Origin of the sequence: Polaromonas sp., assembly GCF_030689685.1 — a bacterium.
Taxonomy (GTDB): Bacteria; Pseudomonadota; Gammaproteobacteria; order Burkholderiales; family Burkholderiaceae_C; genus Polaromonas.
The window spans coordinates 1-56,833 of record NZ_JAUYEY010000084.1 but is presented as its reverse complement, the minus strand read 5'-3'; the positions used below and the strand labels follow the sequence as shown (position 1 = coordinate 56,833).

49 protein-coding genes and 3 pseudogenes are annotated in these 56,833 nt (G+C 61.6%); 21 read left to right on the top strand and 31 right to left on the bottom strand.

What is annotated here, in order from left to right:
* Positions 1-482: 482 nt before the first annotated feature.
* The 7 genes from Q8O29_RS18135 to Q8O29_RS18105 all read left to right on the top strand — a co-directional run bounded on the left by Q8O29_RS18135 (position 483) and on the right by Q8O29_RS18105 (position 7,330).
* Positions 483-1,718 (top strand): 3-methyl-2-oxobutanoate dehydrogenase (2-methylpropanoyl-transferring) subunit alpha, encoded by a 1,236-nt coding sequence (locus tag Q8O29_RS18135; RefSeq protein ID WP_305565349.1) that lies wholly within the window; start codon positions 483-485, stop codon positions 1,716-1,718.
* 137 nt (positions 1,719-1,855) lie between these two features.
* Positions 1,856-2,860 carry an alpha-ketoacid dehydrogenase subunit beta gene (locus Q8O29_RS18130; RefSeq protein WP_305565357.1) on the top strand — a complete coding sequence of 335 codons (1,005 nt, stop codon included), beginning with the start codon at positions 1,856-1,858 and terminating at the stop codon, positions 2,858-2,860.
* A 3-nt stretch (positions 2,861-2,863) separates the two neighbouring features.
* Entirely contained in the window at positions 2,864-3,085 is a 222-nt protein-coding gene (locus tag Q8O29_RS18125) for a hypothetical protein (RefSeq protein WP_305565347.1), read from the top strand.
* A 13-nt stretch (positions 3,086-3,098) separates the two neighbouring features.
* The gene (locus tag Q8O29_RS18120) at positions 3,099-4,445 is read left to right on the top strand and encodes a dihydrolipoamide acetyltransferase family protein (protein WP_305565345.1); all 1,347 of its coding nucleotides are present in this window, start codon (positions 3,099-3,101) and stop codon (positions 4,443-4,445) included.
* 3 nt (positions 4,446-4,448) lie between these two features.
* Complete coding sequence (lpdA, locus tag Q8O29_RS18115; protein WP_305565343.1) at positions 4,449-5,864, top strand: dihydrolipoyl dehydrogenase; 1,416 nt, start codon at positions 4,449-4,451, stop codon at positions 5,862-5,864.
* Positions 5,865-5,978: 114 nt separating this feature from the next.
* The gene (locus Q8O29_RS18110) at positions 5,979-6,350 is read left to right on the top strand and encodes a TIR domain-containing protein (RefSeq protein WP_305565341.1); all 372 of its coding nucleotides are present in this window, start codon (positions 5,979-5,981) and stop codon (positions 6,348-6,350) included.
* Between the two features lie 5 nt (positions 6,351-6,355).
* Positions 6,356-7,330, top strand: a complete 975-nt coding sequence (locus Q8O29_RS18105; protein ID WP_305565339.1) for a caspase family protein — start codon at positions 6,356-6,358, stop codon at positions 7,328-7,330.
* Between the two features lie 148 nt (positions 7,331-7,478).
* On the opposite strand, the pseudogene Q8O29_RS18100 reads toward Q8O29_RS18105, so the two are convergent.
* The 5 genes and pseudogenes from Q8O29_RS18100 to Q8O29_RS18080 form a co-directional block, all read right to left on the bottom strand.
* Positions 7,479-7,904, bottom strand: a pseudogene (locus tag Q8O29_RS18100) (nitronate monooxygenase); the annotation flags it as partial.
* A gap of 93 nt (positions 7,905-7,997) precedes the next feature.
* Positions 7,998-9,125 carry a lytic murein transglycosylase B gene (mltB, locus tag Q8O29_RS18095; protein WP_371134275.1) on the bottom strand — a complete coding sequence of 376 codons (1,128 nt, stop codon included), beginning with the start codon at positions 9,123-9,125 and terminating at the stop codon, positions 7,998-8,000.
* A 61-nt stretch (positions 9,126-9,186) separates the two neighbouring features.
* Positions 9,187-11,196: a DUF3488 and transglutaminase-like domain-containing protein gene (locus Q8O29_RS18090; protein WP_305565337.1), complete on the bottom strand. Its 2,010-nt coding sequence runs from the start codon at positions 11,194-11,196 to the stop codon at positions 9,187-9,189.
* Between the two features lie 112 nt (positions 11,197-11,308).
* A complete protein-coding gene (locus tag Q8O29_RS18085) occupies positions 11,309-12,292 on the bottom strand; it encodes a DUF58 domain-containing protein (protein WP_305565335.1) in 984 nt (327 codons plus the stop codon).
* Positions 12,293-12,423: 131 nt separating this feature from the next.
* Positions 12,424-13,344 carry a MoxR family ATPase gene (locus Q8O29_RS18080; RefSeq protein WP_305565333.1) on the bottom strand — a complete coding sequence of 307 codons (921 nt, stop codon included), beginning with the start codon at positions 13,342-13,344 and terminating at the stop codon, positions 12,424-12,426.
* Between the two features lie 30 nt (positions 13,345-13,374).
* Here Q8O29_RS18080 and Q8O29_RS18075 point away from each other — a divergent pair, with 30 nt between their 5' ends.
* Genes Q8O29_RS18075 through Q8O29_RS18065 form a run of 3 tightly spaced genes read left to right on the top strand, consistent with a single transcriptional unit; the run spans position 13,375 to position 16,423 of the window.
* Positions 13,375-14,325, top strand: coding sequence for a histone deacetylase family protein (locus Q8O29_RS18075; RefSeq protein ID WP_305565331.1), 951 nt, complete (start codon positions 13,375-13,377; stop codon positions 14,323-14,325).
* A gap of 14 nt (positions 14,326-14,339) precedes the next feature.
* Positions 14,340-15,131: an enoyl-CoA hydratase gene (locus tag Q8O29_RS18070; RefSeq protein ID WP_305565329.1), complete on the top strand. Its 792-nt coding sequence runs from the start codon at positions 14,340-14,342 to the stop codon at positions 15,129-15,131.
* Positions 15,119-16,423, top strand: coding sequence for a mechanosensitive ion channel family protein (locus Q8O29_RS18065; RefSeq protein WP_305565327.1), 1,305 nt, complete (start codon positions 15,119-15,121; stop codon positions 16,421-16,423). Before Q8O29_RS18070 ends, Q8O29_RS18065 begins: the two co-directional genes overlap by 13 nt.
* Positions 16,424-16,435: 12 nt before the next feature.
* Here the strand turns inward: Q8O29_RS18065 and Q8O29_RS18060 are convergent, their stop codons facing one another.
* The 3 genes from Q8O29_RS18060 to Q8O29_RS18050 all read right to left on the bottom strand — a co-directional run bounded on the left by Q8O29_RS18060 (position 16,436) and on the right by Q8O29_RS18050 (position 19,292).
* The gene (locus Q8O29_RS18060; RefSeq protein ID WP_305565325.1) at positions 16,436-17,728 is read right to left on the bottom strand and encodes a TRAP transporter large permease; all 1,293 of its coding nucleotides are present in this window, start codon (positions 17,726-17,728) and stop codon (positions 16,436-16,438) included.
* Positions 17,725-18,210 (bottom strand): TRAP transporter small permease, encoded by a 486-nt coding sequence (locus tag Q8O29_RS18055; RefSeq protein ID WP_305565323.1) that lies wholly within the window; start codon positions 18,208-18,210, stop codon positions 17,725-17,727. The genes Q8O29_RS18060 and Q8O29_RS18055 overlap by 4 nt, the downstream gene beginning before the upstream one ends.
* A 71-nt stretch (positions 18,211-18,281) precedes the next feature.
* Positions 18,282-19,292, bottom strand: a complete 1,011-nt coding sequence (locus tag Q8O29_RS18050) for a TRAP transporter substrate-binding protein (protein WP_305565321.1) — start codon at positions 19,290-19,292, stop codon at positions 18,282-18,284.
* Between the two features lie 376 nt (positions 19,293-19,668).
* On the opposite strand from Q8O29_RS18050, the gene Q8O29_RS18045 reads away from it, so the two are divergent.
* The 6 genes and pseudogenes from Q8O29_RS18045 to Q8O29_RS18020 all read left to right on the top strand — a co-directional run bounded on the left by Q8O29_RS18045 (position 19,669) and on the right by Q8O29_RS18020 (position 26,044).
* The gene (locus tag Q8O29_RS18045; protein ID WP_305565319.1) at positions 19,669-20,418 is read left to right on the top strand and encodes an electron transfer flavoprotein subunit beta/FixA family protein; all 750 of its coding nucleotides are present in this window, start codon (positions 19,669-19,671) and stop codon (positions 20,416-20,418) included.
* 108 nt (positions 20,419-20,526) lie between these two features.
* Complete coding sequence (locus Q8O29_RS18040; protein ID WP_305565317.1) at positions 20,527-21,459, top strand: electron transfer flavoprotein subunit alpha/FixB family protein; 933 nt, start codon at positions 20,527-20,529, stop codon at positions 21,457-21,459.
* A 198-nt stretch (positions 21,460-21,657) separates the two neighbouring features.
* Positions 21,658-23,472, top strand: a complete 1,815-nt coding sequence (locus tag Q8O29_RS18035; protein WP_305565315.1) for an acyl-CoA dehydrogenase — start codon at positions 21,658-21,660, stop codon at positions 23,470-23,472.
* A 105-nt stretch (positions 23,473-23,577) separates the two neighbouring features.
* On the top strand, positions 23,578-24,540 hold the full coding sequence (locus Q8O29_RS18030; protein ID WP_305565313.1) for a nitronate monooxygenase family protein: 963 nt from the start codon (positions 23,578-23,580) through the stop codon (positions 24,538-24,540).
* A 22-nt stretch (positions 24,541-24,562) separates the two neighbouring features.
* Positions 24,563-24,724, top strand: a pseudogene (locus Q8O29_RS18025) (acyltransferase); the annotation flags it as partial.
* Between the two features lie 231 nt (positions 24,725-24,955).
* Positions 24,956-26,044, top strand: coding sequence for a PA0069 family radical SAM protein (locus Q8O29_RS18020; protein WP_305565312.1), 1,089 nt, complete (start codon positions 24,956-24,958; stop codon positions 26,042-26,044).
* 12 nt (positions 26,045-26,056) lie between these two features.
* Here the strand turns inward: Q8O29_RS18020 and fghA are convergent, their stop codons facing one another.
* From fghA to Q8O29_RS17965, 11 genes are all read right to left on the bottom strand, one after another.
* Entirely contained in the window at positions 26,057-26,926 is an 870-nt protein-coding gene (fghA, locus tag Q8O29_RS18015; RefSeq protein WP_305565310.1) for an S-formylglutathione hydrolase, read from the bottom strand.
* Positions 26,923-27,837 carry an alpha/beta fold hydrolase gene (locus Q8O29_RS18010; protein WP_305565308.1) on the bottom strand — a complete coding sequence of 305 codons (915 nt, stop codon included), beginning with the start codon at positions 27,835-27,837 and terminating at the stop codon, positions 26,923-26,925. Before Q8O29_RS18010 ends, fghA begins: the two co-directional genes overlap by 4 nt.
* A 16-nt stretch (positions 27,838-27,853) precedes the next feature.
* Positions 27,854-28,960 (bottom strand): S-(hydroxymethyl)glutathione dehydrogenase/class III alcohol dehydrogenase, encoded by a 1,107-nt coding sequence (locus tag Q8O29_RS18005; protein WP_305565306.1) that lies wholly within the window; start codon positions 28,958-28,960, stop codon positions 27,854-27,856.
* 239 nt (positions 28,961-29,199) lie between these two features.
* Positions 29,200-30,342, bottom strand: coding sequence for a molecular chaperone DnaJ (gene dnaJ / locus Q8O29_RS18000; RefSeq protein ID WP_305565304.1), 1,143 nt, complete (start codon positions 30,340-30,342; stop codon positions 29,200-29,202).
* 106 nt (positions 30,343-30,448) lie between these two features.
* A complete protein-coding gene (gene dnaK, locus Q8O29_RS17995; protein ID WP_305565302.1) occupies positions 30,449-32,386 on the bottom strand; it encodes a molecular chaperone DnaK in 1,938 nt (645 codons plus the stop codon).
* 136 nt (positions 32,387-32,522) lie between these two features.
* Positions 32,523-33,095, bottom strand: a complete 573-nt coding sequence (grpE, locus tag Q8O29_RS17990; protein ID WP_305565300.1) for a nucleotide exchange factor GrpE — start codon at positions 33,093-33,095, stop codon at positions 32,523-32,525.
* Positions 33,096-33,385: 290 nt separating this feature from the next.
* A complete protein-coding gene (locus Q8O29_RS17985) occupies positions 33,386-33,712 on the bottom strand; it encodes a helix-turn-helix domain-containing protein (RefSeq protein WP_305565298.1) in 327 nt (108 codons plus the stop codon).
* A gap of 216 nt (positions 33,713-33,928) precedes the next feature.
* A complete protein-coding gene (locus Q8O29_RS17980) occupies positions 33,929-34,408 on the bottom strand; it encodes a MarR family winged helix-turn-helix transcriptional regulator (protein ID WP_371134273.1) in 480 nt (159 codons plus the stop codon).
* Between the two features lie 119 nt (positions 34,409-34,527).
* On the bottom strand, positions 34,528-35,520 hold the full coding sequence (locus Q8O29_RS17975; RefSeq protein WP_305565296.1) for a Bug family tripartite tricarboxylate transporter substrate binding protein: 993 nt from the start codon (positions 35,518-35,520) through the stop codon (positions 34,528-34,530).
* A gap of 150 nt (positions 35,521-35,670) precedes the next feature.
* Entirely contained in the window at positions 35,671-37,554 is a 1,884-nt protein-coding gene (locus Q8O29_RS17970; protein ID WP_305565294.1) for a feruloyl-CoA synthase, read from the bottom strand.
* Positions 37,555-37,579: 25 nt separating this feature from the next.
* Positions 37,580-38,374, bottom strand: a complete 795-nt coding sequence (locus tag Q8O29_RS17965; RefSeq protein WP_305565292.1) for a crotonase/enoyl-CoA hydratase family protein — start codon at positions 38,372-38,374, stop codon at positions 37,580-37,582.
* A gap of 126 nt (positions 38,375-38,500) precedes the next feature.
* Between Q8O29_RS17965 and Q8O29_RS17960 the strand changes: the two genes are divergently transcribed.
* Together Q8O29_RS17960 and Q8O29_RS17955 are read left to right on the top strand one after the other, a co-directional pair.
* Positions 38,501-39,379 (top strand): amidohydrolase family protein, encoded by an 879-nt coding sequence (locus tag Q8O29_RS17960; protein WP_305565290.1) that lies wholly within the window; start codon positions 38,501-38,503, stop codon positions 39,377-39,379.
* Positions 39,376-41,214, top strand: coding sequence for an AMP-binding protein (locus Q8O29_RS17955; RefSeq protein ID WP_305565288.1), 1,839 nt, complete (start codon positions 39,376-39,378; stop codon positions 41,212-41,214). The genes Q8O29_RS17960 and Q8O29_RS17955 overlap by 4 nt, the downstream gene beginning before the upstream one ends.
* A gap of 4 nt (positions 41,215-41,218) precedes the next feature.
* On the opposite strand, the gene Q8O29_RS17950 is transcribed toward Q8O29_RS17955, so the two are convergent.
* The 7 genes from Q8O29_RS17950 to Q8O29_RS17920 form a co-directional block, all read right to left on the bottom strand.
* Positions 41,219-41,833: a 2-hydroxychromene-2-carboxylate isomerase gene (locus Q8O29_RS17950; RefSeq protein WP_305565286.1), complete on the bottom strand. Its 615-nt coding sequence runs from the start codon at positions 41,831-41,833 to the stop codon at positions 41,219-41,221.
* 326 nt (positions 41,834-42,159) lie between these two features.
* Positions 42,160-43,704 (bottom strand): glycine betaine ABC transporter substrate-binding protein, encoded by a 1,545-nt coding sequence (locus Q8O29_RS17945; protein ID WP_305565284.1) that lies wholly within the window; start codon positions 43,702-43,704, stop codon positions 42,160-42,162.
* A 189-nt stretch (positions 43,705-43,893) separates the two neighbouring features.
* Complete coding sequence (gene nth, locus Q8O29_RS17940; RefSeq protein ID WP_305565282.1) at positions 43,894-44,535, bottom strand: endonuclease III; 642 nt, start codon at positions 44,533-44,535, stop codon at positions 43,894-43,896.
* The gene (locus Q8O29_RS17935) at positions 44,532-45,890 is read right to left on the bottom strand and encodes a type II toxin-antitoxin system HipA family toxin (RefSeq protein ID WP_305565280.1); all 1,359 of its coding nucleotides are present in this window, start codon (positions 45,888-45,890) and stop codon (positions 44,532-44,534) included. Before Q8O29_RS17935 ends, nth begins: the two co-directional genes overlap by 4 nt.
* Positions 45,884-46,138 (bottom strand): helix-turn-helix domain-containing protein, encoded by a 255-nt coding sequence (locus Q8O29_RS17930; protein WP_305565278.1) that lies wholly within the window; start codon positions 46,136-46,138, stop codon positions 45,884-45,886. Before Q8O29_RS17930 ends, Q8O29_RS17935 begins: the two co-directional genes overlap by 7 nt.
* 281 nt (positions 46,139-46,419) lie before the next feature.
* Positions 46,420-46,917 carry an SRPBCC family protein gene (locus Q8O29_RS17925; RefSeq protein ID WP_305565276.1) on the bottom strand — a complete coding sequence of 166 codons (498 nt, stop codon included), beginning with the start codon at positions 46,915-46,917 and terminating at the stop codon, positions 46,420-46,422.
* The gene (locus Q8O29_RS17920; RefSeq protein ID WP_305565274.1) at positions 46,914-47,666 is read right to left on the bottom strand and encodes a dienelactone hydrolase family protein; all 753 of its coding nucleotides are present in this window, start codon (positions 47,664-47,666) and stop codon (positions 46,914-46,916) included. The genes Q8O29_RS17925 and Q8O29_RS17920 overlap by 4 nt, the downstream gene beginning before the upstream one ends.
* Before the next feature lie 151 nt (positions 47,667-47,817).
* Between Q8O29_RS17920 and Q8O29_RS17915 the strand changes: the two genes are divergently transcribed.
* From Q8O29_RS17915 to Q8O29_RS17905, 3 genes are read left to right on the top strand one after another with little or no spacing between them, the layout of a single operon-like run.
* A complete protein-coding gene (locus Q8O29_RS17915) occupies positions 47,818-49,005 on the top strand; it encodes a PLP-dependent aminotransferase family protein (protein ID WP_305565351.1) in 1,188 nt (395 codons plus the stop codon).
* Positions 49,006-49,062: 57 nt separating this feature from the next.
* Positions 49,063-52,464 carry an N-6 DNA methylase gene (locus Q8O29_RS17910; RefSeq protein ID WP_305565272.1) on the top strand — a complete coding sequence of 1,134 codons (3,402 nt, stop codon included), beginning with the start codon at positions 49,063-49,065 and terminating at the stop codon, positions 52,462-52,464.
* A complete protein-coding gene (locus tag Q8O29_RS17905) occupies positions 52,461-52,994 on the top strand; it encodes a type II toxin-antitoxin system VapC family toxin (protein ID WP_305565270.1) in 534 nt (177 codons plus the stop codon). Before Q8O29_RS17910 ends, Q8O29_RS17905 begins: the two co-directional genes overlap by 4 nt.
* Before the next feature lie 127 nt (positions 52,995-53,121).
* Here the strand turns inward: Q8O29_RS17905 and Q8O29_RS17900 are convergent, their stop codons facing one another.
* The 5 genes and pseudogenes from Q8O29_RS17900 to Q8O29_RS17880 form a co-directional block, all read right to left on the bottom strand.
* Positions 53,122-53,445, bottom strand: coding sequence for a type II toxin-antitoxin system HicB family antitoxin (locus tag Q8O29_RS17900; RefSeq protein ID WP_305565268.1), 324 nt, complete (start codon positions 53,443-53,445; stop codon positions 53,122-53,124).
* A gap of 149 nt (positions 53,446-53,594) precedes the next feature.
* A pseudogene (locus tag Q8O29_RS17895) lies at positions 53,595-54,633 on the bottom strand (VWA domain-containing protein).
* Positions 54,634-54,751: 118 nt separating this feature from the next.
* Positions 54,752-55,198, bottom strand: a complete 447-nt coding sequence (locus tag Q8O29_RS17890) for an SRPBCC family protein (protein WP_305565266.1) — start codon at positions 55,196-55,198, stop codon at positions 54,752-54,754.
* Between the two features lie 221 nt (positions 55,199-55,419).
* Positions 55,420-55,701: a DUF4389 domain-containing protein gene (locus tag Q8O29_RS17885; protein ID WP_305565264.1), complete on the bottom strand. Its 282-nt coding sequence runs from the start codon at positions 55,699-55,701 to the stop codon at positions 55,420-55,422.
* Between the two features lie 378 nt (positions 55,702-56,079).
* A complete protein-coding gene (locus Q8O29_RS17880; RefSeq protein WP_305565262.1) occupies positions 56,080-56,754 on the bottom strand; it encodes a hypothetical protein in 675 nt (224 codons plus the stop codon).
* Between the last annotated feature and the right edge of the window lie 79 nt (positions 56,755-56,833).

Below are 56,833 nucleotides of genomic sequence, written 5' to 3'. Positions count from 1 at the left end.
CCAAATACACGGGCAGTGAATTGGACCGTCTTCGCCCTCGCCCTCCGGGAGAGGGTTGGGGGTGAGGGATTGAGCGTTCTGAATGTCATGAATTTTGAAACGCTCAATTGATCTTTTCCAAATACACGGGCAGTGAATTGGACCGTCTTCGCCCTCGCCCTCCGGGAGAGGGTTGGGGGTGAGGGATTGAGCGTTCTGAATGTCATGAATTTTGAAACGCTCAATAGTCCGTCAATTCAAACTCCTGCAAGAAAGCATGTGAAGCATTTGCGTCCCAAGCAAATGCTGTGCAAGCCGTGATAAGCCTCCAGTCGCGGTGGCGAACCGCGCTCAATTTCCGTTATGCTCAACAGCGCAAGCAATGCAGCCGGCAACCCCGCAGCCATTGCCGCATTGTCCGGCCTGCGCCTAGCCACCCGCTGCGCGTTGAACCGAATCCCCCGAATCTGCTGCAGGACACGACCCTGCCAGGAGTAATGCCAATGCCACAGCACGAACCCCTTCGTCTGCATGTCCCTGAGCCCACCGGACGACCGGGCCACGACACCGACTTTTCCTTCCTCCTCATTTCAGAAGCCGGTGCGGTGCGCCGCCCCCCGGTGGATGCGCAACCCGCGGAGACCCGCGATCTGGCGTTCACGCTGATCCGCGTGCTCGACGAAGCAGGCCAAGCCGCTGGCCCCTGGGCCCCCAAGGTTGATGTGGCGTTGCTGCGCAAAGGCATGCGCGCCATGATGAAAACGCGCGCCTTCGATGCCCGCATGTTGACGGCCCAGCGCCAGAAGAAGATGTCTTTTTACATGCAGTGTCTGGGCGAAGAAGCCATTGCCACGGCCCATGCCTTTGCCTTGAGCGAAGGCGACATGTGCTTTCCGACCTACCGGCAGCAAGGCTTGCTGCTCGCGCGTGAAGACGTGTCGATGGTTGACATGATCTGCCAGCTTTTTTCCAACCAGCGCGACCCGCTCAAGGGCAGGCAACTGCCGGTGATGTACTCCAGCAAGAAGCAGGGCTTCTTTTCGATCTCGGGCAATCTGGCCACGCAGGTGATTCAGGCCGTGGGCTGGGCCATGGCCTCCGCCATCAAGGGTGACAGCAAGATAGCGTCGTCCTGGATTGGCGACGGCGCCACGGCCGAGGCCGACTTTCACACTGGCTTGACCTTTGCCAACGTGTACCGTGCGCCGGTCATTCTCAACGTGGTTAACAACCAGTGGGCGATATCGACTTTTCAGGCCATTGCCGGCGGTGAAGGCACCACCTTCGCCGCGCGCGGTGTCGGCTGCGGCATTGCCTCGCTGCGGGTCGATGGCAATGATTTTCTGGCTGTCTATGCGGCCTCGCAATGGGCTGTAGAGCGCGCCCGCTGCAACCTCGGGCCCACGCTGATCGAGTGGGTGACCTACCGCGCCGGCCCGCATTCCACTTCGGACGATCCAAGCAAGTACCGGCCCGCCAACGATGCAGCGCGCTTTCCCCTGGGCGATCCGATTGCCCGCCTCAAGCAGCATTTGATCGGCCTGGACGCCTGGTCTGACGCGGAGCACGAGGCCACACAAAAGGAGCTTGAAGCTTCCGTAGCCGCAGCGCAAAAGGAGGCCGAAAGCCACGGCACGATGGCCAACGGGAACATGCAAAGCCCGGCCACCATGTTCGACGACGTTTACAAATCGATGCCCGAGCATTTGCGCCGGCAGCGTCAAGAGCTGGGAATCTGATCATGAAGCAAGAAACCAAAAACAAAGCCGAAACCGTGGAAACCAAGGCCGCCAGCGCCGGGCCGCCTCAAGCAAGGCCAGCCCCCTCGGGGGGCAGCGCATTACACGAAGTGAAAAGCGTGGGGGCCACCCTTAAGATGACGATGATCCAGGCGCTGCGCTCGGCGATGGATGTGATGCTGGAGCGCGACAGCAACGTGGTCGTCTATGGCCAGGACGTGGGCTATTTCGGTGGCGTGTTCCGCTGCACCGAAGGCTTGCAAAAAAAGTATGGCAGCTCGCGCGTGTTTGACACGCCGATTTCCGAGGGCGGCATCGTCGGCACGGCCGTGGGCATGGGCGCCTACGGCTTGCGCCCGGTGGTGGAGATTCAGTTTGCCGACTACTTCTACCCCGCCAGCGACCAGATCGTGTCGGAAGCGGCGCGGCTGCGCTACCGCTCGGCGGGCGACTTTACCGCGCCGATCACCATCCGCATGCCCTGCGGCGGTGGCATCTACGGCGGGCAAACCCACAGCCAGAGTCCAGAGGCCTTGTTCACGCAGGTTTGCGGCTTGCGCACCGTCATGCCGTCTAATCCCTACGACGCCAAAGGCTTGCTGATCGCAGCCATCGAGAACGACGATCCGGTTATTTTTCTCGAACCCAAGCGCCTGTACAACGGGCCGTTTGACGGCCACCACGACAAGCCGGTCGTGCCCTGGTCCAAACACCCCATGGGTGAAGTGCCGGAGGGTTACTACACCGTGCCGCTGGATTCAGCAGCGGTGTTTCGCCCCGGCAAAGCGCTGACCGTGATCACCTACGGCACCATGGTGTTTGTGTCCGAAGCGGCCGCGAATGAGAGCGGCATTGATGCCGAAATCATCGACCTGCGCTCAATCTGGCCGCTGGACCTGGAGACCATCGTCGCCTCGGTCAAGAAAACCGGTCGCTGCGTGGTGGTGCATGAGGCCACCCGCACCAGCGGCTTTGGTGCCGAACTGGTGGCGCTCATTCAAGAGCATTGTTTCTACCACCTCGAAGCGCCCATCGAGCGCGTGGCGGGCTGGGACACGCCCTATCCGCATGCCCAGGAGTGGGCCTATTTTCCTGGCCCTACACGGGTCGCAGCGGCGTTCAAACGCACCCTGGAGGCATGATCCATGAATCCTCAGTCGACCGCTTACCTCCGCTGGACAGATGGCATGGACACGGAAATTTTTGACCACGGCTGTACTCGCCGTGTGCGTGGCAGCGCTAGGCACCCGATTGCGCCGCGCTGCGGCACGCTGGTGGCGTTGCGCCTCCTTGCGGGCATTTGCCCGCCGCGTCGTTGCGCCTTGCCAGCGCACCGCATCGCAGCCCACTCGGGCACCTTCAACTAAGGAATCATGGATTATGGGAATTCACGCAATCAAGATGCCGGACATCGGCGAAGGCATTGCCGAGGTCGAACTGGTCGCCTGGCATGTGAAGGTCGGTGATGTGGTGGCGGAGGACCAGATCCTGGCCGATGTGATGACCGACAAGGCCACGGTCGAAATTCCGTCGTCGGTGGCGGGCACGGTCCTGGCCCTGGGCGGCGCGGTCGGCCAGGTGATGGCGGTCGGCTCCGAAGTGATTCGCATTGAAGTCGAGGGCGCTGGGAATGTGAAAGCTGGGGCTCCTGCAGCGCCGGTCGCTGCGACTTCGGCCGATCCGGTAGCGCCGGTTAAACCAGCCAAACCATCTAAGGCCGCGGCACCAGTTGCCATGGCAGCGGTCCCTGTTGCGGCTGCCAAGCCGGCGACAACTTCAGCCACTCCGGCGACGCTCCTGCGGCATGAACAGCCCGCACCCGCCGCCGCCCATGCGCGCCAGCCGGGTGACAAGCCCATCGCCTCGCCCGCTGTTCGGCGCCGGGCCTGGGAGCTGGGCGTGGAGCTCCAGTTTGTGCCCGGAACAGGTGCGGCGGGCCGCATCATGCAGGAAGACCTCGATGCCTATGCAGCCCGCGCGGCGAAAGGGCACGCAGCAGGCCAGAGCGATCAGCGTTATGCCGAGCGGCACCACCAAGAAGCGGTGCCGGTAATCGGCCTGCGCCGCAAAATCGCGCAGAAGATGCAGGAGTCCAAGCGCCGCATTCCGCACTTCACCTATGTCGAAGAAGTTGATGTGACCGAGCTGGAAGCCTTGCGCGCCCGTTTGAACGCCAGGTACGGCAAAGAGCGGGGCCGCCTGACGGTGCTGCCCTTTCTGGTTCGCGCCGTCGTGCTGGGGGTGCGTGAGTTTCCGCAGATCAACGCGCGTTATGACGACGAAGCGGCGGTGGCCACGCGCTATGGCGCGGTGCATCTGGGCATTGCCACGCAGACCGAAGGCGGCCTGATGGTGCCGGTGGTGCGGCACGCCGAGTCGCGTGACTTGTGGGCCTGTGCGGCCGAAGTGCTGCGCCTGGCGGAAGCGGCGCGCAGCGGCAAGGCCACGCGCGAAGAGCTCTCGGGCTCGACCATCACCATCACCAGCCTGGGCGCGTTAGGCGGCATTGTTACCACGCCGGTGATCAACCACCCCGAGGTGGCGATTGTGGGCATCAACCGCATCGTCGAGCGGCCCGTGATCCGGGGCGGCGCCGTGGTGCCGCGGCTGATGATGAACCTGTCGTCGTCGTTCGACCACCGCGTGGTCGATGGCATGCAGGCCGCCGAGTTTGTGCAGTTGCTGCGGGGCTACCTGGAGTCTCCAGCCACCTTGTTTGTGGAGTAGGGCATGCAAACGCAACAAACAACGCTACTGGTAATTGGCGGTGGGCCGGGCGGCTACGTGGCCGCGATTCGCGCAGCGCAACTTGGCATCGCCACGACCCTGGTCGAAGGCGCGCGGCTGGGCGGCACCTGCCTGACCATCGGCTGCATTCCGTCCAAGGCCCTGATTCACGCCAGCGAGGCTTTCCACAAAACCTGCCAGTTCGCCGGTGATTCAGCCATCGGCATTCATGTCGAATCGCCCCGCATCGACGTGGCGCAGACCGTGCGCTGGAAAGACGGCATCGTTGACAAGCTCACGCAGGGCGTGGGAGCCTTGCTGAAAAAGCACGGTGTCAAGGTCATTCAGGGCTGGGCAAAGGTGGTTGATGGCAAAACGGTTGACGTGTTCGAGCAGGAAGCGCGTGTTGGTACGGGTGCTGCCTCCCTGCGCATCGTCTGCGAGCACCTGCTGCTGGCAGCGGGCTCGCAGGAAGTGGCCTTGCCCGGCATGCCTTTTGGCGGGCGCGTGATCTCATCGACACAAGCCTTGTCGCCTGCGAAGGTGCCCAAGCGCCTGGTGGTGGTCGGTGCAGGCTACATCGGGCTGGAGCTGGGTATTGCCTACCGCAAGCTCGGTGCCGAAGTCAGCGTGGTCGAGGCGCTGGACCGCATTTTGCCGCTCTATGACGAAGAGCTGACCAAGCCGGTGGGCGCTTCACTGCGCCGGCTCGGGCTGCAATTGCATTTGAGCTGCAAGGTACAGGGGCTTAACGCGGCGGGTGATGCGGTGCGCATGCAGAGCGCGCAGGGCAAGGAATCCGAGTTGCCGGCCGATCAGGTGCTGGTGGCGATTGGCCGCGCCCCGCGCACGCAAGGCTGGGGCCTGGAGAGCCTGCTGCTCGACATGAACGGCCGCGCCGTGAAGATCGACGACCAGTGCCGCACCTCCATGCGCCATGTCTGGGCCATAGGTGATTTGACGGGCGAGCCGATGCTGGCGCACCGCGCCATGGCGCAGGGCGAGATGGTGGCCGAAATCATCTCCGGCAAGCGGCGCCACTTTGCGCCTGCGGCCATTGCAGCGGTGTGCTTCACCGACCCCGAAGTGGTGGTGGTGGGCCAGACCCCGCAGGAAGCAGCGCAAGCCGGCCTCGACTGCATTCACGCCAGCTTCCCGTTCGCCGCCAACGGCCGCGCCATGACGCTGGAGTCAAGCGAAGGCTTTGTGCGCGTCGTAGCCCGGCGCGACAACCACCGGGTCGTCGGCTGGCAGGCCGTGGGCGCAGGCGTGTCAGAGCTGAGCACCGCCTTTTCACACTCCATCGAGATGGGCGCCTGCCTGGAAGACGTGGCCGGCACCATTCACGCGCATCCGACTTTGGGTGAAGCAGTGCATGAAGCCGCGCTGCGGGCGCTGGGGCATGCTTTGCATATTTAGGGCGGGATGGGTGGGTGAGATGAGCTTACTATCGGTGGTTTGGATTTATTGCCCCGTGTTACCTGACCGGGGGTCAACCAATTTGCCGGATAGCGGCATTCAAAGGAGACCGACATGGCCGATAAAAAAGTGATCTTTGTTGCCTTCGCGATAGAGGACGAACGCCAACGCGATTTTTTAAAAGGTCAGTCACTTCTCACAAATTCTCCCTTCGAATACATAGATATGTCGGTGAAGGAGGCGTACGACGAGAACTGGAAAGATCGCGTACGAACCCGGATTCGTCGCTCCGATGGCGTTATCGCTCTCGTGAGCAGCAGCTCCCTTACATCGAGCGGGCAAAAGTGGGAGATCAGTTGTGCAGCAGAAGAGAACGTGCCACTGCTCGCCATTTGGGCATACACCGACGATCGGACTAAGCTTCCCGGCGTCAATACCGTGGTGTGGACTTGGCCAACAATCTCAGGCTTTATTAACAGGTTCTGAAGCAAATGAGAATTGCCCTCATCGTCGGGATCAACTATTACGACCACGGAAATTCCCTGTTTGGATGCGTAGATGACGCGCATGCAGTCAAGGCCGTCTTGGAACGTCACGACGGAGGATCCATAAATTTCGACGTGAAACTTCTAACTGGAAATGGGCCAACTGATAGGGTGGATCGAGCAGATTTGAAGGATCAGGTTCAGCAGCTCTTCGCAACGAAAGCTGAAGTCGCCTTGTTCTACTTTGCAGGCCACGGCCATATCGAAGCAGCTGGTGGATATGTGCTGGCAACCGACTCTAGGCGAGGTGACGAGGGCGTCTCACTTACGGAAATATTGACATTTGCCAACGCGTCCCCTGCAACGAACAAAATCATCGTTTTGGATAGCTGTCACTCGGGCATAGCTGGAAACGCACCGACTGCTGGGCAATTCGCAGCACTTGCAGAAGGACTGACGGTACTCACCGCGTCGACGGCTGAGCAATACGCGAAGGAGGAGGATGGGCGGGGGGTGTTTACGACGCTCTTTGTGGATGCGTTGAATGGCAGCGCGGCGAACCTGATCGGCGATGTAACTCCTGGCAGTATTTACGCCCACATTGACCAATCACTTGGGCTTTGGGAGCAAAGGCCAGTCTTCAAAACAAACGTACAGCGATTCGTTTCGTTGCGTAAGGTCGCTCCCGCAATTGCAATAGGAGACCTGCGCAGGATTAACGAGTTTTTCCCTAGCCCCGGATTTGAGTTTGCACTCGACCCAACATTCGAGCCGGAAATGAAAGGCCGTGATGAGGGCATGCCGCTGCCGGACCCCGAAAGCACGAGAACGTTTGCGATCCTGCAGCAGTACAACCGTCTCAATTTGCTAGTGCCGGTTGATGCGCCACACATGTGGAATGCTGCGATGGAGAGCAAAACCTGCGGACTGACAGCCCTTGGCGAACATTACCGGCGTCTCGGGGCAAAAAATCGAATTTAGAGGCGCCTTCTATGTGGTCTTGTCTGTCATATCGGTCGACAATCCCCAGTACTCACCATCGCTCATTTTGGGGAGCCAATTAAAAAGGCCCTGAACACAAAGCGCAGGGCCTTTTAATTTGGACTTAACTGGACGTCTTACGGCGCAATCAAGTCGGCAAAGCAATCTTGCCCTCCACGCTGAACTGGTAGTCCTTAAAAATGTGTTCAGCGCTCAGCGTCTGGTAGCTGCCGTCATCTAGCCGTCGCGTGGTGTCTTTCAGGCGGTAGGTGTAGTGCCCGCAGGTCCAGCAGTTGTAGTTGCGCATGTGGGTGCACAGGCAGGTCTTGTCCATGACCGAGATCGTCTTGGCGTCCGGGTGCAGGGCTACTTCGGCGTTGTAGGCCGTGATGTAGGCGCAGTTGCCGTTGCCATCGAGCAGGTAGCCATAGGACTCGCAACCCGGACGGATGCCCGAGCCGATGGCGGGCGTGTTCTTGAGCATGCGCATCGGGTAACCCGTCGGCGAGATGGTGTTGACGACAATGTCGTCCTCGCTGGCCTTGAAATATTCTTGTTTGACTTTGGCCGGCAAGTACACACCATAAGCTGACCGTGGCGGAGGCGCCTAGGATCGGAGACTGCTGCTTTGCATCACAGACGCAGCGATGAATACCTCTGTTTGCATCTATGGCCTGACTCGTGCCGCCACTTCCCGCCCCAGATCAATCACCGCCATCGCGTAATAACTGCTCCAGTTGTAGCGTGTGATCGCGTAAAAATTTTCCGTGCCGGCGACGTAAGTGGGTGGGCTGCCGCCGTTGTTCGGGTCGCCGTTGAGCAGCTCGATCAGCGCCAGCGGGCCGGTGTGGCTTAAGGCGTCGCCCTCCAGCACCGCGCCTTTGGCGCTGAAGCTGGCCACGCTGAAGGTCGGCAAAATATCGGGCGCCATCAAGGCGTCCATGTCCAGCGTAGCGGTATCAAAACGCACCGGGTAATGCGTGGGCATGCCGGTCTGCCAGTTGAAGGCCTTGAAGTAATTGGCGACCGAACCAATCACATCGGCCGGGCTGTTCCACAGGTCAATCCTGCCGTCGCCGTCAAAATCGACCGCGTATTTGACCCAGCTCGATGGCATGAACTGCGGCATGCCCATGGCGCCGGCGTAACTGCCGCGCGGTGCGGTTGGGTCGCTGCCCAGGCGGCTCTGGTGGCTGAGGAACTGCTCCAGCTCGCCCTTGAAAAATTCGCTGCGTTCGCGCGCACGCGGGTGTGCGGCGGGGAAGTCAAAGGCCAGCGTGGTCAGGGCGTCCAGCACGCGAAACTTGCCGGTGTCGCGGCCATAAATCGTCTCGACACCGATGATGCCGACGATGATGTCTGCCGGCACGCCATATTCCTGTTCGGCGCGGGCCAGCGTGGCCTGGTTGTCCTGCCAGAACCTGGCGCCGGCGGCAATGCGGATCGGGTCAATAAAACGGCTGCGGTAAACGCGCCAGTTTTTGCTGAAACTCTTCGCCGGTGGCTGCATCAGCCGTATCACGGTCGGGCTCATGCGCGCCTGGCCTATGGCCTGGCGTACCCACAACACATCCAGGTCGCGCCGACTCGCCAGGTCGTCGGCAAAACGCATGACCTCGGGGCGGCTCGCGTAGGCGGTTTCCTGCGGCGCTGCCTGGCGCCCGGTATTTTGCTGAACCTTGATGCTTTTTAGGTCGTTGGCCCATGCTGTACCTGCGTAAGTAGCTATCAAAATAGTAGCAACCCACACGCGCTGCAAAGTTGGCTTGGGCCAGAAGAGGGAAAAGTCAATCATGAAAAAAGCGTGTCCTGAAGCTAAAAAATAGTTGAGTGGGTTGTTCGTGTCGGCTGCGGGCTTATCCCGGCCAGCCCAGACTGGCGTAATGCCGCTGAAGCTGTCTCAAGCGGCTGCGCGCGGCGCCGTCGGCACTGGCCGCGTAACGTTGCACTTCCATTTGCATCAGCCAGTCGTGCAGCTCCCGCCCGTCGTCGCCGTAGCGGGCCAGCACCTGCCCGGCCAGTACGCGCGGCGAAGTGGCCGGCCCGCTGCTGATGCCGACTTTGTGCAATTGTCTGCGCGCGCGCGCCAGTAGGCGCAGCCACGGGTCGTGCTGCACCCGCTCCCACAGGCCCCAGGCCGCGCCGGCTGCACTGACCAGCACGATGACACCAATCAGTACATAGGCCAGGTCTTCCCAGCTCGGTGCGTCAAAACCCATGTTCCGCAGCAGATTGAGTTGTTTGCCCTGGGTGTAATTGAGAACCCACTGGTTCCAGCGGTTGTTCACCGCCTCCCAGGCGGCGCGCAATTGGGCTGACAGATTCGGGCTGAAGGTGCCCAGCGCCTGTCCAACCACCCCTTGCGGAGCCGTCAGCCGCTGGAAGGCGCCGGTGCGGCCCGGGGCGACGGCCGAGGTCGGGTCCACCCGCACCCAGCCCGCGTCGGCCTGCCAGACCTCGGTCCAGGCGTGCGCATCGCTCTGGCGCAACACCCAGAAACCATCGACGGAATTGAGCTCGCCGCCCTGGTAGCCGGTGACGATGCGCGCTGGCACATCCATGGCGCGCATCAGCACCACAAAGGCCGAGGCAATATGTTCGCAAAAACCTTCCTTGCGGTCGAACCAGAACTCGTCGGCGGTGTTGGCACCGTAGACGCCAGGCTCCAGCGTGTAGGTGTAGCCGCCGGTACGCAGCTTGTCCATGGCGACCTGCACCAGCGCCTGGGTGCCGGCCTGCGCGTAGCGCGGATCACGCCGGATCTCGGTGGCGAGCGCCAGCGTGCGGGGGTTGAAACCCGGCGGGAGCTCGACAAACTCCTGCAGTCCGACCTCCTGCTTGTCCGGCCCGTGCCGAAACACCGGGTGGCTTTGCACCTGATAGCGGACGATATCGGTGATGGGCCGGTCCGTGAACCACTGCAACTCGCTGCTCATGCGAGTCCGGTAGCCGGGTAATACGGGGCTTTCGCCGGCCGCCTCCATCACAAACAGCCAGGGTCGACTGGTGGGCTCCAGTGTGACCTGGTAAGAAACGGGTGTTCCCTCGAGCTTCAGATTGTCGGCCAGCTTGTAGCGGGAGGGGAAAAGCGAGCTTGAGGAAGACCGCCATTCCCGGCCGTCGAAGCTGGAGAGCACCGGGCCGCGAAAATACAGCTCGCGCTGCGGCGGTGGCCGGCCTTCAAAGGCAATACGCATGGCGATACTGTCGTCCAGCGCCAGACTGGCGATGGTGCCGACCTGCATGGTGGCGCTCAGGCCGCTGCGGCCGGTCATGGCGTCAGTCGGCGTGCCCCACAGCGGTGCCAGCCGTGGAAACAGCAAAAACAGCACCACCATCACCGGCGCGCCCAGCAGCGCCATCCAGCCGGCCGTTTTTGCGGCTTGCAGCAGCGGCGGCTTGCCGACCGGCATGTGCGCATTGACCAGGGCCGTCAGCAGGCCCAGCAGCCCCAGCAGCATGCTGAAGGCCGTCAACAGCGACTGGGAGTAGAAAAAATTGGTGAGCATGGTGAAGAAGCCGAGGAAGAACACCACAAAAGCGTCGCGCCGGGCGCGCAGCTCCAGGGTTTTGAGCGCCAGCAGGATCACGATCAGCGTGACCCCGGCATCGCGGCCCAGCAGGGTTTTGTGGGTCAGCAGCGTGGCGCCGACGGCCATCGTCAGCAGCACCAGCAGCCACCATTGGTTCGGCAGCGGCTGATTGCCAAAAGCCAGCTTGCCGCGAAAAAGCAACATGGCCGCCGCCAGCGCGCTGCACCACCAGGGCAAGTGGCTGACCTGCGGCAGCAGCACCCAGGCGATCACCGCCAGCAGGAACAGGGTGTCGCGGCTGTCGCGGGGCAAGGATTGGAGGCGGGCTAGCATTTGACATACCCGCCGGTTCTTGAAAGTGCCTGCGCCAGTGGCTGATCGAAGGATCCAACAAAGGGCGGATGCACGGGTGATCGTTCCTGGACATCGCTTGCACAAACGCTGCTCAACATAAAGCCAGCGCCTCCAGACACAGTCGTTTGTGCGCCTCCCCACTGGAGGGCTTGATTTGCACCCCCGGCAGTCGCAGGCCATAGCTCAGGCTCAGCTTGTCGGCCTGCAGCACCCAGGCGCACAGGCGTGCCAGCCGGCCTTCGGTGTCCAGCGAGCCGGTCTGCACAAAGTCCAGCCAGAGTTCATGGCGCTGGGCCTGCTGGGCATCGCGCACCACCAGGCCGTTGCCCTGCTCGTCGGCCTTGGCGGCTTTTTTCCACATGACCAGTTTGAGCGGGTCGCCGCGGCGGTAACTGCGTATGCTGTCGAAGTCGCCGCTGCTTTGCACCCGCGCGGTTGCGCTGGCCGCGCCGGAACGTGGCTCGCCGGGCGGCAGGGGCGGGGGTTGGCGTTCTGGCGCGGGGTAGACCAGCACCTGCGCAGCAGGCCGCCAGAGGGTCCAGACGCGAAAGGTACCCAGCGGAAAACGTGTTTCGGCGGTCAGGGTGGGCAGGCGGTGCAGGCCGCGCCGAGGTGGCGTGAAGGCCACCTGCACGGTGCTGCTGCCTTCGGCCGGTACGTCGGTCCAGGCCCAGTGCAGCCCGTTTTTTGCATTGATCGGGTTCAACACACTCAGGCCGATGCCGTGGCGGACAGAGCGTCGGGTGTTCGTGAGCTTGACATAAAAAATGGCTGCAGCCCCCGCGTGCTGGGGCGGAGGTGCTATCAAATTCATGGCAAGGCCGCGCAACGTGCCATGGCACACATGCATGCCTGTGACGGCGCTGCCAGCCAACAGAAAGGTCAGCAGGTAGCCCAGATTGAGCTGGTAATTGATGGAGGCAACCAGCAGTACCAGCAGTGTCAGCGCCAACATGAGGCCAGGCCGTGTCGGCAGGATGTAGACGTTGCGCTGGGTCAGCAGCACGCTGTCGCTGAGAGGTAGGCGGCTTTGCCACCATTGCTGGAGGCGCCCGCGAAGGAATGTGGCCCCCACGCTGGTCGCCTCGCGCGCCTTCGGCGTTGCGCTGCCCCTTTCATCACGAAGAGGGGCTAATTTCCCTTGGGGCGGCCCGGCGGGAAATTGCCGTGCCACGTCGGTCGCATGTCCTCTTCCTGGCGGAGGCTTCATGGCAGAGGAACGGTCTCGAGCATGGCCCGCACCTGTTCGACCGCGCCGCGTCCGGCGCTGGTGACCGGCGTCAGCCTGTGCGCGGCGGTTTGCGGCAACACGGCGACGACGTCGTCGGGCGCCACATAGTCGCGGCCGCTCAAAAACGCCTGGGCACGGGCGGCGCGCATCACCGCAATGCCGGCACGCGGGCTCAGGCCCTGCAAAAACCATTGGCCCGAACGTGTGGCGGCAATCAGGTCCTGCAGGTAATTGAGCAGGGGCTCGGTCGCATGCACCTGTAGCACCTCTCGCTGCAGCTCCAGCAGGTCGTGCGGCGTCAGCACGGTAGCCAGCTTGTCCACCATCTCGCGGCGGTCGCTGCCGCCCAGCAGCAGCCTCTCAGCGGCGCGGTCCGGATAACCCAGAGAAATGCGCATGTGGAAACGGTCCAATTGCGACTCGGGCAGGCAATAGGTGCCCAATTGATCGTGCGAATTTTGCGTGGCGATCACAAAAAACGGCACAGGCAGCGGCCGCGTCTCGCCCTCCACGGTGACCTGTTTTTCTTCCATGGCTTCGAGCAGCGCGCTCTGCGTGCGCGGGCTGGCGCGGTTGATCTCGTCGGCCAGCAGCACCTGGGCGAACACCGGACCGGGGTGAAAGACAAAACTTTCTTTCTGACGTTCGTAAATCGACACGCCGGTCAGATCGCTGGGCATCAGATCGGCGGTGAACTGCACGCGCGAAAATTGCAGGCCGAAGGAGCGGGACAGGGCGTGCGCCAGCGTGGTTTTTCCGACGCCGGGCACATCTTCAATCAGTAAATGCCCGCCGGCCAGCAGGCAGGCCACGCAGTCCTGGACCTGGGCCGGCTTGCCCACAATGACCGTGTTAAGCTGATTTAATAGTGCCTGAATCTTTTGTTTCGCGTTCATGCCATCAACCTTACCGCAAAAATTTCCGTTATGAATGCCACTGCGTATTTCACCCATGCCGATTGCCGTAAACATGAAATGGGACCGGGTCATCCGGAGTGTCCGGAGCGGCTTGATGCGATTGAAGACCGGCTGCTGATCACCGGCGTCGGCGATGCGCTGGACCGGCGCGAAGCACCGCTGGCTTCGCTGGGCGACCTGGAACTCGGGCATGACCGCATGATGATCGCGGGCATCCGTGGCCTGGGCGACCAACTTGCCGACGATACCCTGGCCGGCGGACCGAAATATGCCCAGCTGGATCCGGACACGGCGCTCAATGCCTTCACCTGGAACGCCATCCTGCGCGGCGCCGGTGCCGCACTGGCCGCCACCGATGCGGTGATGGCCGGCGAGGTCGAAAACGCTTTCTGTGCGGTGCGGCCGCCCGGCCACCATGCCTGCCATGACCGCGCCATGGGATTCTGCTTTTTCAACAACGTGGCGATCGCCGCCAAATACGCGCTGGAGCGGCACGGCCTGGAGCGGGTCGCGATCGTGGACTTCGATGTGCACCACGGCAACGGCACCGAAGACATCATTCGCGGCGATGACCGCATCCTGATGGTGAGCTTTTTCCAGCATCCGTTTTACCCGCACGGCGGCACCCGCGGCGGCGACAACATGGTGAACATCCCCGTGCCCGCGTACACCAAGGGCGCGGCCGTGCGCGACATGATCGAGGCGATGTGGATGCCGCGGCTCGAAGACTTCAAGCCCCAGATGATTTTCATCAGCGCCGGGTTCGACGCACACCGCGATGACGACTTGGGCCAGCTCGGTCTGGACGAGCAGGACTATGCCTGGATCACCCAGCGCATCAAGGATGTCGCGCATCGCCACGCGGGCGGGCGCATCGTCTCCTCGCTCGAAGGCGGCTACAACCTCAAGGCCCTGGCACGCAGCGTGGAAGCGCATATTCGCGTGCTGGCTGACCTGTAATTCCTGCGGTGAACATGCCGATGCAAGCGATGACCGATGCGGCGATACACAGCCGCGATGCGCGCGGTGTCAATCGGATCACGCTGAATCGCCCGGACGCCTTCAACACCCTGGGTGAAGAGATGCTGGCCGCGCTGCAGGCCGCGTTCGATGCGGTGGCTGCAGACCCGCAGGCGCGCATCGTGGTGCTGGCCGCACAGGGCAAGGCTTTTTGCGCCGGCCACAACCTCAAGGAAATGCGCGCGCAGCCCGAGCTGGCTTACTACCAGAAGCTGTTTGCGCAGTGCACCCGCATGATGCTGGCCATCCAGAACCTGCCGGTGCCGGTGCTGGCCCGTGTGCAGGGCGTGGCCACGGCGGCTGGTTGCCAATTGGTCGCGCAATGCGACCTGGCGATTGCCGGCAGCCCCGCGACGTTTGGTGTCAACGGCATCGACGTGGGCCTGTTCTGCGCCACGCCCAGCGTGCCGCTGGTGCGTAACATTCCGGCCAAGCAGGCCATGGAGATGCTGCTGACCGGCGGCTTCATCACGGCTGACGAAGCTCGCACCCGCGGCCTGGTCAACCGCGTGGTGCCGCTGGAGGAGCTCGATGCCGCCGTTGAGCAGATGGTGGCGTCCATTCTGGACAAACCCCGCGAGGCCGTGGCCATGGGCAAGGCGCTGTTCTACCAGCAGCGCGAAACCGGCATCGCTAGCGCCTACCAGTTGGCCGGGCAGACCATGGCTTGCAACATGGTGCATCCCGTGGCGCAGGAAGGCGTGCAGGCCTTTATCGACAAGAGGAAGCCGCAATGGCCGCAGTAAAACCCAGCGCCCGGATCGAAGACCTTGATTCGTGGCTGGCCACCATCGCACAGCCCAGTGCGCTGGCCGAACTGGCCATGTTGTTGGCCTGCGCGGTCCTGGCCTGGGCACTGGTCTGGGGGGTCCGCCGCGCCAGCGCCTTGCCCGACGAGCGCTCGATCTGGTTCGGTCGGCAAATCATCGATGGCGTGATGTTTCCGCTGCTGCTCTTGTGCCTGGCCTATTTTTCCTTCATGCTACTGGCGCTCTGGTTGCCGCTGGCGGTGTTCAAGATCGCCATTCCGGTGTTGGTCGCGCTGGCAGTCATTCGTCTGGGCGTCAAGGTGTTGCAGGTGGTGTTTGTGGACGCGCCCGTTGTGCGGGTTCTTGAACGCAGTATTTCCTGGCTCGCCTGGCTTGCCATGGTGCTGTGGGTCAGCGGCCTGCTGCCGCTGGTACTGGAAGAGCTCGATGACATACGCTGGAAAGTAGGCGACTCCACGCTGTCAGTGCGCACCCTGATTGAGGGCGCTTTAACGGCGGGCATTGTGTTGCTTATTGCCTTGTGGGTATCGGCCGCCATCGAGTCGCGCCTGCTCAAGTCGGCCACTGGTGGCCAGTTGTCGCTGCGCAAAGCCCTGAGCAACGCCACGCGCGCACTGTTGGTGTTTGTGGGTCTGCTGGTGGCGCTGTCAGCCGTCGGGATTGATCTGACGGCCTTGTCGGTCCTGGGCGGGGCCATCGGCGTCGGGGTGGGTTTTGGTCTGCAAAAGCTCGCGGCCAGTTATGTCAGTGGTTTTGTGATGCTGGCCGAGCGCAGCGTGCGCATCGGCGACAACATCCGGGTCGATAACTTCGAGGGCCGAATTACCGACATCAACGCGCGTTACACGGTCGTGCGTTCGCTCGGTGGGCGTGAGTCCATCGTGCCCAACGAGATGTTCATCAGCAATCGCATTGAAAATCTGTCACTGGCCGACTCGCGCGTGTTGCAGTCCACCGTGGTTTCGGTGGCTTACGACAGCGACGTGGAGCTGGTGATGCGCTTGCTGACCGAAGCGGCGCTGAGCCAGGACCGCGTGGTACGTGATCCCGCTCCCGGGGTCAATCTGACCAACTTTGGCGCTGATGGGCTGGAGTTCACCCTGAACTACTGGATGACCGATCCGGAAAACAGCCAGCAAAACCTGCGCTCGCGCATCAACCTGGGTATATTGCAGTCGCTGCGCGCCAACGGTGTCGAAATTCCCTACCCACAACGGGTCATCCACACGCGGCCCCAGCCGGGGGAAGAGGTGGCCAGGCCCTCCTGAGCTTGGTGTGCCTCACTTCATGAAGGACGGCAGCCAGAGGCTCAGTATCGGGAAGGCCAGCAACAGGCCCAGCGCCACGATCTGCATAAAAACAAAGGGCCAGACGCCGCGGAAGATGTTGCTCAGACCGACACGGGGCAGCAGGGTGTTCAGCACAAACAGGTTCATGCCGACCGGCGGCGAGATCAGGCCGATCTGGATCACCATGACGATCAGCACGCCAAACCAGACTGGATCGAAGCCGAGTGCCATCACGATCGGGAAAAACAGCGGGATGGTCAGCAGCACCATGGTGAGTTCTTCCATCACGGTGCCCAGCACGACGTAGATCAGCATCATGGCGCCGACGATCATCACCGGCGGGAGTCCGAGATGCGTGATCCACTCTTTCAGGTCGCCGGGCATGGAGGTGAAGTTCATGAAGTTGGCAAAAATCGTCGCCGCAATCAACAGCGTAAACAGCATGGCGGTGGTTCGCGCCGATTCCACCAGCACTTCCAGTGTGGCCTTGACCGTCAGCCGACGCCGTGCCAGCGCAAAGAGGAAGGCGCCGGCCGCGCCTATGCCTGCTCCCTCGGTGGCGGTGAACACGCCGCCGTAAATGCCGCCCAAGACCAGCAGCATTAGCAGCAGCACGCCCCAGATGCCGCGCAGGGCTTTCCAGCGATCAGGCCAGGATGTTTTTTCTCCGGCCGGCGCATGCTCGGGGTCCATGAAGGTCATGAAGAGAACCGCCACCATCAGCAGCAGCGCGATCAGGAGACCCGGAATCACGCCGGCCGCGAACAGCTTGCCGATGTTGGTTTCCGTCACGATGCCGTAGATCACCATGATGGTCGAGGGCGGAATCATGATGCCCAGGGTGCCGCCGGCGGCAATCACGCCGGTGGATAACGAGTCGCTGTAGCCGAGCTTTTTCATCGACGGGTAAGCCACCTTGCTCATGGTGGCAGCGGTCGCGATGGATGAGCCGCAGATCGCGCCGAAACCCGCACAGGCCATCACGGTAGCGTGGGCCAGACCGCCGCGAAGGTGGCCGATAAAGGCATAGGCCGCATGGAAGAGTTCGTGGGCCAGGCCGGCCTTCGCGACAAAATTTCCCATCAGGATGAACAGCGGAATCACCGACAGCGTGTAGGCAAACCCGGTCTCATGCACCACCTGCGCGGTGCTGGCCAGGGCCGGAAGCCAGCCGCGCGTCAGACCCATCCCGACGATACCGACCAGGCCCATCGCAAAGGCCAGCGGCAGGCGCAGCAACGCCAAAAGGAAGATGGCAGCAAAACCAAGCAGGGCTTCGATCACAGCGTGGCTCCTTCGCCAGCTTCTTCGGCCGCAGACGGCCGGAACACCAGACCCAGGTGGATCAGCCCCGCTACCGCGCACAACGCGGCCATGCCGTACATGAACGGCGCTTTCAAAATTTTGAGCTGGGCCGTGGTTTCACCGGTTTCCAGGTACTGGCCACCGACCTGCCACATCAGCCAGCCCAGGCCCAGCAAGGTCGCCGCGCAGACGGCCTGCATCAGGGCGCGCTGGATCTTGCGCAGGCCTTGCGGCAGGTAGTGGTCCAGCGAGTCGAACACCACATGTTCACCGCGCAGCGACACCAGCGGAAGCGCGGCAAAAATCACCACCACCATCAGCAGCTCCGTGAGTTCGAGCGAGCCGGGAATGGAATTGGACAGCAACTTGCGCCCGCCGACGTCAAAAAAAGTCAGCGCCATGATGGCGAACAGGGCAGCGGCAGCCAGCAGGCCGCACACGGTTTCAATCAGCTTGTTCAATCTTTGCCTCAATCCATAAAAAACGCGGCCTCATTGTCCATGAGGCCGCGCTAAAAAAACGGTAAGACGGATTACTTTTCCTGGCGGGCGATTTCGGCGCGGAATTCGGCCAGAACTTTGGCCGCATCTTTCATGCCCTTGGCCTCGGCGTCCTTGATCCACTTCTGCTCCAGCGGAGCAGTTTTTGTTTTGACGTCAGCGACGAATTTTGCATCGGCCTTGACGATCTGCACGTTGTTGGCCTGCATCAGCGCCATGGCGCGGCGGTCCACCTTGTCCCAGCCTCGGCCGAACATGCGCGCTGCCACTTCGCCGGAGATCGCATCCACGGCTTTCTTTTCGTCAGCGCTGAGCTTGTCGTACTTGCCCTGGTTCATCATGAAGACAAAGCTGGTGTTGTACAGGCCACCTGGAAACATCGTGGCATGTTTGATCAGTTTGTCGATCTTGAAGGACTCGGTGGATTCCGCAGGGAACAGGGTCCCATCCATGACGCCGCCGGACAGCAGCTCATAAGAGTCGGGTGCGGGTTTGAGCGTGACATTCATGTTCAGCACTTTGGAGATCTCATTGACCATGCCGCCGCCCACGCGCCACTTCAGGCCGCCGAGCTCCTCGACAGTGGTGACCGGCCGCTTGGTGTTGAACACAATGCCAGGGCCGTGCGTGAAAAAGGAGATGACCTTGACACCCTGGTGCTCAGACAGGAATTGCGGGTTCTTGAAGGCCACCTTGTTGAAGGCCACTGAAATCGGCTCCGAGGTGTTGCCCAGGAAGGGGAACTCGGACATCTGGGTGTAGAGGAAACGCCCCGGCGTGTAGCCGTGCACGGTGTAAGACACATCGGCCAGGCCGTTTTTCACCGCATCCAGCGTACCGGGCGCGGCCGTGACACCACGCGGCAGGATGTTGCATTTCATTTTTCCGGCCGTGTTTTTCTCCAGCAGGTCGCACCATTCTTTTTGGGCCATGCTCAGGGTGTGAGTGGGTGGCAACCAGCTAGAGACGGTCAACACGGTTTGGGCGGAGGCAAGACCGCTGCAGACGGTCAGCAGCGCGGCGACGATGGGTTTGATCTTCATTCAATGCTCCGGAACGGTCAGCAGGCTGACCAGATTACTCGTGGGGACGATCCGGCGGTGTGAAGCCGCTGTTTCATCCGGAACCGTGACTTTATGTCAGCGATGCGCCGCAGTCTGTCCCTACTTACCCCAATTAACCGACCCATCGGTCTGTTAATTGACGGACGGCAATTGTCGCCGGGGCAACAGCGCATTGGGCCGACGGCTCTAATTCGGTGTCAATCGGTCTTTATAATTAAATAGAACGGTCGTTCTATTCTTGCGATGTGCTCTGCAATGCCCCCCCCGCAGACCGTGGTCGATGGGGCGTTGTGCATGTGCAGCATAGAATCAAATGCTTTACGTGAACGTCAATCAATAACTCTGGAGTTCTCCCATGAAGGTCCTGGTCCCCGTCAAACGTGTTGTCGATTACAACGTCAAAGTCCGCGTCAAATCTGATGGCACCGGTGTTGATATCGCCAACGTCAAAATGAGCATGAACCCGTTTGACGAGATTGCCGTCGAAGAAGCCACCCGCCTCAGGGAAAAAGGTGTGGTCACCGAAGTCATTGCCGTGAGCTGCGGCGTGGCCCAGTGCCAGGAAACCCTGCGCACGGCCATGGCCATCGGTGCTGACCGCGCCATCCTGGTGGAGACGACAGAAGAGTTGCAGCCGCTGGCGGTGGCCAAACTGCTTAAAGCCCTGGTGGACAAAGAGCAGCCCCAGCTCGTGATCCTGGGCAAACAGGCGATTGACGACGACTGCAACCAGACCGGCCAGATGCTGGCCGCCTTGCTGGGCTGGCCGCAGGCAACCTTTGCCTCCAAGGTCGATGTGGCCGACGGCAAGGCCGTGGTCATGCGCGAGGTAGACGGCGGCATGGAAACGCTGTCATTGAGCCTGCCGGCCATCATCACCACCGACCTGCGCCTGAACGAGCCGCGCTACGTGACCCTGCCCAACATCATGAAGGCCAAGAAAAAGCAGCTCGACAACTTCAAGCCCGAAGACCTCGGCGTGGATGTCAAGCTGCGGCTGAAGACGCTCAAGGTCAGTGAACCGCCCAAGCGCAGCGCCGGCATCAAGGTGCCCGACGTCGCCACGCTGGTGGACAAGCTGCGCAACGAAGCCAAGGTCATTTAACAACCACAGCTGTTTTTGCGGGCCTGACCCGCGATCCATGCGGGTGCGCCACCATGGATTCCGGATCAAGTCCGGGATGACAGCAGTCAAAAAAATCAGGAGCTACTCATGACATCCCTCGTAATTGCAGAACATAACAACGCCAGCATCCGTCCCGCGACCCTCAACACCGTGACCGCGGCCGCCCAGTGCGGCGGCGACGTGCATGTGCTGGTGGCGGGCCTGAACGCCGGCCCCGCTGCCCAGGCCGCCAGCCAGATCGCCGGTGTTGCCAAAGTCATCCACGTGGATGGCGCACATTTTGAACACGGCCTCGCCGAAAACATGGCCGCCCAAGTGATCGCGCTGGCCAGCAGCTATTCGCACATCCTGTTCCCGGCCACGGCGTCGGGCAAGAACATCGCGCCGCGCGTGGCGGCTCTGCTCGATGTCGGCCAGATATCCGACATCACCAAGGTGGATGCAGCCGACACCTTCGAGCGGCCCATCTACGCCGGCAACGCCATTGCCATCGTACAGAGCCTGGATGCGACCAAAGTCATCACTGTGCGCACCACTGGTTTTGACGCGGCTGCGGCCACCGGCGGTTCGGCTGCGGTGGAAACCGTCGCAGGCGTTGCCGACAGCGGCAAGTCGGTCTTTGTCGGCAGCGAAATCGCCAAGAGCGACCGCCCCGAGCTGACCGCCGCCAAAATCATCGTCAGTGGCGGCCGGGCGCTGGGCAGCGCCGAAAAATTCAACGAAGTCATGACGCCGCTGGCGGACAAACTCGGTGCGGCGCTCGGCGCCTCGCGTGCCGCCGTGGACGCCGGCTACGCGCCCAACGACTGGCAGGTCGGACAGACCGGCAAGATCGTCGCGCCGCAGCTGTACATTGCCGCCGGCATCAGCGGCGCGATTCAGCACCTGGCCGGCATGAAGGACAGCAAGGTCATCGTGGCGATCAACAAGGACGCAGAAGCGCCGATTTTCAGTGTGGCCGATTATGGGCTGGAGGCTGACCTGTTTGCGGCTGTGCCTGAGTTGACGGCTGCGCTGTAATGCAAGCTCTTATTGCACTGACGCAGTTATAGAAAGTCAAAGAAAGAAGTTCACAAAGAGATCAGGAGATCAAGAGAGGCTCAAACAAAGTCTTTCTTGACTTTCTCCTGATCTCTTTGATCTCCTTGTGAAATCTTATTTTCTTCTGTGATTTTCCAGATCAAAACCTGTGAAGTTCTATTCCATCAGAGACATAAAATGAGCTACAAAGCCCCCCTCAAGGACATGCTGTTTGACATTAAACACCTGGCCGACATCGATGCCGTGGCGCAGATTCCCGGGTTTGAAGAGGCTGGCTTCGACACTGCGCAGGCAGTGCTTGAAGAGTGCGCCAAGTTCAACGAAGGTATGTTGTCGCCGCTTAATTGGGAGGGCGACAAAAATCCTTCCAGCTGGAAAGACGGCGTCGTCACCACCACGCCGGGTTTCAAGCAGGCCTATAAACAATATGCCGAGGGCGGCTGGCAGGGCTTGCAGCACCCGCTCGAGTTCGGCGGCCAGGGACTGCCCAAGACCATAGGCGCGGCCTGTGGCGAGATGCTCAACTCGGCGAACATGAGTTTTGCGCTTTGCCCGCTGCTGTCGGACGGCGCGATCGAGGCGCTGCTGACGGCCGGCTCGGACGAGCTCAAGGCGGTGTATCTGGAGAAACTGGTCAGCGGCCAGTGGACCGGCACCATGAACCTGACCGAGCCGCAAGCGGGCTCGGATCTGGCGATGGTGCGCAGCCGTGCCGAGCCGCAGTCCGACGGCAGCTACAAGGTCTTCGGCACCAAGATATTCATCACCTATGGTGAACACGACATGGCCGAGAACATCGTGCACCTGGTGCTGGCGCGTGTGACCGGCGCGCCCGAAGGCGTCAAGGGCATCAGCCTGTTTGTCGTGCCGAAATTTATGGTTGGCAAGGACGGCGCTCTGGGTGCGCGCAACGATGTGCACTGCGTCAGCATCGAGCACAAGATGGGTATCAAGGCCAGCCCCACCGCCGTTCTTCAGTACGGCGATCATGGTGGCGCCGTGGGCTACATCGTCGGCCAGGAAAACCGCGGCCTCGAGTACATGTTCATCATGATGAATTCGGCGCGTTACGCCGTCGGCATGCAGGGCATCGCGATTGCCGAGCGGGCCTACCAGAAGGCAGTGGCTTTTGCGAAGGACCGCGTGCAAAGCCGACCGGTCGATGGCTCGATCAATGCGAGCGCACCCATCATTCACCACCCCGATGTCAAACGCATGCTGATGACCATGCGCGCCTACACCGAAGGCTGCCGCGCGATGGCCTCGGTGGCTGCCGCGGCCTACGACGCCTCGCACCACCACCCCGATGCCGACGTGCGCAAGCAGAACCAGGCTTTCTACGAATACATGGTGCCGCTGGTCAAGGGTTACAGCACCGAGATGAGCCTGGAGGTCACATCGCTCGGCGTGCAGGTGCACGGCGGCATGGGTTTCATCGAGGAAACCGGCGCGGCCCAGTATTACCGCGATGCCAAGATTTTGACGATTTACGAAGGCACGACCGCCATCCAGGCCAATGACCTGGTGGGCCGAAAAACCGCGCGCGATGGCGGACAGACCGCCAAAGGCATTGCCGCCCAAATTGAAAAGACCGAAGCCGGTTTGCTCAAGCAGGGCGGCGCGGCAGCAAAAGCAGTGGCGAAGCGGCTCAAGGCCGCACGCGAAGCCTTTATTGACGTCGTGGAGTTTGTCGCCGGCGGGCTTGCAAAGGCCCCTGAAGGGTCCGCCAAGGCCTCGCCGAACGCGGTCTTCGCCGGCAGCGTGCCTTACCTCATGCTAGCCGGTAACCTGGTGGCGGGCTGGCAACTGGCGCGGTCGCTGCTGGTGGCTGAAGAAGAGCTGCTGAAGGGCCACGATGTGGCCTTCATGCAGGCCAAAATCATCACCGCTGTTTTTTACGCCGACCACCTGCTCAGCAAGGCCCCGGGTATCCGGGACAGCATTGTTGAAGGCGCTGACAGCGTGACCGCGCTGGCGCTTGAAGCCTTTTGACCGGCCGCTCAATTGCTATCAATTTAGTAGCTGCTGCCGCCCAATTGACAAGGGCCAGGCCCGCTTTTCGCTCAAAATTCTGCTGAAACTACCACCGGAGACACCATGTCCAGACTTCCTGCGCCGCTGAGCAATCTGCCGCTGCCCATCATCGGCTCGCCGCTGTTCATCATCAGCAACCCCAAGCTGGTGATTGCCCAGTGCATCGCCGGTGTGGTGGGCGCGATGCCCTCGCTCAATGCACGACCGGCCTCGCAGCTTGACGAGTGGCTGGCCGAGATCACTGAAACCCTGGCGGCTTACAACAAGGCCAACCCGGACAAACCGGCCGCGCCGTTTGCGATCAACCAGATCGTGCACAAGTCCAATGATCGGCTGGACCACGACATGGAAATGTGCGTCAGGTACAAGGTGCCTATCTACATCACATCCTTGGGCGCGCGTGAGGACATCAATGCCGCCGCGCACAGCTACGGCGGTGTGGTGCTGCACGACATCATCAACAACAAGTTCGCGCGCAAGGCGATTGAAAAAGGCGCCGACGGCCTGGTGGCCGTGGCCGCTGGTGCCGGCGGCCATGCCGGGGTGAAAAGTCCGTTTGCGCTGATCCAGGAAATCCGCCAGTGGTTTGGCGGCCCGGTGGCGCTGTCGGGTGCGATCTCCACCGGCGGCGCCGTGCTGGCCGCGCAGGCCATGGGTGCCGACTTTGCCTACATTGGTTCGGCCTTCATTGCCACCGAAGAGGCGCGTGCCTCAGACGCCTACAAACAGTCCATTGTGGACAGCAACAGCGACGACATCATTTACTCCAGCCTGTTCACCGGCGTGCACGGCAACTACCTCAAACCGTCCATCATTGCCGCCGGCATGGACCCCGACAACTTGCCGGACGGCGATCTGAAAACCATGGACTTCGCCAGCGGCGAGGGCAGCAAGTCCAAGGCCTGGAAAGACATCTGGGGCTGCGGCCAGGGCATAGGCGCGATCAGCAAGGTGCAGAGCACGGCTGACTACGTGGCCCAGCTCAGGCGCGAGTACGCTGAGGCGCGGCAGCGCGTCTGCGGCTAAACACGCCCTCCACCCAACGGCCATGGCGCCCGCGCCATGCCTGCCCGGGGTGGATGCCCTCAAGGGCCTGGCCTGCGTGCTGATCGGCTGGCACCATCTGGCGTTTTATGGTCCCATGTCCGACGTGGTGCATCGCGCCGCGCCATGGCTCATGAATTGGCTGTACACCTACGGCCGCATGGCGAAGCGCTGTACCGCAGCGTTGAATCACCCGGCGCTCGCTGGCGCACGCTGCTCAAGCCTGGGCTGGTAGCGCAATAAGCCGCGCAATCGGATTTTCAAGTAAAAATGACTTCCAGCCCATATCTGGTGGGCGCGAGAAGCTACTGAATTGATAGCAAACTCTGGATGCTTGCAGTGCATCGGGCAGGGGATATACTGATTATTTGTACAGCCGCTGCTTGATTGCGTCCAAATGCCCGATGTTCTCATCCCCGTCCACGCCATCAAAGGCCGCGGCACGGTCACGCGGCTGGCGCATCGTTTCGAGAAAGATGTGCGCTCCGACTGGGACGACGGCTGGGGCACGCTGGAGGCGGCTGCGGCCGAAGGGGCGCCAAGGCTGGAGACCGAGGTCAGCTTCGAGGATGCCCGCAGCGCCATCGTGCGCAACGATTCGCCAGACATCTTTTTTGACTACAGCCTCAACCCTTACCGCGGCTGCGAACACGGCTGTATCTACTGTTATGCGCGGCCCACCCACAGCTACCTGAACCTGTCGCCGGGCCTGGACTTTGAAACGAAGATCATTGCCAAGCGCAACATCGCCGACATGCTGCGCGCCGACCTGGGTAAACGCAGCTATGTGCCCAAACTGCTCAACATCGGCTCGGGCACCGACTGCTACCAGCCGACCGAACGTGAGCTGCGCCTGACCCGCGCGGTGATAGCGGTGCTGCAGCAGGCGCGGCACCCTTTTTCACTGGTGACCAAGTCTAGCGGCGTGGAGCGCGACCTGGACCTGATCGCGCCCATGGCCACCGACCGGTTGGCCGCTGTCTACGTCACCATCACCACGCTGGACCCTGAACTGGCGCGTACGCTGGAGCCGCGCGCTGCGGCGCCGCACCGCCGGCTGCGTACCATACGGGCCCTGGCTGACGCGGGTGTGCCGGTGGGGGTCAGCGTGGCGCCGCAGATTCCTTTCGTCAACGACGACATGGAAAAAGTGCTGGAAGCGGCGTGGGAGGCTGGGGCGCGTTCGGCGTTTTATACCGTGATCCGGCTGCCCTGGGAGGTGGCGCCGCTGTTCAAGCAGTGGCTGGAACTGCATTACCCGCAGCGCGCGGAGCGCATCATGGCGCGTATCCAGGAGATGCGCGGCGGCAGGGACTACGACAGCGACTTTACCTCGCGAATGAAAGGCAGTGGGCTGTGGGCCGAGTTGATCAAACAGCGCTTTGAAAAAACCTGCCACCGTCTCGGCTTCAACCGCCAGCGTGTGGAACTTGACCTGAGCCAGTTCAGGCCGTCATCGGTTTCAGGGCAGGCCAGCCTCTTCTGAAAACGCAGAAGGTCATTCAGATAACTGCCGCGCGTGGTGGTTCAGGTGGTCGGCCACGAAGGTGCTGATGAAATAGTAACCATGGTCGTAGCCCGCGTGCCAGCGCAGTTGCAAAGCCTGGCCGGCGCGCGCGCAAGCCGCCTCAAACAGACGCGGCATCAATTGCTCGGACAAAAATTTGTCAGCCAGCCCCTGGTCGATCAGGATGCCGCCAGGGTAGGGCGCCGTATCCAGTCTGGCCATCAGCGCGGTGGCGTCGTGCGCCGCCCAGGCCGACTCGTCGGCGCCCAGGTAGCCGGTGAAGGCCTTGCGGCCCCACGGGCACTGGCTGGGCGCGCAAATCGGTGCAAACGCCGAGACCGACTTGAACAGCGCGGGATGGCGCAGCGCCAGCGTCAGCGCGCCGTGTCCGCCCATGGAGTGGCCAAAAATCCCGATGCGGCTGGCGTGCAGGGGCAGGGTGGACGTCAGCAGCGGCAGCAGCTCGGCGGTAAGGTAAGTCTCCATGCGGTAATTTTTGGACCACGGTGCCTGGACCGCATCCAGGTAAAAGCTGGCGCCCACGCCCATGTCCCAGCTATCGGCTTCGCCCGGTACGTTGGCGCCGCGCGGGCTGGTGTCCGGTGCGATCAGTGCGAGGCCCAGCGTGGCGGCCAGCCGCTGCGCGCCGGCCTTGGTCACGAAGGTTTCCTCGTTGCAAGTCAGGCCGGCGAGGTAGATCAGCGCGGGAACCTTGCCGCCGGCGTCGTCGATGACGATTTGCGGCGGCAGGAACACCGAGTACTTCATCGGCAGGCCGATGCTTCTGGCGGTGTGCAGGTAGAAACGCTGCACGCCGCCAAAGCAGGCGTGCGCGCTGAGGAGTTGGCTGGTGCTGTTCATGTGGGAAAACCTTGTTGCACCAGTTCGAGGACGGCATCGGCAAACACTGTGGGCACTTCCTGCGGCAGGTTGTGACCCACGCCGGGCACCAGCCGGTGCGAACGAGGGCCTGTGAACTGGCGCGCATGTTGTTCGACCGGGGCGGGCGGTCGAACGCCATCATCGGCGCCGTCGAAGGTAATGCTGGGCACGCTGATCGGCGGCTGCGCTGCCAGGCGCCGTTCGATGCCGGCCAGCGCCGGGTCGCCCGCCACCAGGCCAAAGCGATGCCGATAAGAGTGAATGACAACCTCCACAAAATCCGGGTTGTCGAAGGCGGCGGCGCTGCGCTCGAAAGTGGCTTCGTCGAAATTCCAGGTGGGCGACCAGAGCTTCCAGAGCAAACGGCATAGGCCGCGCCGGTCAGCCGCCAGTCCGGCGCGGCCGCGCTCGCTGTGAAAGTAGTACTGGTACCAGAGACTGCGTTCATTCTCCGGCGTGTCCGGCACCATGGCTTTGGCGATGTCCTGTAAGTTGTAGCTGTTCAGCGAGACCAGTCCGACGCAGCGTTCGGGCCAGAAGGCGGCCACCACGCAGGCCGCGCGGCCACCCCAGTCGTAACCCGCGAGCACGGCGCGGGGCACGGCCAGCGCATCCATCAGCGCCAGCAAGTCAGCCCCCAAAGCCGCCTGCTCGCCCGACCGCGGCGTGGTGTCACTGAGAAAACGTGTTGCGCCATACCCGCGCAGACAGGGCACATACACGTGGCATCCCCGCGCAGCCAGCAGAGGCGCCACCTCGGCGTAGGCATGGATGTCGTAGGGAAACCCGTGCATCAGGAACACTGGCGGTCCGTCCACTGGCCCCGCCTCATACACGGCCACGTCAAGAACGCCCGCCTTGATCTGGCGCTGGGGCTGAAGGAAAGTCATGATCAGTGAAGTCCTTTCAGTACAGCACCACGCCGCGAATCGACTCGCCGCGTTTCATCAGGTCGAAGCCTTTGTTGATGTCTTCAAGCGGCATGGTGTGGGTGATCAGGTCGTCGATGTTGATCTTGCCCTCCATGTACCAGTCCACGATTTTCGGCACGTCGGTGCGGCCGCGCGCGCCACCGAAGGCCGAGCCTTCCCACTTGCGGCCGGTCACCAGCTGGAAGGGGCGGGTGCTGATCTCGGCGCCGGCCTCGGCCACGCCAATGATGATGCTGCGGCCCCAGCCCTTGTGCGTGCATTCGAGCGCCTGCCGCATCACCTTGGTGTTGCCTATGCACTCAAAGCTGTAGTCGGCGCCGCCGTCGGTCAGTTGCACGATGGCATCGACCACGTTTTCAGTCATCTTGGGGTTGATGAAATGTGTCATGCCGAATTGGCGCGCCATGGCTTCACGCTCAGGGTTCAGGTCCACACCGATGATCTTGTCGGCGCCCACCATTTTTGCGCCCTGGATCACATTGAGGCCGATGCCGCCCAGGCCGAAGACCACGACATTGGCGCCGGCCTCGACTTTGGCGGTGAACAGCACCGCGCCTATGCCGGTGGTCACGCCGCAGCCGATGTAGCAGACCTTGTCGAAAGGCGCGTCCTCGCGGATCTTGGCCAGCGAAATTTCAGGCGCCACCGTGTAGTTGCTGAAAGTCGAGGTGCCCATGTAGTGGAAGATGGGTTTGCCGTCCAGGCTGAAGCGGCTGGTCGCGTCGGGCATCAGCCCTTTGCCCTGGGTGCCGCGAATCAGCTGGCACAAATTGGTCTTGCGCGACAGGCAGAACTTGCACTGGCGGCATTCCGGCGTGTACAGCGGAATGACGTGGTCGCCTTTTTTGAGCGTGGTCACGCCAGGGCCAACATCAACCACGATGCCCGCGCCTTCATGGCCGAGGATGGCCGGGAAAATGCCCTCCGGGTCGGCGCCGGAAAGTGTGTAGTAGTCGGTGTGGCAGATGCCGGTGGCCTTGATCTCGACCAATACCTCGCCGAATTTCGGGCCCTGCAGATCGACAGTTTCAATCGTCAATGGTTCGCCGGATTTCCAGGCGACAGCGGCTTTGGTTTTCATGGGGGGCTTGTGCGGAAGTGATGGGAGACAGCGCACTATAAGCCAGCTCCCGCCCGGCCGCAGCCCTGCAGGCGCATGACCTCAGCAGCCGGTGTTTCAATTTGAGAATCATTGCCCACCGCGCAGTTCCGGCCGTGTGTGCAGCCGCTTCATCGCCAGGCGTATGAATAAAAAGTGCCGCCAGCCCATACCGGGAGGGTGCAAGCAGCTATTGATTTGATAGCTGTTTGCGCAAGGCTTCAGGGGCTGAAAAAGCTTTTCAGCTTGTCGGTCCAGGTTTCTTCCGTTGGCGAGTGTTTGGCGCCGCCTTTTCTCAGGGACTCGTCGAGTTCCTTGAACAGCTTGCGCTGGTGCTCGGTCAGCTTGACCGGCGTCTCTACCGTGATGTGGCAGTACAGGTCGCCCGGGTAGCTGGAACGCACGCCCTTGATGCCCTTGCCGCGCAGGCGGAACTGCTTGCCGGTTTGCGTGCCATCGGGGATGTCGATAGCGGCCTTGCCGACCAGCGTTGGCACCTCGATCTCGCCGCCCAGCGCGGCGACGGCCATGCCGATGGGCACCACGCAGTGCAGGTCGTCGCCGTCGCGCTCGAAGATCTCGTGTTTCTTCAGCCGGATCTCGATATACAGGTCGCCCGGCGGGCCGCCATTGGTGCCCGGCTCGCCGTTGCCACTGGAGCGGATGCGCATACCGTCGTCGATACCGGCGGGAATTTTGACCTCCAGCGTTTTGTTGCTCTTGGTCTTGCCGACGCCGTGGCAGGTGACGCAGGGCTCGGGGATCAGCTTGCCGGTGCCTCGGCACTGCGGACAGGTCTGTTGCACACTGAAAAATCCCTGCTTCATCTGCACCACGCCGTGCCCATGGCAGGTGGTGCAAGTCACAACCTTGGTGCCTGGCTTGGCGCCGCTGCCGCGGCAGATGCTGCAGTCGTCCCAGCTCGGGATGCGGATCTGAGCGTCTTTGCCGGTGGCGGCTTCTTCGAGCGTGACCTCCATCGCATAACTGAGGTCGCCGCCGCGGTAGACCTGCCGTCCGCCGCGCTGCCCGCCGCGCGCCTGTTGAGCACCGAACACGTCGCCGAAGATGTCGCCGAAGGCTTCCGCAAAGCCGCCAAAGCCTTCCGCGCCGGGGCCGCCGCGGTTGGGGTCCACGCCGGCGTGGCCGTACTGGTCATACGCCGCGCGTTTTTGCGCATCCGACAGCATCTCATAAGCCTCTTTGGCTTCCTTGAATTTTTCCTCGGCCGCCTTGCTGCTGTCCCCCTGGTTGCGGTCCGGATGGTGCTTCATCGCCAGCTTGCGATAGGCTTTCTTGATGTCTTCGTCGTCGGCGTTTTTGGGAACACCCAACGTGTCGTAGTAGTCTTTTTTGATGGCCATGGGAACTCGTGTTCAATGAAAAAGATTGCGCTGCCCCGAATGTGCCAAAGCGGAATGCGGGGACACGCCCCGATTCCGCTTCGCTGCCCGATGGCTCAAAAGGTGATCAACCCTTTTTGACTTCCTTGACTTCGGCATCCACCACATTGTCGTCGGCTGCCGGCTTGGCAGCCGACGCCTGGGCACCGGCCGGGGCGCCCGCCTGCGCTGCCTGGGTGGCCTGCATGTCGGCGTACATTTTTTCGCCGAGTTTCTGGCTGGCATCCATCAGCGCTGCGTTTTTCGCGTCGATGGCATCCTTGCTTTCGCCCTTGAGCGCTTCTTGCATGTCCTTGATGGCGGCTTCGATTTTTTCTTTCTCGCCGGAATCGAGCTTGTCGCCGTATTCGAGCAGCGATTTCTTGACGCTGTGAACCATCGCCTCGGCGTTGTTCTTGGCCGTCACGAATTCGACCTTTTTCTTGTCGTCGGCGGCGTTGAGCTCGGCGTCTTTCACCATCTGCTGGATCTCGGTCTCGGACAGGCCGGAGTTGGCCTTGATGGTGATCTTGTTCTCCTTGCCGGTGCCCTTGTCCTTGGCGCCCACATGCAGGATGCCGTTGGCGTCGATGTCAAAAGACACCTCGATCTGCGGCGTGCCGCGCGAAGCCGGCGGAATGCCTTCGAGGTTGAACTCGCCCAGTGCCTTGTTGCCCGAAGCGATTTCACGCTCGCCCTGGAACACCTTGATCGTCACCGCCGGCTGGTTGTCCTCGGCGGTCGAGAAGGTCTGCGCAAACTTGGTCGGGATGGTCGTGTTTTTCTTGATCATCTTGGTCATCACGCCGCCCATGGTTTCGATACCGAGGGACAGCGGGGTCACGTCAAGCAGCAACACGTCAGTACGGTCGCCCGACAACACCTGGCCCTGAATCGCGGCGCCGACGGCCACAGCCTCATCGGGGTTCACGTCCTTGCGCGGGTCTTTGCCGAAGAATTCCTTGACCTTGTCCTGCACCTTGGGCATGCGGGTCTGACCGCCGACCAGGATCACGTCATGGATGTCGGAGCTGGCGACGCCGGAGTCCTTGACCGCCACGCGGCTCGGGGCGATGGTGCGCTCGATCAGCTCTTCGACGAGCTGCTCCAGCTTGGAGCGGGTCATCTTGATGTTCAGGTGTTTCGGGCCTGACGCGTCGGCCGTGATGTAGGGCAGGTTGATGTCGGTCTGCGCGCTGGAAGACAACTCGATCTTGGCTTTTTCTGCAGCTTCCTTCAGGCGCTGCAGGGCCAGTACGTCGTTCTTGAGATTGACGCCGGACTCTTTTTTGAACTCATCAATGATGTAGTCGATGATGCGCTGGTCGAAGTCTTCGCCGCCCAGGAAGGTGTCACCGTTGGTGGACAACACTTCGAACTGCTTTTCGCCGTCCACATCGGCAATTTCGATGATGGAGATGTCGAAGGTGCCGCCGCCCAGGTCATACACCGCGATCTTGCGGTCGCCTTTTTCCTGCTTGTCCATGCCGAAGGCCAGCGCTGCGGCAGTCGGCTCGTTGATGATGCGCTTGACGTCCAGGCCAGCAATGCGGCCGGCGTCCTTGGTGGCCTGGCGCTGCGCGTCGTTGAAGTAGGCCGGCACCGTGATCACGGCCTCGGTGACCGGCTCGCCAAGATAGTCCTCGGCGGTTTTTTTCATCTTGCGAAGAATGTCTGCACTGACCTGCTGTGGCGACATCTTCTTGCCGTGCACCTCGACCCAGGCGTCACCGTTGTCGGCCGCCACAATCTTGTAGGGCATCAAGTCGATGTCTTTCTGGACTTCTTTTTCGGCGAACTTGCGGCCAATCAGGCGCTTGACGGCATACAGCGTGTTCTTGGGGTTGGTCACGGCCTGGCGCTTGGCCGAGGCGCCGACCAACACTTCACCATTTTCGAGGTAAGCCACGACCGACGGCGTGGTGCGCGCGCCTTCCGAGTTTTCGATGACGCGGGGCACATTGCCCTCCATCACAGCGACGCAGCTGTTGGTGGTGCCCAGATCGATGCCGATGATTCTGCCCATGATTAACTCCTAGATTTTCTTGGTTGACTGTTTGAATACGGATGGCTGAGGATTTTCAGCCACTGGTTCGCAGACCATGTTGATGACTTGTGGATAACTTTCGATGTTTCAAGTGCGACATCGCCAATCAGGCCGTTTATTTGGGGGCCGCCACGGTGACCAGCGCGGGCCGCAGCACGCGGTCGGCAATCAGGTAGCCTTTTTGCAGCACGCCGACCACGGTGTTGGCCTCCTGGGTGGACTCGGGCGGCAGCGGCACCATGCTGATAGCCTGGTGCTGGTGCGGGTCGAACCTGGCGCCGGGCTCGGGCTTGATCTCCACCACCTTGTTGCGCTCCAGCGCACTCTTGAGCTGCTTGAGCGTGGCTTCGGTGCCTTCGCGGATCTGTGCGGCGGTGGCCTCGGTCTGCAGCAAGCCGGCTTCCAGGCTGTCGGTGACCGGCAGCAGGCTTTCGGCAAAACTTTCGACGGCGAATTTGCGGGCCTTGGCGACTTCATCGTCGGCGCGGCGGCGGGCGTTTTCAACCTCGGCCTTGGCGCGCAGATAGCTGTCGGCCAGCTCGGTGTTTTTGGCCTGCAGCACGACCACCTCTGCCTGGGCAGCGCTCAGGGCATCGGCTTCGTTGGCGGCCTGGGCGGCTTCCAGCTCTTCCGGGCTGGGCTCGCCGCTCAGGTCTTGATTTTGTTCGGGTGGGGTGTTGTCGGACATGGGTCGGATTGCAGTTCTTCAGAAGGACAAGTGGGTTAACTGAGGGCGGCAAATCCCTTTTCAAGACAAGGGATTGCACCCTGGGACAGAATGCCGCGCGCTTCCGGGGCGCCGCGCCGGGTGGGCCTTGTTCGCTATGAAATAAGGAGCAATCTACGCAGGCTGCGAAAGGGTGGGAGCAGAATTTTATCCGCAAAAATTGCCCTGGGAGCTGGAGCGGCAGAAGGAAAGTCGGCCGCAAATGAAAAGACAGGCGCAAGGCCTGTCTGTGCGGGGCAAGCGGGCGAGGGCTATTTTTTCTTGACCATGCCGGCGGCTTTGACCTGGCTGACAGCCCATTTGCCAGCAAAGGCCTGCATGTCATTGAGACGCTTGAGCAGGTCGGTGCCCATGGCCGTGACGGTGTAGCCTTCGCTGCCGTGACCCATCAGGCCGGCTGCGCGCAGCTCTTTGATGCGGGTGTTCAATGTGTTGGGGGTGATGTTGCCAATGCTGTCTTGCAGCAGCCTGAAAGTCTGCGGGTGGCCATCCTTGAGTGCCCACAACACGCGCAAGGCGTAACGCGCTTCAAGCAGTTCAAAAAGTTGGCCGACGGCGGCATTTTCTTTGGCACTCATGGGGGACATCTCCTGGTCACGTTTTTGTCACAGTTTATCGGTAAGCACGCGCTTGAAGCGAAATATAGCGGATATTTGGTGCTGCTACTAGTTTTATAGCTGCGCGCGCCCGCAGGGTGTAGCCTCGCAGCCAAAAAGGCTTGAAAAGTTAGGCGGAATGGGGTAGGCCTCAGCCCCTCCTTGGTGGATATCCATCGCACAGCGTGTCTCTGGGGGTTACAGATACACTTTTTGCAGCAGTTGCATCAGGGTTTTGCGTTCTGCGCCCGTCAGTCGTTTGGTGGCGTCCAATTCAAGCTTCAGCGCCGTGCGTTCGGCGTCATGCATCAGCTTTTGGCCGGTCAGCGTCAGGTGCAGACCAACGGCCCGACCATCGTGCGGATGCGGTTTGCGAACGATCAGCTCGCGCTGCTCCAGCGCATTGATCATGGCCACCAAGTTGGGCGGCTGGATGCTCAGCGCCGCGCAAAGTTGGCGCGATGTAATGCCTGGGTTGTGCGTGATCAGCGACATCACCGAGAAGTCCACTGGTCGCAGATCATAAGGTGCCATGCGTTCGAGGAACACCTCAATGACCGCCAGCGCGGCGCGGCGCGCGTTGTAGCCCAGCAGGCTTTCTAGGTAGCGGGTGTCAACGTCCTCCACGGCGACGGTTGGTGCTGTGCGTGATGGTTTGGGAAGGTCTCGGGCGCTCACGGGCTGAATTGTGCTGAGGGGGGTGTGGTGACTGTATATCAGCGTGTCGGGAGCCGCGTGGCGATTGCGCAAGGCAAAGCCGCCACGGCAGTGAGCCTTCCCGGTTTGCAGCTTGGAAGTCAGGACATGCCGGTAAAGCCGATGTGCTTGACCAGCGGGCCCCAGCGGAAGTAAGCCTCGCGCTGGCTTCTGTCCATTTCGCGTACGGTGGAGCCTGCCGGCACCAGGCCGAAGGTGGCCAGGCCACTGATGACCGTGGGGATTTTCAGTGCCGCGTTGATGGCTGCGTTGGCGTTGTCAATCACGGTGTCGGGGGTTTTGGCCGGCGCATAAAAGCCGAACCACTCTTCTGTTGTCAGCTCGGAAAACCCCTGCTCGGCGAAGGTCGGTACCTCAGGGGAGAACGGGGAGCGCGCCGGGCCAGACGTGGCGATCATGCGAATTTTTCCGGCTTTGTGGTTGGCCAGGAAATCACCGCTGGGCGTGAACATGGAGGCCAGTTGGCCACCGACCAGATCAGCCACGCCCGGTATCGAGCCGCGGTAGGGCACATGGGTCAGCGCCACGCCGCTGTAGCTGCCAAGCAGCGCGCCCAGAAAATGCGGCAGCGAACCGGCCGCTGGCGAGCCGTAACTGGCCTGGTTCGGGTTGGCTTTGCACCAGGCCACATAGTCCTTGACCGTCCTGACCGAGGACGGAACCAGGGGGCCGACCGCCAGGCCGTGGTGCATGACCGCCGCAATGGAGACGGGCATCAGGTCCTTGAAGGGGTCGTAGCTGAGCTTGGTGTAAATGTGTGGGTAGACCGCGGTGCAGGAAAAAGGCGTGAGCAGCAGAGTGCGTCCGTCCGGTGCGGCGTTCTTCACCGTTTCGCAGGCAATGCGCCCGCCCGCCCCGGGTTTGTTTTCCACCACGGCGGCATTCGAGGTGTAGCGGCTGCCGCGCAACTGCTCGCCGACGCGCCGGCTGGTGGCGTCGGCTGTCCCCCCCGCTGGAAAGCCGTTGATGATCTTGACTTGGTCGAGCGCCTGCGCTCGGGCGATCAAGGGTGAAAGCGCACCAAACGCGGCAAAGGCGCTGGCGGAATGAACGAAGTGGCGGCGTGTGGTCATGGTGTTGTCTCCTGATGGTGGATGAATTCAAAAATTGACGTGAAAATCTTGAGGCTGCGGCAGCACTTTAGCGCGGCGCCCTGCGCAGCGCGCTGTCCAGGCGTATGACTTCGCCATGGAGATGGACCAGCGCACGCTGTCCGCTGATGGTCATGTTTGCTCCTGCGGCGTGATGGTGAAGGCTTGCGTGCCCTTGTGCATCGCATCGGCAAGAGCCCCGCGGTGTTTCAGCACGGCGCGTTGATTGATGGAGCCCTTGTCGGTTACCTCGCCTTTGTCAATCGACGGCGGTTCGGCCATCAGATACAACCGCGCCACGTGGCTGGCGCTGCCTGTGGCGTGCTGGGCAAGTGTGTTGACCACCTTCTGGAAGTGCGCTTGCACCGGCGCGCTTGCTAGCACCTGCGGCATCGGGGCGTTGTCGGGCAGAGCCGCCAGTTTGCGCACCATCTGGGTCGGGAAGATCAGAGCACCGACCTCCTTGAGGTTCAAGCCGGTGATGACGGCGTCCTGCACGTAGGGCGCACCGGCGGCGATGATTTTTGCGCGCAGCGGGCCAACACTGACAAACGTGCCGGTGGCAAGTTTGAAGTCTTCGGCGATGCGGCCGTCAAAGCGCAGCCCCTGGTGCGGGTCGTCCGGGTCTATCCACAACACCGCATCGCCGGTTGAGAAAAAACCTTCCTCGTCAAAAGACTCGGTGGTGGCGTCCGCATTGCGCCAGTAACCCGGCGCGATGTTGGGGCCCTTGTAACGCACCTCGGTCTTGCCATCAACGGGCACCAGTTTGAGCTCCAGGCCGGGTGTGGGCACCCCGAGGTAGCCGGCCTTGACGTTCGGGTTGGTGACAAAAATTGCAAAAGGGGAAGACTCGGTCATGCCCAGGCCGGTGCCCATGACAATGCGCTCGCCGACTTCGCGCTCCTGGCTTTCATGCAGGGCGTCCCAGACCGGTTGGGCCAGCGCAGCGCCGGCGTAAAAAAACATCCTGACGCGTGAAAGTAGGTTTTTGCGCAAGGCGTCGTCGGTTTTCATGGCGTTGGCAATCGCCTCGAAACCGGTGGGCACATTGAAATAAACCGTCGGCGCAATCTCGCGCAGGTTGCGCAAGGTCTCGCCCATCAGCGTCGGCGTTGGCTTGCCGTCGTCGATGTACAACGTGCCGCCGTTGTAAATCGTCATGCCGACGTTGTGGTTGCCGCCGAAGGTGTGGTTCCAGGGCAGCCAGTCAACCAGCACCAGCGGGTCTTCGGCCAGCACCGGCATCGACTGGCGCATCTGCTGCTGGTTGGCGCACCACATGCGCTGCGTGTTGATGACCGCCTTGGGGAGTTTGGTTGAGCCGGAGGTGAACAGGAACTTGACGATGGTGTCGGGCCCAGTGGCCTGCATGGCGGCATCCACGGCTGCTGTCGCCTGGGTTGAAACAAGTTGATCAAATCGGGTGCTAGCCCTTTGGGGGAGGGCGTTGTGAGCTATTGAATTAATAGCAACTTCGACATCGGCCCCGACGGTAGCCGCAATCGCTTTGCCATAGCGCCTGGCATCGCTGGCAAACACCAGGCCCGGCGTCAGCGTGGCCAGCACATGGCGCAGCTTGTCATAGTCCTGGCTCACCGTCGAATAGGCCGGCGAAACCGGGCAATACGGCACGCCAGCGTAAATACAACCCAGCGCCAGCAGGGCGTGCTCGAGGTCGTTTTCACTGAGAATCGCGACGGGGCGCTCGGCATTCAGGCTGCGGTCCAGCAAGGCCTGTCCGATATTGCGCGCGCTGGACAGCGCTTGCGCGTAGCTGATGTGTTGCCAGTCGCCGGAGCTGCCGTCGGCATTTTTTTTGCGCCTGGCCATGAAGCTGCGGTCCGGCGCATGCTGCGCCCAATGGACCAGTCGGTCGGTGATGCGGTGTGCGTAGTTGCCCAGCGGCTGGTCCGCCGACAGGTACTGCGTGCCTTGTTGGCCGTCCCGCACCACGACACGCGTGACGCCAAAGGTCAAGGGCCGGTAGCTGGGGGTGGGGTTTGTCTCGCGCATGCTATTTTTTGTACAGTGCGGGGCATCAGCTTTTACTGACTTTGCCGGCTTTGCCTTCCAGAAAGGCCTTGACCCGGGTTTTGGCTTCGGGCGCATTCTGCACAATCGCTGCCATCAAGGCTTCGGTGAAGAAGCCTTGATCGGCGGGTTGCTCGGCAATACGCGGCAGCGCGTGCATCAGTGCGTAGTTGGTCAGTGGCGCGTTGTCGGCCACGCGCTGGGCCAGGGCCAGGGCTTTGTCAAAAGCCTGGCCTTCCGGCACCAGGTATTGCGCAAAACCGGCACGTTCTCCGTCCTCGGCGTTATATACGCGGCCGGTCAGCATCATGTCGGTCATGCGGGCCACACCAATCAGTTTGGGAATACGCACAGAGCCGCCGCCGCCGACAAAAATGCCGCGCGAGCCTTCGGGCAGCGCATAAAACGCCGACGTGTCGGCCACACGGATATGGCAGGCACTGGCCAGCTCCAGGCCACCACCAACCACAGCACCGTGCAAGGCGGCAATCACCGGCACCGGGCCGTACTGCACACGTTCAAGTGCTGCGTGCCACATGCGCGAGTGGTGCATGCCCTGGCCGGCGTCGCGCTCCTGCAATTCGCCGAGGTCCAGTCCGGCACAGAAGTGTGTGCCTTCGCCGTGAATCACTGCCGCGCGCACGCTGGCAGGCATGTTTTCGAACAGCTCACGCAGCGCCAGGATCAGCGCGTCGTTGAGGGCGTTGCGTTTGGCCGGACGGCTCAGGCGCACCACGGCAATCTCCTGGTGTTTGCCGGCAAACTCAAGCTGGATGTCTTTGTTGGGTTTTTTTTGGGTCATGGTCAGGTTTGCAAAGTGAGTGAATTATTGTTATAAATAATAATCAATTTAATCGAATTCAAAGCTGATTTATCAGTATTAACCCGCAGTTGACCGACCGCCATCCGGTCGCGCCAGGAGACCAGCATGGATTACAAAAACCTCATTGCCATTGATATCCACACCCACGCTGAAGTGAGCTGCTGGAACCCGTTCGACAACTATGGTGAGGAGTACGACCGCGCGGCCGACAAGTACTTCAAAAACAGCCGCCGGCCGACGATTGAAGAAACCATTGCCTATTACCGCGAGCGAAAAATCGGACTGGTCATGTTTACGGTAGATGCCGAAACGCAGATGGGGCGCAGGCGCATCCCGAACGAGGAAATCGCCGAGGCCGCGAAGAACAACAGCGACATGATGATGGCCTTCGCCAGCATCGACCCGCACAAGGGAAAAATGGGGGCCCGCGAAGCGCGCCGGCTGATTGAGGAGCATGGCGTGAAGGGCTTCAAGTTTCATCCCACGGTGCAGGGCTTCCACCCTTACGACAAGATGGCCTGGCCGATTTACGAAGTGATCAATGCCTACAAGCTGCCTGCCATTTTTCACACCGGGCACAGCGGCATAGGCAGCGGCATGCGTTGCGGCGGCGGCCTGCGGCTGGAGTATTCCAACCCCATGCATCTGGACGATGTGGCTATTGACTTTCCCGACATGCAGATTGTCATGGCGCATCCGAGCTTTCCATGGCAGGACGAGGCACTCAGCGTGGCAACCCACAAACCCAATGTCTGGATTGACCTGTCGGGCTGGAGCCCGAAGTATTTTCCCAAGCAACTGGTGCAGTACGCCAACACGCTGCTGAAAGACCGCGTCCTGTTTGGCAGTGACTACCCGCTCATCACGCCGGACCGCTGGATGAAAGATTTTGAAGACGCGGGCTTCAAGCCGGAGGTGATGCCAGGCATCCTCAAAGGCAATGCGATGCGCCTGCTTGGGCTGGGCCAGGCCGCAACCCCATGAGCGTCCGCGCCTTTCGCAACCTGGCCGACATCCAGGCGCTGGAAGCCACACCTTACGACCAGGCGATTCCGGCGCAAACCACCTACGGCCTGATAACGCACGCAGCACAACGTTTTGCGGACCGTGATGCTTTTCGCTACCTGTCCAGCGGCGACCTTGAGCAGCCTGCGCAGCCTGTGAGCTACCGCGAGTTGCTGGCGCAGATACACCGCGCTGCCAATCTGTTCCGCGCGCTTGGCGCCGGGCCAGAAGATGCTGTGGCCATACTCGCACCGAATATTCCCGAGACGCAGTTTGCGCTTTGGGGCGCGCAGCTCGCCTGCAAGGCCTGTCCGATCAACTACCTGCTGCAGCCCGCGCACATCGCGGCGCTGCTGGCTGCGTCGGCTGCCAAAGTGCTGGTGGCGCTTGGGCCCAACAGCGAGTTGTCGCTGTGGCCCACGATTGAAAAAGTGCTGGCTTTGCGCCCCTTGCCGGTACTGCAGATCCGTGTCGGTGAAGAGCTCGCCCCTGGCGTGCCGGTGTTTCAGGATGTGCTGGCCCGCCAAAGCGATGTGCTGGCTTTTGACCCGATGCTCACGCCTGGGCGTATCGCCGCCTGTTTTCACACCGGTGGCACCACGGGCGCGCCCAAGCTGGCGCAACACACACACGGCAATGAAGCGCACACCGGTTGGTTCGCCCACTATTTTTATGGCTTTGACGAACACACGGTGGAGCTCAATGGTTTTCCGCTGTTTCACGTGGCCGGTGCCTTTGTCTACGGCCTGTCCCTGCTGGCCATAGGCGGGGCCCAGGTCTTGCCCACGCTCAGCGGCATGCGCAACCCCGATTTCCAGAAAAACTACTGGAAGTTCTGCGAGCGGGAGCAGGTGACGGCGCTGGCCTGTGTCCCCACCATCCTGGCGACGCTGGTGAACTTGCCGGTCGATGCGGATATTTCTTCGGTGCGGGTGACCTACACCGGTGGCTCGCCATTGCCCACAGAGCTGGCGGCGCAGTTCGAGCGCAAAACGGGTATTGCGGTGCGCAACATATTGGGCATGACCGAGTGCGCCGGGCTGGTATCGATAGAGCCGGCCGCAGCCCCGCGTGTGCCAGGCTCGACCGGACTGCGCCTGGCCTATACCGAGGTGCGCGCCGTGCCCTGGCAGGGCGGGGCGGCGCAGCTGGGCAAAAGCTGCGCAACCGGCGAAACCGGTGTGCTTGTTGTGCGCGGTCCGCATGTGAGCCCGGGTTACACCGACGCTGCGCGCAACACCGGCATGTTCGACGGACCCTGGCTGGTCTCGGGTGATCTCGGTCATCTGGATGCGCAGGGTTATATCCACATCACGGGCCGCGCCAAGGACGTGATTATTCGCGGCTCACACAACATTGCCCCCGGCCTGGTGGAAGACGCTTTTCTGGCGCACCCGGCGGTGGCCTTGTGTGCGGTGGTGGCTGAGCCCGACGCTTATGCCGGTGAGCTGCCGGTGGCGTTTGTCACGCTCAAGCCCGGCGCGGTCTGCGATGCGGCGACCTTGCTGGCCGAGGTCGCCCCGCAGGTGTATGAGCGGCCCGCCATACCCAAACGCGTGACCATCATTGACGAGATGCCGCTGACCGCCATCGGAAAAATCTACAAGCCGGCGCTGCGCCTGCGCGCCCTTGAAACCAAGCTCACCGAGATGCTGGCCGATGTGCCCGGTGTCACGGTTCAGGGGCAAGAGCGTGGCGGCAGCCTGTCCGCCGTGGTGCTCATGTCTGCGCCGCTGGACACGGCGCTGGTGCAGGGCCTGCGCGCGCGCCTGGCGGCCATCGCCGTGCCGGTCGAGTTTGTTGCCCCGGCCTGACTGCTCACCACCCGCCGCAGGCCAGCCACTCTTCTGCGAGCTCCAGGGTTTGCACGCCCCAGAAGGGCTCGCCGTTTATCACCACCGTGGGAGAGCCAAAAATGCCGGCCTTCAGCGACGCATCCACCGCATGGCGTAGCAGCGGCCCGGCTTCTTCGCTTTGGATGCCGGCAGCCAGCCAGTTGCCGTCCATGCCGTCGGGCAGGGCCATCGCGGCCAGGGATTCGGCGGTGGACAAATCACGGCCCTCCACCCAGTAGGCGTGGTAGATCGCATGCGCCAGCGGCGCAGCCAGCTCAGGGCGGTTCTGCTTGACCCAGTGGAAGGCGCGGCCGGCAGCGCGTGGGTCCATCACCGGATCGTCCAGGCCGCGCTTGAGCTGAAGCTGGTGGCGCCGCATGTAGCGTTTGGCATCGCGCCGGATGTAGTCGCCCTTGAGCGGCGTGGCCAGCAGCGACTTGAGCCCCATGACCTTGAGCACCGACACGCCCAGCAGCATGGCATGCCATTCGACGCTGCGCCCATGGCGCGCAGCCAGGGCTTCAATCCTCAGGGATGCAAAGTAGCCAAATGGCGAGATGAAATCGAAGTAAAAGTGCAGCGGTGCAGGCGGGTTCATGTCGTGAGCGTAGCCCAGTTTTGGCCGGCGGCGCTAACGGCCAGTCGGGCTCAAGTGGGTATTTAGTTGCTCCTGATTTGATAGCTGACTACGCCCTGTAAATAAGGGCTGGAGGCCTTTTTGCTTCGCAAAAAGTAACTACTGAGGTGCTCTGACCGGGTTTTACTCCCTCTCCCTCTGGGAGAGGGCAGGGGTGAGGGCTCGCGGTCGGATCTTAGACCAATCGCCTGTTCTGGCTCGCTGACCCTCACCCCAACCCTCTCCCAGAGGGCGAGGGGGAAAGAGCGTAGTCCGGTGCTGAGTAGTTACCGTAAAAAAGCCGTAGCTCAGGTTTTTTGTCGTCTCAGCACATGCTCCACACCCTCAAACAGCGCCTCGCTCAGCAGCGCCAGCAAGGTGGCGGGCAGCGCGCCGGCCAGCAGCAACTGGCCGTCGTTCAGCGCCAGGCCGGTCACAATACGCTCGCCATAACCACCCGCACCAATAAAGGCGGCAATCGTCGCCGTGCCAATCGCAATGGCGGTGGCCGTGCGCACACCCGCAATGATGGTGGGCAGCGCCAGCGGCAGCTCTACCTCTCGCATGCGCTGGGCGGCCGTCATGCCCAGGGCCTGACCGGCCAGCCGCAGGCCGGCTGACACCTCGCCCAGGCCGGTCACCGTGTTGCGCATGATGGGCAGCAGGGCGTACAACATCAACGCAATCAGCGCTGGTACGGTACCAATCAGCCCCAACAGTGATATCAACATCGCCAGCAGCGCCAGCGAAGGCACGGTTTGCAGCAGGCCGGTGGCGCCCAGCACCACGGCGCGCAGGCGCGGGTGCGGAAACACCCACACCGCCAGCGGAATGCCCAGCAGCGCCGCACCACCCACTGAGAGGAAGGTCAGCGTCAAGTGTTGCCGCGTCAGCCGCGCCAGATCCGGGCCAAACAGTTTGGCCCAGAAGCCGCGCTGGCCGGTATCGGTACCTGTGCCTGCTGCTGCAGAGGTCGTGCCGCCTGACTTGGCCGCCAAATGATCACGCGCGATCTGGTCAAACGCCACGCCCTGCAGTTCGGCCCGCGCGTTCATGGCAATCATCGCGGTCTCATTGATGCTGCCCTCCAGCTTTTGCAGCGCCGCCCAGGCTTTGGGAAAGCGCTGCTGCACATCCAGCCGGTACAGCAGCACCGCGTCGTAACGCGGAAAGTAGGCCTTGTCGTCCTTCAGCACGCGCAGGCCCAGGTGGCCAATTTTTGCGTCGGTGGTGTAGATGTCGATCACGTCCACCTGCTTTTGCGCAATCGCGTCATAGGCCAGCCCGTGGTCCAGCGCCACCGGCACCTGCGGCGCGCCATACCGCTGCGCCAGACCCTTCCAGCCGTCGGCCCGGCCTATGAACTCGTTGGACAAGCCCAGCTTCAACGTCGGGTGCTTCGCCAGATCACTGAGCGAGGCGATGCCCAGGCGCTGGGCAGTGTCTTCACGCATGGCCAGCGCATAACCGTCGTTAAAGCCCAGGGGTATCGCGGCGCCCAGGCCCAGCGGCGCCAGCGCGGTGTTCATCGCCTCCATAGGCATCGGTGTTTTGCTTTTCAGAATCTCCAGGCTGATGGTGCCCACGTACTCCGGGTACACATCAATGCTGGCCGAGCGCAGCGCCGCATAAACAATGGCGGTGTTGCCCAGGCCTTGCAGCACCGAGGGCGGCGTGGGTGTGTGCGGCGCAGCCGTCTGCGCCAGCACCTGCGCCAGGATGTAAGACTCGGTGAACCGTTTGGAGCCGATGCGCAAGGTGTCGTTGGCAGGCAGTGCGGCAAAGGCCAGGCTGCTGACAAAGGCCAGCAGCACGGCGATGCAGGCGGTGAGGGCGAGGCGGCGACGGGTCATGGGCCTATTGTGTCTTTCATACGGCATGACACGCAATCCGAATACCGTTCGCCCGGAGCCTGTCGAAGGGTCCCTGCCGAGCCCAAGACAGCCTTCGAACCTCCGATGGCGCCGTTTCCCATCTGTCATCCCAGCCTCGGTCCGGGATCCATGTGGCATGGACTACCGTTGCCGGTGTGCAGTCAGGGCTTACGCAGGCAGCGGCGTCTTCGGCGTGAAGTCGCAGTACGGTGCCACCGCGCACTGCCAGCACATGGGCTTGCGCGCCACGCACACATATCGCCCGTGCAGGATCAGCCAGTGGTGCGCGTCCACGATGTACTCGGGCGGGATGCGCTTGAGCAGCTTGAGCTCGACTTCCAGCGGCGTCTTGCCTGGCGCCAGGCCGGTGCGGTTGCCGAGGCGGAAGATGTGTGTGTCCACCGCCATCGTCGCTTCACCAAATGCGGAGTTCAGCACCACGTTGGCGGTCTTGCGGCCCACGCCGGGCAGGGCTTCCAGCGCCTCGCGGCTGCGCGGCACCACGCTGCCATGCTGCTCCACCAGCATGCGGCAGGTTGCCATCAGGTGTTTGGCCTTGCTGCGGTACAGGCCGATGGTCTTGATATAGGCCTCCAGCCCCTCGATGCCGAGGTCAAGAATCTTTTGCGGCGTGTTGGCGACCGGAAACAGCTTGCGCGTGGCCTTGTTGACACTCACGTCGGTGGCCTGCGCGCTCAGCAGAACGGCCGTTAACAGCTCGAACACGCTGGTGTATTCAAGCTCTGTCACCGGCAGCGGGTTGGCGGCTTTCAGGGTGGCGAAGAAGGGGGCGATGGATTCCGTTTTCATGGAAGCTCTGAAATAAATTGTTCAGCCTGCGCCAGCATGCCGGCGCGTATCGGTTTGAAAACCCGTTGCGGAAATCTGGGCGGCAGTTGCGCCGCAACCCGCTCTAGCGCGTCGGGCACCTGCAGCACCAGCGCCACCATGTAGTCAAAGGCATCGGGCACGCCGCTTTGCTGCGCCAGCAGTTGCCAGTGGCGGGTGCGGATCTCATGCAGATGGTAGTGCGAGTTTTTGCTCCGCAGGGCCATGGCCAGCTTTGCACGGCGCGGATGCAACTGGTTGGGGCCGGTGCCCATGATGGGCCAGACCGATAACACGTCGTACAGCGGCGTCATTCGGTAGCCACCGCCGCGCTCCAGAAAAATCGAGAAATTCTTGGCGTGGCCATCGGTGGCGGCCATGAGCCAGAAGGCGAGCTGGGCGCTGACAAAGGCGAGCTTGTCTTCGCTCGCACGGCTGCTGTTATCCAACTGCCGGAGTATGGCCTTGATTCCCGGACCGCCTTCGTTTTCATACTTCCGCTCGCCAGCCACACCAAGCGCCTGGCAAAAGTCTTCTTGAGCGAGGCGTGCAATCCAGGGCGCGCGCCCTTGCGGCTGCTGAAGCGCCCGGTCGAAGCGCTCCACCACCAGCACTTTGCGCTGGCCGAAGCGGGCCATTTCGCAGGTGGCCACTGGCAGGCCAAGCTGCGCGAGTATCTGGGCGCATAGCCACTCGTTCTCCACAGAGGCGCTCATGTCAGCGCGCATATTTCCCACCAGACCCAAGGGTAGTTTGAAAATATGGGTGGTGGGCGTCGCACCCACCGGCCTGCGCCACTGGTTGTCATGCCAGAGCAGGGCGGTTTTCTCCTGCGCGCCGGCGATGGAGATGCGAAAATCATCCGTCAATTCCTGACCCACAACACGCCCGCCGGTGACGGCGTGGTTGATAGCCTGCTCCACCTCGGTCTCGTTCAGTGGACGGGACTCAATCCGGTCGAAGCCCTCAGGTGCCATGCCAGGCTGGAGCAGTTGCACAGAGCCTACGCAGTCACGCCCAATCGCTGCCAGCAGATCAAACGCATTGGTGCTGCCGGTGGTGAACTTGTCACGCAGCCGCCGGCGCATGGCATCGCTGTCGGGCAACAGGTTGTCAAAAAAGTTGCGGACCACTTCTCCACGGTGGGGCAGGTTGTCGGGAGTGAATGGCAAGGAAAGCGACAGCCACCGCGCGGCAGGTGAGACAGGCCAGTTTTCGTTATAGGTGAAGCGGTGCTCTCCATCCACCACAGACCATGTGCCCACATGTTCGCCATTGGCCCAGACCCCGAGAACACTGTTTTGCGGGTTGGTGCGAGGGCGGCGAAAAGTTACCATGTGTCAGGCCCCGGCTCGGCTACGCGGTGTGCCGACGGGTCTTCGATCATCAGGCGGTAGCCCATGGCAGTGACCATGCGGGAAATCTGGTCGAAGGCGGTGACTTCTGGTGCAGCCTCTATGCGGGCGATACGCTTTTGCGTGACGCCCAGCCGCTCGCCGAGCTGCGTCTGGGTCAGGCCTCGCGCTTGCCGCAATGAGCGCAGGATGGTGCGTAGCTGTTGTGGGCTGTCAACGGGGTATTTCATGGAGACGCCTCAAAAGTAGTTATCTGAATTTACTACTTAAAAGTAGTTAAGTCAAATTACTATTTATAAGGAGTTAAATGACTACCTCGTTTATGTTCGGAGAGCTCTACGCCGCCAAATGAGACAGCACACTGCCGTGCACAAAGCTGTGCTGCTGTAGCAGCGCGGGCGCCACGGGCGCCGATAGCTCGGCGCTGCCAGGGACAAAAAGGTTCAGGCGCGCATCAGCAGGGCACTGAAGGGGTTGCCAACTCAGGGTGTGCTGGCCTTAGGAGAACTTGTCAGCGGCCTTTGGACCTGCCCACCGACAGCAGCCAGCGCAACACCCGGACTTTGGCCGGCCAGGGCACCACCCGGGGCTTGTTGCCCACGGCACGCTGCGCTTGCGCAAGCGCGTCTTCCACGCAGGCGTTGTGCAGGTGGCGGATCGCCAGCTCCCAGATCAAGGTGGCGCGGCCTTCTGTCTCCATTTCAATGCGGTGCTCCAGCACGCAGTCTTCTTCGGTGGCGCCCAGCACGGTGAAACTGTGCCAGCCATTAAATCCCTTGGGCTCGGTGAATCGGAAACGGATGGATTCGCCCGGCGTATAGGCCGTCACCACGTAACGGATGGGCCCGTGCCCGCCTACCGCGCCCGGCGCCAGCGGCCGGTCGAACTTCATGCGTGGCCAGTTGGCTGGCCACAGCTTGTCGTCCGGCGAGCCCAGTAAATCAAACAGCATCGCCACTTGTGCCGGTGTGGCCTCCAGCCGCCGCTGATGGACGTTCACAATGTTCATGCGTTACCCCTGGAGTTGTTCTGCAGCGTTCGCCTGAACAGGTCAAATAGCCGCTCCCAGTGCCGCTCGGCAGCCGCCTGTTGGTAAATGCCTTCGCGCCTGGGGAAGACAAAACCGTGTTCGGTGTCGGGGTACCACTCGATGCGGTGCGGCGTACCGCCGGCCACCAGCGCCTCTTGCAGCGTTTGCACAATTTCGGGCGGCGCCCAACGGTCCGTCTGGGCGCAGGCAAAGTAGCTTTCGCAACGGATCATGGGCGCCATCAAGTGCGGCGAGTCGTCACGCTCGGTCACCAGGTTGGCGCCGTGAATGCTGGCGATGCTGCTGATTCGGCCGGGCAGGGCAGCCGCAGCCGCCATCACAAACGGGCCGCTCATGCAGTAGCCCACAGCGCCCACGCGGCTGGCATCGGCCTGCGGCTGGGCATCAACAAAACGCAGCAAGGCTTCGGTGTCGCTCACCACCATGGCGTTGCTCAGGGAGTTCATGTGTTCAAACATGATGGCCATTTGCGCCTCTGTGCGCTCGGTCAGCCAGAAGTCGCGTGAGCGCCGGTAATACAGGTTGGGCAGCACCACGTAATAACCCACCGCCGCGATGCGCCGTGCCATGTCGTGCAGCTCTTCGCGCTTGCCGGGTGCGTCCATGTAAAACAGCACCACCGGGTGCGGCCCGCCTTCTTCGGGGTAGACCACAAAGCTGTTCATGGCGCCGTCGGCGCCGGGGATGTCTATGTGCTGCTCAATCATGGATACGCCTCAAATGAAGTGGATGACAAGGCCGGCGCCCCGCGCGGTGGCAGGGTGTTCATGCCGGTATTCTGCCGCGAACGACCGCCACGCAGGAAAGCTGCGCGCAAATTGGCGACAATGCTCAGCAGAAAGAGAGACCGCCATGCCTTTGCCCTTTGCCGACCGCCTGAACAATGTCGAAACCTCTGCCATCCGTGAACTGTTCAAGCTGCTGGGCAAGCCCGGCATCATAAGTTTTGCCGGCGGCTTTCCGGACAGCGCCATGTTCGACGTCGACGGCATCAAAGAAGCCGCCAACAAGGCCCTGACCGAAGAAGCCGGCGGCGCGCTGCAGTACGGCGCAACCGAAGGCTACAACCCGCTGCGCGAACAGCTCGCCGCCTTCATGGGCACCAAGGGCGTCAGCGTTGCGCCCGACGGCCTGATCGTCACCACCGGCAGCCAGCAGGCGCTGGACCTGCTCGGCAAAACCATGATCGACCCCGGCGACAAGGTGATCGTCGAAGGCCCGACCTTCCTGGCCACCATCCAGTGCTTCCGCCTCTACGGTGCCGACCTGGTCAGCGCGCCCATCGACGCCAACGGCGTCGACTCCGACGCGCTCGAAAAGCTGATCGCCGAGCACAAACCCAAGTTTGTCTACCTGATCCCCACCTTCGGCAACCCCAGCGGCGCCATGCTGAGCCTGGAGCGCCGCAAAAAGGTGCTGGCGCTGGCCGTCAAGTACAACACCCTGGTGGTCGAGGACGACCCGTATGGCGACCTCTATTTTGGTGAGCCTCCCCCACCGTCCATCCTGAGCTTGTCGAAGGACGTACCCGGTAGCTGCGAGCTGATCGCGCACTGCGGCAGCATGAGCAAAGTGTTAAGCCCCGGCCTGCGCGTGGGCTGGATGATCGCCCCCCCCGAGCTGCTAGCCAAGGCCACCATGTGCAAACAGTTCAGTGACGCCCACACCAGCACCTTTGCCCAGGCGACCGCCGCGCAGTACCTGAAAGCCGGCCGCATGCCCGCCACCCTGGCCAATGTGCGCAAGGCCTATGGCGAACGCGCCCTGGCGATGGGCGCGGCACTGAAACGCGAGCTGGGTGACGCCATCGAATTCACCCAACCTCAAGGCGGCTTGTTTTTCTGGGCCCGGCTCACGGGTGCGGGCGGCAAGACCAAAGACGCTGGCGAGTTTGCCAAGAAAGCAATTGCGCAGGGCGTGGCCTTTGTGCCGGGGGCGCCGTTTTATGCGGGGAATCCGGACATGGCTACCTTCAGGCTTAGTTTTGCCACGGCGGATGTGGGGAAGATTGAGGAAGGGGTGGGAAGACTGGGCAGGGCGTTGTAAGCTCGACAGATTTACCGCTTAAAGTCAAACAGCACGTAGTCCGGGAGCTCCAGAAATATGGCAAAACATAAGGTTGAAGAAGAAGTCGCGGACTATCTAAGTGGTTTGCGCCTGGCCAATAGCGAGGAGGCGAAGAAGCTGCGGTTTCAAAACTTGCTCACCCGTCTGTTTCAGGACAGCCAGGCTGCCAAAGACGTCGTCAATCAATTGGCGCAGGGCGGTGAAAAGACCATTTTCAACATACCGCGCCCCGGTGTTCCCAAGACAGGGTATGCCGACATTGCCTACAGCAACGTCATCATCGAGTGGGAAAAAGACCTTGCCAAAACCGGTAAACATGCAGAGGACCAACTGGCAGAGTATCTGGCCGGTAGGTGGCATAGCGGTGACCGCTACGACTATGTTTTGATCGCCACTGATGGCCGTATCTGGCGGACCTATGCCCCTGATCTTGATGTCCTGCTTGGGCAGGCAACCCCGAATCGTGCGGGGCTGCGCAAGGTCGAAGATTTTGAGGTCAAAAAAGACAAAGAAGACAAATTTTTCTTCTTTCTTGATCGGGTTCTATTCCGCTCCACAAGGCAGCGCGCCACGCTTGACGCCATTCAGCTCGACTTCGGCGACACGTCGCGCATTTTCATCAACGCGGTGCAGGCCATGCAGCGCGTCATGCCCGCAACAGAGAGCACTTCAGTGGTGCATGTTGCCTTTGAGCAGTGGCAGCGGTTTCTGCAATTGGCTTACGGCAAGTTTGACCAGGGTAATTCGGTGTACCTGGTTCATACCTATCTGAGTGTTTTTGCCAAATTGCTGGCCTACGCAGTTCTTAAACCTGCAGCGCGTCCCAGCGACGATGAGCTCAAAGCCATACTGTCGGGAGAGGCTTTCACCGCCTTGAATGTCGCCAACCTGGTTGAGGGTGATTTTTTCTATTGGGTCAGCAGCCCTGAATTTTTTCAGCAACTGGCACCTACGCTGCGCGAGCTTTACAACCAGATTTGTGAGTACGACTTCACCGATGTCGAAGAAGACATTCTCAAGGGTGTGTATCAGGAACTGATAGACATCGACACCCGACACGCTCTTGGCGAGTACTACACCCCTGACTGGTTGTGTGAGCGGGTGGTGGACGACTTGCACCTTGAACGTGATTTTTACGCGCTCGATCCGGCCTGTGGGTCGGGGTCATTTTTGCGAGCGCTGGTGGCGCGTTACAGGCGCGAATGGCCGGACATGCCGCCGCAACAAATAGCTAATCAGATCAAAGGCGTGGATGTTCACCCTTTGTCCGTGCAAATTGCCAAGACCACCATGTTATTGGCCCTGGGTGATGGTGTGGCCAGGGCCCGCGCGCCAGTTGTGTTGAACGTGTACTTGGCAAACACGCTGTTTTTGTCGTCTGACGAAGCAAAAAAATCGCTGTTCACGTCGGGCCATCATTTTTCTGTGCGGGTGGACGACAAGCGCTTGGGGCTCGATATGGGGCCTTTCATCGGGCAGCCAGACAGCTTCGCAAAAGCCATTGATCTGGCGCAGCATTTCATTGACGACCAGCTCAAAGTGGAGCAAACCCTGGCGAGTTTCGAGCACGCGCTGCGCAATCGCGTGCCGGATGTGACGCTGGCAGTGCAAAACGTCGGCGAGTTGTATGCGGTGTACCGGGCAATGCGTGATGCGAAGCTCAACAACCGCGACAGCATCTGGCGCTTTGTGCTGCAAAACCTGTATCAACCGGTCTTTATGCACCGGATGTTTGATGTGATAGTGGCCAACCCGCCGTGGCTCACCTACGCTGACATCACCAGTGGAGACTATCAGGCCGATGTGCGGGCGCTGGCGGCGTATTACGGACTAATGCCAGCATCGAAAGCCAATAACCCGCATATTGATCTGTCTGCCGTATTTTTGTCGCATTGCGGCAAGTATTTGGCCAAGGATGGTGCCCAGCTCGCTTTTGTATTGCCAAGGTCTTTTTTAAGTGCAGACCAGCATCAGAACGCCCGTAGCGGCGAGGCGCGTGGCTTCAAACTCACCGAGGTGTGGGACTTGAAAGGTGTTTCCCCGCTGTTCAACGTGCCCGCCTGCGTGTTGATGGCGACCGCCTCGCATGCCGAGGGCGTAGAAAGCCAGCGCCAGCGCGCCCTGCCGCGCAACGGCCTGGTGGGGCGCGTGCTGCACGGCAAGCTGCCCCGGCCCCACATGCACTGGAGCGACGCGCAGACTTTCATCAAGGAGGACAACACGCGCTGGTACTTTCAAGAGCTGGGCAATGCGCAAAGCAAAAAGAAACGTTCAGCATTGGTTGAAAAGAAGCTGCAGGGTGGCAGCGGCGGCAACGCCTATGCACCGCGCTTCAGGCAGGGTGCAACCATCGTGCCGCGCGCTTTTTACTTTGTGCAGCCTCAGGGCGCGTCGCTCGATGGCGTGACGGACCTGGCTGACCGTGTGGTGAACTTGCGCACCCACCCTTTGGCTGTTGAGGGGGCTAAAAAGCCTTGGGACGGTATTTCTATCTCAGGTGGGATGCAAGGCAAATATCTGTTCCGCACGGCTTTGGCGCGTAACGTTTTGCCCTTTGCGTTGGTCAACCCGCCGCTGGTGGCCTTGCCGCTGGTGAAAGAAGATGACGTTGACGCATCGGGCCAGCCCTTGCCCGGGCGCCTGCACTGGCGCCTTTTACAAGCGGCAGAACTGACAGCGCGCGGCGACCTGGAGGCTGCGCGCTGGTTTGGTCAATGTGAACGGCTGTGGGAGGAGCGGCGCAGCGACAGCGCCAAAAAACAGAAATCGAGCATGACGGACTGGCTCGACTGGCAACGGAAACTGACGGGGCAACCTGTTGATGCGAAATGGGCGGTGATGTATACCGCTTCAGCCAGCGATGCGTGTGCTTGTGTTTTGGATGTATCTTCATTTTCGCCGCGATTTATGGTGGACTACACCATGTATGTTTGCTTCACGCAGACTGAGATTGAGGCTCGCTTTGTCGAGGCCTTTCTCAATAGTGGTTACGCGAATTCGCGAATCAAAGAATTTCAGGCGCGAGGGCTTTTCGGTCCCCGGCATGTCTCAAAGAAAATATTGGATGTATCTTGGCCTGATTTCTCACCGAACCGCGCCTCGCACCGTCAGCTTGTGGCGCTAAGTCATAGCGCGGCGCAGGCTGTGCAAAAAATTCTCGGCAGCCAGCAAGACCTGGAGCTTGACCCTCGCACCTTGGGCCGTTTGCGCAGCAGTATTCGCCGTGAACTGGCCGGTGTGATGGGGCAGATCGATGCGCTGGTGGAATCTATCTCTACAGGCGGTGATTTGCTTGAATCCGGCGTCGGCTGGGAGCAATTGCTGCGCGCAGATCGCCCGGTGCTTGCCGGTGCAGATTCAGCTGAACTCAGCGCCTTTTTGCGCAAAGAGCGTGAGGGCTGGCACATCCGGGATGCAGCCGACGGTGCCGGCAAATGATGAGCCATGTATTGCTGTTGGACACCAATGTCTGGAGTCACATGATTCTGGGCGACCCGGCTATGCGCACCGTGGTGACTGCCCAGCTTGCCGCGTTGCGTCTGACATACCCGGGGGCAACCTTGGCGACCAGTGGAATTTGTGTGGCTGAGTGCCTGGTTGCTGCTCGTAGATTGCTGGATCCCGTTGTTGCACTGCAATTTGAAGCCGAGTTCACAGCACGGTTTGCAGCACCGGGCGTTGTCATCGTGCCGGTCACTGAACAAGTGCTCGACCGCGCCGCAAAACTGCGCGCCGACCGGCTCAAGCTGTCAGCGGCGTTGGGCGGACAGGCAGCAGGCCCCAAGGGCGGCAAGCTTCTGTTGCCCGACGCGATCATCGCCGCTAGCTGCCTAGACTTTCAGCCCCCTGCCATTTTGGTGACCGAAAACGCTGCTGACTTTCGCTACAAAGACAACGGGGTGCCTAAAACGGTTGCAGATCTGACGGTTGAAGGCGTTGGTACGCTTCCCGAGACGATGCTGGCATGACAGATATATTGTCGTGCTATTGAAGTGATAGCTGCGGCCAATCGCTCACACGATGTAAGGTAGTCGGGGTCAGATTCCAGTTAATTCAAAATTCGTTGGCCGTGAATCCGTTGGTTGAGCTGATGTCCTAAGCCGCCAACTTCGCACTCGCCAGCCGATTCAAACTCACCCCTTGCTCTGCCGCCGTCATTGCCAGGTTACGGTGAAGCTGTGGCGGAATGCTGACCCTGAACTCGCCGCTGTAGTGTTTTTCGGCCATTGCCTCGGGAACGGGCTCGCCGCTGGCCTGCATGTCGGCTACCACTTCGGCCACGACCTTGCCAATGCCTTTGAGTGCGGCCTCAGGCGTTTTTGCCAACCAGCTTAAGGAAGGAAACTCGGCGCACAAGCCCAGATGCTCGTTGTCTTCCGGAGACCAGGTGACCCGGTAGGTGTAGTGTTTGATGTTCATGATTTGCCGTGTAGTTTGTCAATGGCCTGCAGGACTTCCCCCCAGTCATTTGCTGATTTTCGTCTCCACCAACTGACCAGCACCAGCAACTGCTCGCCGCTGCCAATGTTTGGGTCGTGGGTGGGCTGCCTGGGCAAAGGCAAGTCCGCTCACACAATTCGCCGAAACCAGACCAGCGACAAAACCCCCGCCGCCAGCGCCAATGTCGCCGACAACAAAGCCAGCAAGGCCGAAACCTCCGTCTCGCGCGTCTGCACCTGCACCCGCGACCCCAGGTTTTCGTAAACGCCGCGCAGCGCTTCCGCCGTGCCCGCATGGTGGTACTCGCCGCCGGTCATGCGGGCGACCTCACGCAAGGTGGGTTCGTCCAGTTGCAGGTAGATGGGCATGCCTTCTGGCATCGCGCCGGAGTCGCCCACACTGCCCAGGCCGACGACGTGGATGCGCACGCCGCGGTCGGCGGCCATTTTTGCCGCTTCCAGAGTATCCACACCCGTCGTGCGGCGGCCATCGCTAAGCAGGATGATCGCTGCGGCGTTGTACGAACCCGGCGCCACTGGCGTGATCTGCGTGGGTGCTGGCTTGTCCTTGTCGTCCAGGCTGCGTCCGCGCGGTTTGCCGCCGAAGGTCATTTCCTCCAGATTGATGCCCTGGTCCGGGAACAGTTCGATCAGGCTGCATCACGATGCCGCTGCCGATGGCCGTGCCTCTTTGCATCTGGAATCCGTCGATCGCTGCTACCAGTGCGGGGCGGCCCAGCGTGGCGGCATGTGCTAGCTGGCTGCTGCCTGCAAAGGTGACCAGCCCCACCTCGATGCTCCTGGGCAGGTCTTGCAGAAACAGCTTCGCGGCATCCTGCGCGGCCACCATGCGGGTCGGCTTGACGTCGCTGACGCGCATGCTCAGCGATACGTCCATGGCCAGAATGATGGTGGAGCGTGCCCAGGGCAGCGGCACCCGCGCCATGGGACGCGCCGTGGCCAGCAACAATCCGGCGCAAGCCAACAAAAGCAGGGCGGCTGGCACATGCTGGCGCCACTGGCGCCCGGCGGATGCGGCGCGAACAATACCAAGGCTGCTGTAGCGCACGGCCAGCTTGCCCCGGCGCCGCAGCAGCCAGAGGTAGAGCACCGGCAGCAGGGGCAGCGCCAGCATCAGCCAGAGGTAGTGGGGCCACAGGAAAAACATGGAGACCTCATCTTGCCCCGGAAGCGGCCGGCAGGCAACCGCTTCAAGGCCGGTCTGCAGGCCGTTGAAGGCCGGTGGTCAGGCGGTTACGGGACCGGGTGGGCTGTCTGGGACAGCCTTACTCGTTGATCTCTGCTTCGACCAGCTTGCCCAGCAGCACCAGCGACTGCTGCCAGCCCACATAACACTGGTCCGTCGGAATCACGGCAGGAATGCCTTCCTGCACGGCTTGAATTTCAACCCCGGCCGATACCGCCTTGAGCGTGATGGTGGTCGTCATTTCTCCTGGCAGGTTCTTGTCGTCGAAGGCGCTGGTGTAGCTGATGCGCTCATTGGGCACCAGCTCCAGGTATTTGCCGCCGAATGACATCTCGCCGCCGGTGGTGAAGTTGAAGAAGGACATGCGCCAGATCCCGCCTACTTTTGCGTCCATCTGGTGGACTTTGCCGGTGTAGCCGTTCGGCGGCAGCCACTTGGACATGGCGTTTGCATCCAGAAAGGCGCGGTAAACCCGCTCGGGGGTGGCCCGCAGAACCCGGTGAAGTTTGACTGTGTTGGTGGACATGATTAATTCCTTTTACAAATAACAGAGGAAATGCCCTCTGACCCTACGGCGATTCTGCATCCAAGTTACATGCACAGCGGCCTTATACACGCGACCGTGGGTTGCGGGTCAGGCCCGCAATGACGACATTTTGCTATTAAATGTATAGCTGCTTGCGCACGTGGATAAAGGGCTTGGAGTCGATTTGATTCATAAATCAGTCTCTGGGCCAGGTCGCCAGTTTACAAATCTGCAGGTGGCCAGTCGGTAAAGGGGAAGGGCAGGGTCTCGGTGGAAAAAGACACGAAGGCGGCGATTTGACCCAGGTAGCGGCCTACGCTGCGGCCCAGGCTCTGCAAACGCGGGTTGGGCGCATCGCTGAAGGCGGCAAAGCAAAGCTGCAGTACAGCGGCGATGATCAGCACCCAGGCGGCGATCTGAAAGGCCATGCACATCACCAGCATCAGCAGGGCGCGCATTGGCAGCTTGCGCGGCGGGAGGGTGGCGAGGGCGGTGTCGGTCATGGTGCTCCTTCAGGGTGTCGGTATTACTTCTATTTATAAGGTGGGGCCGGCGGGCGCTGCATCAAGCCTTCTTTTTGCCCGCGCGCCAGCATCTGCGCGAAGGGGACGACCCGCCTTGCCCGGATGTCGGACTTCTTCACAGTCGGGGTCCGGAATAAGAAAGAAGGGGGTGGCGCCAAAGGCTGCGCGGTGTGCGTGCACCTGATGGCCTGCGCTAGCAAAATAATAGCTGCTTACACAAGCTGCATAAGGGCTGGATGCCGATTTCGCCAAAAAATAGGGGCCGACCCCAGGTCGGGCGAACCAGCCCGGAGCGGGGCAAGAAGCCACGGCGCCACCGGCAGGATGCCGGGGCGCTGTAGCTATCGATCTATCAGATCAGTTCGCTGCGAAGCAGTAGAACTTGCCTGCGCCGCCGGTGCGGACCAGCGCCTCCTGGCTGCAGCCGGCAGACTGGTGCGAGAAGTTCCATGACTTGGCCCAGTTGTCGGTGTTGGGGCCGATCAGGTCGTGATGGCCGACGATGGCCGAGCCGTCGGTTGAGCTGGTCCAGGCTTTGCAGGTGGTGTCTGTCTGTGGCGCAAAAGCGGTGCCGTCCGCACGCGAGCCGGTCAGGATGTCGTGCTCATTGGGCGTATCGCCCCGGCCCTTGATCACGTTGCCGCGCTCGTCGAGTGCGGTTTCCTTGCTGATGAAGTTGCCGTCGTGCAGGTGAGTGACGCTGCGCGCAATCATCGCGCCCTTGACATTGAACCACGGGCCGGCGCCTACCCGGTCGCGCGCATGGGTGGCGGCCACAGCAGGTGCTGTGGCGGAGGCGAAGGTGGGCGGCGTGCTCAGGTAGGCGCGCCAGTTTTTGCCGCTGGAGCCGGCCGCTGCGGCCAGGCGCTGGCAGTGCGCATCGGCGCCGGCAAGGCCGCCCAGGTCGGCGCCCTTGCCGCTGCCCGCGCTGGTGACAAAGAAACTCATGAAACCGGGGCCGGAGGGCGTGGCACAGGCGGTGAGCAAGGTCACGGTGACGCCTGCGGCGGCGAGGTAAGAGAGTTTGCGCATGGGAAGTTTCCTTTCGGTGTTTGTTGGGGGGGGGGGGGGGGGGGGATCTTACGCGTCAATCGTCGAAAATGACAGCGGG

Coding starts and splice junctions, on each gene's coding strand:
- Q8O29_RS18080 (WP_305565333.1), bottom strand. CDS start 13,344: ATGAACGCGAAACAAAAGATTCAGGCACTATTAAATCAGCTTAACACG.
- Q8O29_RS18005 (WP_305565306.1), bottom strand. CDS start 28,960: ATGAAAACCAAAGCCGCTGTCGCCTGGAAATCCGGCGAACCATTGACG.
- Q8O29_RS18105 (WP_305565339.1), top strand. CDS start 6,356: ATGAGAATTGCCCTCATCGTCGGGATCAACTATTACGACCACGGAAAT.
- grpE (WP_305565300.1), bottom strand. CDS start 33,095: ATGTCCGACAACACCCCACCCGAACAAAATCAAGACCTGAGCGGCGAG.
- nth (WP_305565282.1), bottom strand. CDS start 44,535: ATGAAAACGGAATCCATCGCCCCCTTCTTCGCCACCCTGAAAGCCGCC.
- Q8O29_RS17955 (WP_305565288.1), top strand. CDS start 39,376: ATGAGCGTCCGCGCCTTTCGCAACCTGGCCGACATCCAGGCGCTGGAA.
- fghA (WP_305565310.1), bottom strand. CDS start 26,926: ATGAACAGCACCAGCCAACTCCTCAGCGCGCACGCCTGCTTTGGCGGC.
- Q8O29_RS17905 (WP_305565270.1), top strand. CDS start 52,461: ATGATGAGCCATGTATTGCTGTTGGACACCAATGTCTGGAGTCACATG.
- Q8O29_RS18120 (WP_305565345.1), top strand. CDS start 3,099: ATGGGAATTCACGCAATCAAGATGCCGGACATCGGCGAAGGCATTGCC.
- Q8O29_RS17950 (WP_305565286.1), bottom strand. CDS start 41,833: ATGAACCCGCCTGCACCGCTGCACTTTTACTTCGATTTCATCTCGCCA.
- Q8O29_RS17920 (WP_305565274.1), bottom strand. CDS start 47,666: ATGATTGAGCAGCACATAGACATCCCCGGCGCCGACGGCGCCATGAAC.
- Q8O29_RS17945 (WP_305565284.1), bottom strand. CDS start 43,704: ATGACCCGTCGCCGCCTCGCCCTCACCGCCTGCATCGCCGTGCTGCTG.
- Q8O29_RS17930 (WP_305565278.1), bottom strand. CDS start 46,138: ATGAAATACCCCGTTGACAGCCCACAACAGCTACGCACCATCCTGCGC.
- Q8O29_RS18070 (WP_305565329.1), top strand. CDS start 14,340: ATGCCGATGCAAGCGATGACCGATGCGGCGATACACAGCCGCGATGCG.
- Q8O29_RS17965 (WP_305565292.1), bottom strand. CDS start 38,374: ATGACCCAAAAAAAACCCAACAAAGACATCCAGCTTGAGTTTGCCGGC.
- Q8O29_RS17885 (WP_305565264.1), bottom strand. CDS start 55,701: ATGACCGACACCGCCCTCGCCACCCTCCCGCCGCGCAAGCTGCCAATG.
- Q8O29_RS18045 (WP_305565319.1), top strand. CDS start 19,669: ATGAAGGTCCTGGTCCCCGTCAAACGTGTTGTCGATTACAACGTCAAA.
- Q8O29_RS18050 (WP_305565321.1), bottom strand. CDS start 19,292: ATGAAGATCAAACCCATCGTCGCCGCGCTGCTGACCGTCTGCAGCGGT.
- Q8O29_RS18090 (WP_305565337.1), bottom strand. CDS start 11,196: ATGCTAGCCCGCCTCCAATCCTTGCCCCGCGACAGCCGCGACACCCTG.
- Q8O29_RS17880 (WP_305565262.1), bottom strand. CDS start 56,754: ATGCGCAAACTCTCTTACCTCGCCGCCGCAGGCGTCACCGTGACCTTG.
- Q8O29_RS17935 (WP_305565280.1), bottom strand. CDS start 45,890: ATGGTAACTTTTCGCCGCCCTCGCACCAACCCGCAAAACAGTGTTCTC.
- Q8O29_RS18135 (WP_305565349.1), top strand. CDS start 483: ATGCCACAGCACGAACCCCTTCGTCTGCATGTCCCTGAGCCCACCGGA.
- dnaJ (WP_305565304.1), bottom strand. CDS start 30,342: ATGGCCATCAAAAAAGACTACTACGACACGTTGGGTGTTCCCAAAAAC.
- mltB (WP_371134275.1), bottom strand. CDS start 9,125: ATGATTGACTTTTCCCTCTTCTGGCCCAAGCCAACTTTGCAGCGCGTG.
- Q8O29_RS18075 (WP_305565331.1), top strand. CDS start 13,375: ATGAATGCCACTGCGTATTTCACCCATGCCGATTGCCGTAAACATGAA.
- Q8O29_RS18110 (WP_305565341.1), top strand. CDS start 5,979: ATGGCCGATAAAAAAGTGATCTTTGTTGCCTTCGCGATAGAGGACGAA.
- Q8O29_RS18020 (WP_305565312.1), top strand. CDS start 24,956: ATGCCCGATGTTCTCATCCCCGTCCACGCCATCAAAGGCCGCGGCACG.
- dnaK (WP_305565302.1), bottom strand. CDS start 32,386: ATGGGCAGAATCATCGGCATCGATCTGGGCACCACCAACAGCTGCGTC.
- Q8O29_RS17985 (WP_305565298.1), bottom strand. CDS start 33,712: ATGAGTGCCAAAGAAAATGCCGCCGTCGGCCAACTTTTTGAACTGCTT.
- Q8O29_RS18065 (WP_305565327.1), top strand. CDS start 15,119: ATGGCCGCAGTAAAACCCAGCGCCCGGATCGAAGACCTTGATTCGTGG.
- lpdA (WP_305565343.1), top strand. CDS start 4,449: ATGCAAACGCAACAAACAACGCTACTGGTAATTGGCGGTGGGCCGGGC.
- Q8O29_RS18125 (WP_305565347.1), top strand. CDS start 2,864: ATGAATCCTCAGTCGACCGCTTACCTCCGCTGGACAGATGGCATGGAC.
- Q8O29_RS18040 (WP_305565317.1), top strand. CDS start 20,527: ATGACATCCCTCGTAATTGCAGAACATAACAACGCCAGCATCCGTCCC.
- Q8O29_RS17960 (WP_305565290.1), top strand. CDS start 38,501: ATGGATTACAAAAACCTCATTGCCATTGATATCCACACCCACGCTGAA.
- Q8O29_RS17975 (WP_305565296.1), bottom strand. CDS start 35,520: ATGACCACACGCCGCCACTTCGTTCATTCCGCCAGCGCCTTTGCCGCG.
- Q8O29_RS18130 (WP_305565357.1), top strand. CDS start 1,856: ATGACGATGATCCAGGCGCTGCGCTCGGCGATGGATGTGATGCTGGAG.
- Q8O29_RS17910 (WP_305565272.1), top strand. CDS start 49,063: ATGGCAAAACATAAGGTTGAAGAAGAAGTCGCGGACTATCTAAGTGGT.
- Q8O29_RS17970 (WP_305565294.1), bottom strand. CDS start 37,554: ATGCGCGAGACAAACCCCACCCCCAGCTACCGGCCCTTGACCTTTGGC.
- Q8O29_RS18010 (WP_305565308.1), bottom strand. CDS start 27,837: ATGACTTTCCTTCAGCCCCAGCGCCAGATCAAGGCGGGCGTTCTTGAC.
- Q8O29_RS18030 (WP_305565313.1), top strand. CDS start 23,578: ATGTCCAGACTTCCTGCGCCGCTGAGCAATCTGCCGCTGCCCATCATC.
- Q8O29_RS18035 (WP_305565315.1), top strand. CDS start 21,658: ATGAGCTACAAAGCCCCCCTCAAGGACATGCTGTTTGACATTAAACAC.
- Q8O29_RS17925 (WP_305565276.1), bottom strand. CDS start 46,917: ATGAACATTGTGAACGTCCATCAGCGGCGGCTGGAGGCCACACCGGCA.
- Q8O29_RS17890 (WP_305565266.1), bottom strand. CDS start 55,198: ATGTCCACCAACACAGTCAAACTTCACCGGGTTCTGCGGGCCACCCCC.
- Q8O29_RS17900 (WP_305565268.1), bottom strand. CDS start 53,445: ATGAACATCAAACACTACACCTACCGGGTCACCTGGTCTCCGGAAGAC.